This window comes from Streptomyces sp. NPDC051909 (genome assembly GCF_040681095.1).
Classification (GTDB): Bacteria; Actinomycetota; Actinomycetes; order Streptomycetales; family Streptomycetaceae; genus Streptomyces.
This window is the reverse complement of sequence record NZ_JBFAYA010000011.1, coordinates 164,755-221,491: the sequence shown is the minus strand read 5'-3', so window position 1 is coordinate 221,491 and position 56,737 is coordinate 164,755. Positions and strand designations below refer to the sequence as shown.

Annotated in this window: 48 protein-coding genes and 1 pseudogene (1 of these 49 cut by a window edge); 22 read left to right on the top strand and 27 right to left on the bottom strand. The window is 73.0% G+C overall.

The window, feature by feature from the left end:
• Positions 1-278: 278 nt before the first annotated feature.
• The 3 genes from AB0M18_RS19830 to AB0M18_RS19820 all read right to left on the bottom strand — a co-directional run bounded on the left by AB0M18_RS19830 (position 279) and on the right by AB0M18_RS19820 (position 3,387).
• Entirely contained in the window at positions 279-722 is a 444-nt protein-coding gene (locus AB0M18_RS19830) for a pyridoxamine 5'-phosphate oxidase family protein (protein WP_365759658.1), read from the bottom strand.
• A gap of 147 nt (positions 723-869) precedes the next feature.
• Positions 870-2,093, bottom strand: a complete 1,224-nt coding sequence (locus tag AB0M18_RS19825; RefSeq protein WP_365759655.1) for an MFS transporter — start codon at positions 2,091-2,093, stop codon at positions 870-872.
• Between the two features lie 73 nt (positions 2,094-2,166).
• On the bottom strand, positions 2,167-3,387 hold the full coding sequence (locus AB0M18_RS19820) for a saccharopine dehydrogenase C-terminal domain-containing protein (protein WP_365759653.1): 1,221 nt from the start codon (positions 3,385-3,387) through the stop codon (positions 2,167-2,169).
• 135 nt (positions 3,388-3,522) lie between these two features.
• Between AB0M18_RS19820 and AB0M18_RS19815 the strand changes: the two genes are divergently transcribed.
• The gene (locus AB0M18_RS19815; RefSeq protein WP_365759651.1) at positions 3,523-4,260 is read left to right on the top strand and encodes a TetR/AcrR family transcriptional regulator; all 738 of its coding nucleotides are present in this window, start codon (positions 3,523-3,525) and stop codon (positions 4,258-4,260) included.
• On the opposite strand, the gene AB0M18_RS19810 is transcribed toward AB0M18_RS19815, so the two are convergent.
• The 5 genes from AB0M18_RS19810 to rpmG form a co-directional block, all read right to left on the bottom strand.
• On the bottom strand, positions 4,229-5,392 hold the full coding sequence (locus AB0M18_RS19810; RefSeq protein ID WP_365759649.1) for an esterase-like activity of phytase family protein: 1,164 nt from the start codon (positions 5,390-5,392) through the stop codon (positions 4,229-4,231). The genes AB0M18_RS19815 and AB0M18_RS19810 overlap by 32 nt on opposite strands.
• Before the next feature lie 144 nt (positions 5,393-5,536).
• Entirely contained in the window at positions 5,537-5,773 is a 237-nt protein-coding gene (gene rpsR / locus AB0M18_RS19805) for a 30S ribosomal protein S18 (protein ID WP_365759647.1), read from the bottom strand.
• 44 nt (positions 5,774-5,817) lie between these two features.
• Positions 5,818-6,969 (bottom strand): GTP-binding protein, encoded by a 1,152-nt coding sequence (locus AB0M18_RS19800; RefSeq protein WP_365759645.1) that lies wholly within the window; start codon positions 6,967-6,969, stop codon positions 5,818-5,820.
• Entirely contained in the window at positions 6,969-7,214 is a 246-nt protein-coding gene (locus AB0M18_RS19795; RefSeq protein ID WP_365759643.1) for a type B 50S ribosomal protein L31, read from the bottom strand. The genes AB0M18_RS19800 and AB0M18_RS19795 overlap by 1 nt, the downstream gene beginning before the upstream one ends.
• A gap of 37 nt (positions 7,215-7,251) precedes the next feature.
• Positions 7,252-7,416 carry a 50S ribosomal protein L33 gene (rpmG, locus tag AB0M18_RS19790; protein ID WP_365759641.1) on the bottom strand — a complete coding sequence of 55 codons (165 nt, stop codon included), beginning with the start codon at positions 7,414-7,416 and terminating at the stop codon, positions 7,252-7,254.
• A 202-nt stretch (positions 7,417-7,618) separates the two neighbouring features.
• On the opposite strand from rpmG, the gene AB0M18_RS19785 reads away from it, so the two are divergent.
• Together AB0M18_RS19785 and AB0M18_RS19780 are read left to right on the top strand one after the other, a co-directional pair.
• Entirely contained in the window at positions 7,619-8,359 is a 741-nt protein-coding gene (locus AB0M18_RS19785) for a response regulator transcription factor (RefSeq protein ID WP_365759639.1), read from the top strand.
• The gene (locus tag AB0M18_RS19780; protein WP_365759637.1) at positions 8,356-9,819 is read left to right on the top strand and encodes a HAMP domain-containing sensor histidine kinase; all 1,464 of its coding nucleotides are present in this window, start codon (positions 8,356-8,358) and stop codon (positions 9,817-9,819) included. Before AB0M18_RS19785 ends, AB0M18_RS19780 begins: the two co-directional genes overlap by 4 nt.
• Positions 9,820-9,871: 52 nt before the next feature.
• On the opposite strand, the gene AB0M18_RS19775 is transcribed toward AB0M18_RS19780, so the two are convergent.
• Complete coding sequence (locus tag AB0M18_RS19775) at positions 9,872-10,408, bottom strand: DUF2231 domain-containing protein (RefSeq protein WP_365759635.1); 537 nt, start codon at positions 10,406-10,408, stop codon at positions 9,872-9,874.
• A 254-nt stretch (positions 10,409-10,662) separates the two neighbouring features.
• Between AB0M18_RS19775 and AB0M18_RS19770 the strand changes: the two genes are divergently transcribed.
• Entirely contained in the window at positions 10,663-11,298 is a 636-nt protein-coding gene (locus tag AB0M18_RS19770) for a CBS domain-containing protein (protein WP_365759632.1), read from the top strand.
• A 62-nt stretch (positions 11,299-11,360) separates the two neighbouring features.
• On the opposite strand, the gene AB0M18_RS19765 is transcribed toward AB0M18_RS19770, so the two are convergent.
• Positions 11,361-13,967, bottom strand: coding sequence for an HAD-IC family P-type ATPase (locus AB0M18_RS19765; RefSeq protein WP_365759630.1), 2,607 nt, complete (start codon positions 13,965-13,967; stop codon positions 11,361-11,363).
• Positions 13,968-14,339: 372 nt separating this feature from the next.
• Between AB0M18_RS19765 and AB0M18_RS19760 the strand changes: the two genes are divergently transcribed.
• Positions 14,340-14,954: a CBS domain-containing protein gene (locus tag AB0M18_RS19760; protein ID WP_365759628.1), complete on the top strand. Its 615-nt coding sequence runs from the start codon at positions 14,340-14,342 to the stop codon at positions 14,952-14,954.
• Positions 14,955-14,979: 25 nt separating this feature from the next.
• Here the strand turns inward: AB0M18_RS19760 and AB0M18_RS19755 are convergent.
• The 4 genes and pseudogenes from AB0M18_RS19755 to AB0M18_RS19740 all read right to left on the bottom strand — a co-directional run.
• Positions 14,980-15,420: pseudogene (locus tag AB0M18_RS19755) on the bottom strand (alcohol dehydrogenase); the annotation flags it as partial.
• A gap of 58 nt (positions 15,421-15,478) precedes the next feature.
• A complete protein-coding gene (locus AB0M18_RS19750; protein ID WP_365759626.1) occupies positions 15,479-15,922 on the bottom strand; it encodes an Hsp20/alpha crystallin family protein in 444 nt (147 codons plus the stop codon).
• Positions 15,919-16,857, bottom strand: a complete 939-nt coding sequence (locus AB0M18_RS19745) for a universal stress protein (RefSeq protein ID WP_365759624.1) — start codon at positions 16,855-16,857, stop codon at positions 15,919-15,921. Before AB0M18_RS19745 ends, AB0M18_RS19750 begins: the two co-directional genes overlap by 4 nt.
• The gene (locus AB0M18_RS19740; protein ID WP_365759622.1) at positions 16,854-17,813 is read right to left on the bottom strand and encodes a universal stress protein; all 960 of its coding nucleotides are present in this window, start codon (positions 17,811-17,813) and stop codon (positions 16,854-16,856) included. Before AB0M18_RS19740 ends, AB0M18_RS19745 begins: the two co-directional genes overlap by 4 nt.
• A gap of 225 nt (positions 17,814-18,038) precedes the next feature.
• Here AB0M18_RS19740 and AB0M18_RS19735 point away from each other — a divergent pair, with 225 nt between their 5' ends.
• On the top strand, positions 18,039-18,899 hold the full coding sequence (locus AB0M18_RS19735; protein WP_365759620.1) for a universal stress protein: 861 nt from the start codon (positions 18,039-18,041) through the stop codon (positions 18,897-18,899).
• A gap of 81 nt (positions 18,900-18,980) precedes the next feature.
• Here the strand turns inward: AB0M18_RS19735 and AB0M18_RS19730 are convergent, their stop codons facing one another.
• Positions 18,981-19,679, bottom strand: a complete 699-nt coding sequence (locus AB0M18_RS19730; RefSeq protein WP_365759618.1) for a pyridoxamine 5'-phosphate oxidase family protein — start codon at positions 19,677-19,679, stop codon at positions 18,981-18,983.
• Positions 19,680-19,973: 294 nt separating this feature from the next.
• Here AB0M18_RS19730 and AB0M18_RS19725 point away from each other — a divergent pair, with 294 nt between their 5' ends.
• A complete protein-coding gene (locus AB0M18_RS19725; protein ID WP_365759615.1) occupies positions 19,974-20,654 on the top strand; it encodes a CBS domain-containing protein in 681 nt (226 codons plus the stop codon).
• A gap of 24 nt (positions 20,655-20,678) precedes the next feature.
• On the opposite strand, the gene fdhF is transcribed toward AB0M18_RS19725, so the two are convergent.
• The 3 genes from fdhF to AB0M18_RS19710 form a co-directional block, all read right to left on the bottom strand.
• The gene (gene fdhF, locus AB0M18_RS19720; RefSeq protein ID WP_365759613.1) at positions 20,679-23,363 is read right to left on the bottom strand and encodes a formate dehydrogenase subunit alpha; all 2,685 of its coding nucleotides are present in this window, start codon (positions 23,361-23,363) and stop codon (positions 20,679-20,681) included.
• Positions 23,360-25,057 carry an NADH-ubiquinone oxidoreductase-F iron-sulfur binding region domain-containing protein gene (locus AB0M18_RS19715; RefSeq protein ID WP_365759611.1) on the bottom strand — a complete coding sequence of 566 codons (1,698 nt, stop codon included), beginning with the start codon at positions 25,055-25,057 and terminating at the stop codon, positions 23,360-23,362. Before AB0M18_RS19715 ends, fdhF begins: the two co-directional genes overlap by 4 nt.
• A 90-nt stretch (positions 25,058-25,147) precedes the next feature.
• Positions 25,148-25,405 (bottom strand): SHOCT domain-containing protein, encoded by a 258-nt coding sequence (locus tag AB0M18_RS19710; RefSeq protein WP_365759609.1) that lies wholly within the window; start codon positions 25,403-25,405, stop codon positions 25,148-25,150.
• A gap of 194 nt (positions 25,406-25,599) precedes the next feature.
• On the opposite strand from AB0M18_RS19710, the gene AB0M18_RS19705 reads away from it, so the two are divergent.
• From AB0M18_RS19705 to AB0M18_RS19690, 4 genes are all read left to right on the top strand, one after another.
• Positions 25,600-26,340, top strand: coding sequence for an ABC transporter ATP-binding protein (locus AB0M18_RS19705; protein ID WP_365759607.1), 741 nt, complete (start codon positions 25,600-25,602; stop codon positions 26,338-26,340).
• Positions 26,340-29,276 carry an FtsX-like permease family protein gene (locus AB0M18_RS19700; RefSeq protein ID WP_365759605.1) on the top strand — a complete coding sequence of 979 codons (2,937 nt, stop codon included), beginning with the start codon at positions 26,340-26,342 and terminating at the stop codon, positions 29,274-29,276. Before AB0M18_RS19705 ends, AB0M18_RS19700 begins: the two co-directional genes overlap by 1 nt.
• 207 nt (positions 29,277-29,483) lie before the next feature.
• Complete coding sequence (locus tag AB0M18_RS19695) at positions 29,484-30,590, top strand: peptidoglycan-binding protein (RefSeq protein ID WP_365759603.1); 1,107 nt, start codon at positions 29,484-29,486, stop codon at positions 30,588-30,590.
• A gap of 210 nt (positions 30,591-30,800) precedes the next feature.
• On the top strand, positions 30,801-31,547 hold the full coding sequence (locus AB0M18_RS19690; protein ID WP_365759601.1) for a hypothetical protein: 747 nt from the start codon (positions 30,801-30,803) through the stop codon (positions 31,545-31,547).
• Between the two features lie 178 nt (positions 31,548-31,725).
• On the opposite strand, the gene AB0M18_RS19685 is transcribed toward AB0M18_RS19690, so the two are convergent.
• Positions 31,726-32,418 (bottom strand): DUF2637 domain-containing protein, encoded by a 693-nt coding sequence (locus AB0M18_RS19685; RefSeq protein ID WP_365759599.1) that lies wholly within the window; start codon positions 32,416-32,418, stop codon positions 31,726-31,728.
• A gap of 491 nt (positions 32,419-32,909) precedes the next feature.
• Between AB0M18_RS19685 and AB0M18_RS19680 the strand changes: the two genes are divergently transcribed.
• From AB0M18_RS19680 to AB0M18_RS19670, 3 genes are all read left to right on the top strand, one after another.
• Positions 32,910-33,158, top strand: a complete 249-nt coding sequence (locus AB0M18_RS19680) for a hypothetical protein (RefSeq protein ID WP_365759597.1) — start codon at positions 32,910-32,912, stop codon at positions 33,156-33,158.
• Complete coding sequence (locus AB0M18_RS19675; RefSeq protein WP_365759595.1) at positions 33,155-33,625, top strand: SsgA family sporulation/cell division regulator; 471 nt, start codon at positions 33,155-33,157, stop codon at positions 33,623-33,625. Before AB0M18_RS19680 ends, AB0M18_RS19675 begins: the two co-directional genes overlap by 4 nt.
• Before the next feature lie 207 nt (positions 33,626-33,832).
• Complete coding sequence (locus tag AB0M18_RS19670) at positions 33,833-35,983, top strand: glycoside hydrolase family 9 protein (protein WP_365759593.1); 2,151 nt, start codon at positions 33,833-33,835, stop codon at positions 35,981-35,983.
• A 90-nt stretch (positions 35,984-36,073) separates the two neighbouring features.
• On the opposite strand, the gene AB0M18_RS19665 is transcribed toward AB0M18_RS19670, so the two are convergent.
• The 6 genes from AB0M18_RS19665 to AB0M18_RS19640 all read right to left on the bottom strand — a co-directional run bounded on the left by AB0M18_RS19665 (position 36,074) and on the right by AB0M18_RS19640 (position 46,321).
• Complete coding sequence (locus AB0M18_RS19665; protein WP_365759591.1) at positions 36,074-38,698, bottom strand: RICIN domain-containing protein; 2,625 nt, start codon at positions 38,696-38,698, stop codon at positions 36,074-36,076.
• A 232-nt stretch (positions 38,699-38,930) separates the two neighbouring features.
• On the bottom strand, positions 38,931-40,787 hold the full coding sequence (locus AB0M18_RS19660) for an APC family permease (protein WP_365759589.1): 1,857 nt from the start codon (positions 40,785-40,787) through the stop codon (positions 38,931-38,933).
• Positions 40,788-40,964: 177 nt separating this feature from the next.
• On the bottom strand, positions 40,965-41,483 hold the full coding sequence (locus AB0M18_RS19655) for a histidine phosphatase family protein (RefSeq protein ID WP_365759587.1): 519 nt from the start codon (positions 41,481-41,483) through the stop codon (positions 40,965-40,967).
• The gene (locus AB0M18_RS19650; RefSeq protein WP_365759585.1) at positions 41,480-42,154 is read right to left on the bottom strand and encodes a hypothetical protein; all 675 of its coding nucleotides are present in this window, start codon (positions 42,152-42,154) and stop codon (positions 41,480-41,482) included. Before AB0M18_RS19650 ends, AB0M18_RS19655 begins: the two co-directional genes overlap by 4 nt.
• 372 nt (positions 42,155-42,526) lie before the next feature.
• Positions 42,527-45,094, bottom strand: coding sequence for a GH32 C-terminal domain-containing protein (locus AB0M18_RS19645; RefSeq protein ID WP_365759583.1), 2,568 nt, complete (start codon positions 45,092-45,094; stop codon positions 42,527-42,529).
• A gap of 255 nt (positions 45,095-45,349) precedes the next feature.
• Positions 45,350-46,321, bottom strand: coding sequence for a carbohydrate kinase (locus AB0M18_RS19640; RefSeq protein ID WP_365759581.1), 972 nt, complete (start codon positions 46,319-46,321; stop codon positions 45,350-45,352).
• Between the two features lie 259 nt (positions 46,322-46,580).
• Between AB0M18_RS19640 and AB0M18_RS19635 the strand changes: the two genes are divergently transcribed.
• From AB0M18_RS19635 to AB0M18_RS19610, 6 genes are all read left to right on the top strand, one after another.
• Positions 46,581-47,591, top strand: coding sequence for a sugar ABC transporter substrate-binding protein (locus AB0M18_RS19635; protein ID WP_365759579.1), 1,011 nt, complete (start codon positions 46,581-46,583; stop codon positions 47,589-47,591).
• Positions 47,592-47,706: 115 nt separating this feature from the next.
• On the top strand, positions 47,707-48,702 hold the full coding sequence (locus AB0M18_RS19630) for an ABC transporter permease (RefSeq protein WP_365759577.1): 996 nt from the start codon (positions 47,707-47,709) through the stop codon (positions 48,700-48,702).
• Entirely contained in the window at positions 48,699-49,532 is an 834-nt protein-coding gene (locus AB0M18_RS19625) for an ATP-binding cassette domain-containing protein (RefSeq protein ID WP_365759575.1), read from the top strand. The genes AB0M18_RS19630 and AB0M18_RS19625 overlap by 4 nt, the downstream gene beginning before the upstream one ends.
• Positions 49,533-49,642: 110 nt before the next feature.
• Complete coding sequence (locus AB0M18_RS19620) at positions 49,643-50,686, top strand: LacI family DNA-binding transcriptional regulator (protein WP_365759573.1); 1,044 nt, start codon at positions 49,643-49,645, stop codon at positions 50,684-50,686.
• Between the two features lie 162 nt (positions 50,687-50,848).
• A complete protein-coding gene (gene modA, locus AB0M18_RS19615) occupies positions 50,849-51,658 on the top strand; it encodes a molybdate ABC transporter substrate-binding protein (RefSeq protein ID WP_365759571.1) in 810 nt (269 codons plus the stop codon).
• A gap of 123 nt (positions 51,659-51,781) precedes the next feature.
• Positions 51,782-52,864: an NAD(P)-binding domain-containing protein gene (locus AB0M18_RS19610; RefSeq protein ID WP_365759744.1), complete on the top strand. Its 1,083-nt coding sequence runs from the start codon at positions 51,782-51,784 to the stop codon at positions 52,862-52,864.
• On the opposite strand, the gene mltG is transcribed toward AB0M18_RS19610, so the two are convergent.
• Together mltG and AB0M18_RS19600 are read right to left on the bottom strand one after the other, a co-directional pair.
• Complete coding sequence (gene mltG, locus AB0M18_RS19605) at positions 52,830-53,705, bottom strand: endolytic transglycosylase MltG (RefSeq protein WP_365759569.1); 876 nt, start codon at positions 53,703-53,705, stop codon at positions 52,830-52,832. The two genes, AB0M18_RS19610 and mltG, sit on opposite strands and share 35 nt — an antisense overlap.
• Positions 53,706-53,998: 293 nt before the next feature.
• Positions 53,999-55,834, bottom strand: a complete 1,836-nt coding sequence (locus tag AB0M18_RS19600) for an ABC transporter ATP-binding protein (protein ID WP_365759567.1) — start codon at positions 55,832-55,834, stop codon at positions 53,999-54,001.
• Positions 55,835-55,926: 92 nt separating this feature from the next.
• On the opposite strand from AB0M18_RS19600, the gene AB0M18_RS19595 reads away from it, so the two are divergent.
• The gene (locus tag AB0M18_RS19595) at positions 55,927-56,388 is read left to right on the top strand and encodes a MarR family transcriptional regulator (protein WP_365759565.1); all 462 of its coding nucleotides are present in this window, start codon (positions 55,927-55,929) and stop codon (positions 56,386-56,388) included.
• Between the two features lie 102 nt (positions 56,389-56,490).
• On the top strand, positions 56,491-56,737 hold the 5' end (the start) of the coding sequence (locus tag AB0M18_RS19590) for an FAD-binding and (Fe-S)-binding domain-containing protein (protein ID WP_365759564.1). 2,678 nt of this gene lie beyond the right edge of the window; only the first 247 of its 2,925 coding nucleotides appear in the window; it begins with the start codon at positions 56,491-56,493; the stop codon falls past the right edge of the window.

Below are 56,737 nucleotides of genomic sequence, written 5' to 3'. Positions count from 1 at the left end.
TCTCTTACGGGGGATGAACCTACGGTTCCGTAAGTTAGGCGATCCGGGGGCTGCCGCGATGGGGCCGTTCGGCCCCTTTTGCCAGGGCGGACGCCGGGGGTTGAATCGCCGTCAGGGTCCCCGGCCGCCTCCGCTCCGTCATCCCGGCCGGGCCCCCGTCCCGCCCGGGCGTCCGGTACGGTCGCGGCCGGCCGTCCCCGGCCCGGGCGCCCCGGACCGCCCGGGCGGAACACCGTCTTCTCACCTCCGCCCGGGCGCCGCCTGGGCGGGGCGCGCGATCAGTCGGCGGCGACGATGCGGTGCCCGGTGACGACGCCGGGCCGGATGCTGATGAACGTGTCCGCCGTCTTGTCGATCCAGGGGATCAGGCGCTCTCGGTACCGGTCGATCAGGTCGGGGTCCTGGACGAGGGTCGCGACACCGGTGAGGACGACGCTCCATCCCGTGAGGGAGTCCGCGCTGACGTCGTCGGCCTGGTACGCCACTATGGCGCCGTTGAGGGCCTGGTGCGCCAGGGCGGTCCCGGTCCGCGTGCGCAGGATGACGCGGCCCCCGTCGACGATGTGGTTGACCGGGCGGATGGTCGGCAGCGCCTGGTGGGTGAAGCTCACCCGGCCGACGTGGGCGCCGGCGAGCAGCCGCAGCGCCTCCTCCTCGCCGGTGGCGGAGAGCCGCAACTCGGCGGTCTCGGCGGCGGCGGGGGCACGAGAGGCAGTGTCCATGACGAATGGCTCCGAAATCGTTCAGGCGGACCGCCGAGGGGCAGCGGACCGCATCGGGCCGGGCGACACGAGGGAAGGACGTGAGGGCAGTACATCATGCGCGGGCCGCTCCACCCAGGGCCGAACGGCCCTGCCCGGGCACCCCGCTCATCGCCCCGGATCGTGCCGGACGGCGGCCAGCAGCACCAGGGCGAGGAGCTGGATCGCGACGACCACGGTGATCAGCGCGGGGATCGAGGAGCCGTACAGGCCGCCGACGAGCGCGCCGCCGGCCAGACTCGCCGCGCCGACGACGCCGGCGAACAGCCCGTACGCCGTCGCCCGCCGGCCGCTGGGGACCAGGTCGGCGACGGTGGCGCGCAGGGTGGACTCCTGGATGCCCATGGCCGCGCCCCACAGCAGCGATCCGGCGACCGCGACACCGACCGTGTCGGTGAACGCCAGCGCGACGACGCCCGTGGTCAGGACGGGAAGGGCGATCAGGACGCGGGGCCCGTGGCGGTCGTACAGCCACCCGGTGGCCAGCGCCGCCACGGCGTCCACGGCCATCGCCGCCGCGTACAGCACGGGTACCCACGCGGCGGACAGGAGCTGTCGCTCGACCAGGTGATAGGAGAGGACGCCGAAGGTCGCGAGGCCGGTCGTGGTGGCGGCGGTGAAGGCGGCGTACGTCCAGAACGCCCTCGGCAGGCGTCCGTCCCCCGCCGCATGTTCCGGCCCCGAATCCGCTTCGGCGGCCGCCGTCGCGTCCCGCTCGTACGCTTCCGGATCCGGCACCCGGGAGCGCAGCCACAGCAGCAGCCCGAGCACCGCGACCCCGGGCAGGGCGAGCATGCCGAGCGCCGGGCCGTAGTCGCCGCCCGTCAGCGCGAGCATGCCGGCCACCAGCAGCGGGCCGACGAGCGCGCCGACCTGGTCCATCGCCTCGTGCACCGCGAATCCCCGGCCCCGCCCGGTCGCCGCGGTGGCGTGGGACAGCAGGGTGTCCTTCGCGGGGGAGCGGACGGCCTTGCCGACCCGCTCGGCGATCACCAGGGCGCACGCCACCCAGAGGGTCCCGGTCGCGCCCAGCAGGGGCACCGAGACGACCGTCAGGGCGTAGCCGCCGATCACCAGGCCCCAGAAGCGCCGGGTGCGGTCGGCCAGCGGGCCGGAGACCAGCCGCAGCCCGAGGGCGGCCGCCTCACCGGCACCCGTGACCACGCCGACGACCAGGGCGGACGCGCCCAGCGAGGCGAGCAGCGGCCCCGTGACCGACCGGGCACCCTCGTACACGAAGTCCGCGAGCAGGCTGACCGTGCCGAACCACAGCACGAACCGCCACGGCCCCATGCCCGCCGTCCCCATGCCCGCCGGTCGCCTCCCCGCCACGGTCCCCTCCTTCGGCCACGGCCCGGTGCCACTCGGTCGGAAGATATCCGTTGCGGGGGTGCGGCAGGCCCGGTCACTCCTCGCGGAGGCCCCACGGGGAGCCGTACTCCGTCAGCAGGTCGAGGAACGGCCGGGGCGGGAGCGCCTCGGGGCCGAGGACGCCGGCGCCCTTCCACGTACCGCTCGCGATCAGTTCGAGGGCGATCACCGGGTTGACGGCCGTCTGCCAGACCACGGCCTGGGAACCGTACTCGCGCATCGACCACTCGTTGTCGACGACGTGGTACAGGTACACCTCGCGTGCGGCACCGTCCTTCGATCCCCTCACCCAGGTGCCCGCGCAGGTCTTGCCGGTCATCCGCTCGCCGAGCGTGGCCGGGTCGGGCAGGCACGCGGCGACCACGTCGCGCGGGGAGACCTCGACCGGTCCGTCCGGGCCGGGGACGGTCACCTTCGTCGTGGAGTCGAGCCCCAGTGCGTGGAGGGTCTTGAGCTTGGCGATGAAGTCGTCGCCGAGGCCGTACTTGAACGTCACCCGGCGCGCGTCCACCCAGCGGGGCATCAGCAGCACCTCCTCGTGCTCGACGTTCACGCACTCCACGGGGCCGATGCCCTCGGGGAAGTCGAAGACCTCCGGCTCGCTGAACGGCGCCGTGGTGAACCAGCCGCGGTCCTTCTCGTAGACCACGGGCGGGTTGAGGCACTCCTCGATCGTGGTCCAGATGCTGAAGGAGGGAGCGAAGTCATGGCCCTCGACGGTGAGGTTCGCGCCGTCGCGGACCCCGAGCTCCTCGATCTCGTCGAAGAGCTCGTCCGCCGCGTACCGGGCGAAGACGTCCGACAGGCCCGGCTCCACCCCCATCCCGACCAGGGCGAGGCGGTCGGCCCGCTCCCAGTCCGCGGCCCGGGCGAACTGCTCGTCGCCGAGCTTCACCCCGCACCGCTCGTACGGGTCGGTCGCGTGCGGCGCCGACAGCGACATCGCCATGTCGACGTAGTGGGTGCCCGCGGCGAGCGCGGCCTCGAACAGCGGCATCACGAACCGCGGGTCGGTCGCGTTGAGCAGGACGTCGCAGCCCTCCGCGACGAGGACGCGGTGCACCGCCTCCTGGTCGGAGGCGTCGAGGCGGCACGGGCTGAAGCGGCCCTCGGGGTCGTCGAGCGCGGCGACGGCCGCCTGGGCACGGGCGAGGTCGTAGTCGGCGACGACCATGTGGGTCAGGAAGCCGCGGCGGGCGGCGATACGGGTGACGGCGGTTCCGACCCCGCCCGCACCCACGAGAAGTACGCGCATGTCACACACCCTTTCGTTGGGACGGTCCCCCGGGCGGGAGCCCCGGGCCGTGATCCGAGGGAACACGAGACGGCTTGTTAAGGTCTACGGCGTTGGCATAAGCAGCGCGGGGAGCGACCGGAAGGTGGTGGCGCGGTGCCCAAGAAGGTGGTTCCGGAGGCGGAACGGCGGAGGCGGCGGCCGACCCGGCAGGGCACCGTGCTGTCGGAGCGGCTGATCGTGGAGACGGCCCTGCGGATGCTCCACGAGCACGGCACCGCCGGCCTGACCGCGCGCCGTCTGGGCGCGGCTCTGGGCGCCGACCCGAGCACCCTGTACCGCTATTTCGCCGGTCTGGACGGACTGACCCGGGCCATCGGCGAGGAGCTGATGGGGCGGGCCCTGGACAGCTGGCGGCCCGCCGGGACGTGGCGTGCCGACCTGCGCGCCCTGGGCCTGGCCATCCACGCCTCCTATCTCGCCCACCCCCAGGCCGCCCTGCTGACCGCCAGCCGCGTCACCGGCCGCCCCCGCGAGATCGCGGTCGACGAGACGATCCTCGGCATCCTGCGCGGCGCCGGCTTCGACGACGCGGACACCGTCGGCGTGTACCACGCCTTCATCGACCTGGCCCTGGCCTTCGCCGCCCTGGACGCGGGAGCGCTCGCCGTCAAGGACGAGGCCAGGGAGGCGGACGAGAACATGTGGATCTCGACGTACGCCCGGCTGCCCGCCGAGACCCATCCGCACATCGCCGCCACCGCCCACCTGCTGGTGGACCGGATGAACCTCAGCGCCTACCCGGTCGTCCTGGACACGCTCCTGGACCGGGCGGAGGCACGGCTGGCCGCCGTACGCGCGTTCAGCGAAGGGCGAGGGCCACGATCTGGGTGACCGCCTCCTGGTCGAAGTTGTCGTCGCTGACGAGGATCAGCGACCGCTCGCCGGACGGCAGCTCGGGACCCCAGGTCATGCCCTCGGTGTTGTCGACGGTGGACAGGCCGAGGGTGTGGAAGTCCGCGACGAGCCTCTTGCGCATCGGCACGACCCGCTGTCCGGTCAGGGAGTCCATCGCCCGTACGTCGGTGGCGCCGCGTGTGGTGGCGTCGTACAGGCGGATCTTGTACCCGGAGCCGGCCACCCAGCTGCGTTCGAGGACGAGGTAGCGGTCGGGGTCGTCGGGGAAGGCGAGCAGGGACGGCACGCCGGTGTCGGGGCCCCAGGGGCTGTCCGGGTCGGACTCGGCGAAGATCTTCTCGATGGGGTACGCGAACTGTCCGAGGACCCGGCCGCCGCGGGTCTGCTGCGTGACGCGGACGAGCGCGCCGTGCGTCAGGTCCGGCACCGGGCCGTCCTGGAGCAGCGGGCCCTCGACCGCGCTGGTGACCAGCCGGCCCCGGGCCCCGAAGGTGAGCGCCTCGACCGCCTGGTTCCGGCGCGGACCGCGCTCCGGCGTGATCGTGTAGTTCTCCGGCAGCCGCAGACTGCCCCGGTGGGTGCCGTCCGGGGCGGAGATCTCGATGGACGGCTGGATCACCGGCGGGCCGGCCACCGCGGGCCGGTCGCCCTCCTGCCCCCACCAGTAGGTGCATTCGAGCGGGTCGACGCGGATCTCCTCCGGGTCGACGGCCTTGCCGTCCCCGACGGCGGGCGACGGATAGACCGCCCCGTCCGCCTGACGGAAGGGGCGGGTGCCGGTGAAGTCCACGGAGTGCACACCGTCGGCGTCGACGTCCAGCCTCGCGGTGTAGAAGCGGGCGGGCTGGAGGAAGGAGCGGTCGTCGCTGATGAACACGTACTCGCCGGTGCACCGGTCGCGGTCGACGCCGGAGAGGCCGCCGACCGTGGTCCCCTGGAAGTCGAGCCTGTACGGGACGATCCGCTCGCCGAGCAGGCGGGCCTGCACCGCGCGCCCCGACTCCGGTGCGGGGCCGCCGGATCGGGGTGCGGCGGCCACCGCGGGGGCCAGCGTGGACGTCAGCAGCAGTGCCGCGGCGCAGGCGCGGCGGATCAGGGAGATACTCATGCCGGTGATCATGGACCGGCCCGCGCTCGTCGCGCAGTCACCCACGCGTGTATTCCTCCGGGCACCCGGCGGCTTCCCGCCACCCGGGCCAATCGCCGGATGATCGGGGCGGTCACGCTCCTGCCGGACAGGGAGCGAGGACGGTCAGCGGCCGGCGTACGGCAGCAGGGCCATCTCGCGGGCGTTCTTGACGGCGGCGGCGAGGGCGCGCTGCTGCTGGGCGGTCACACGGGTGACGCGGCGGCTGCGGATCTTGCCTCGGTCGGAGACGAACTTCCGGAGCAGGTCGGTGTCCTTGTAGTCGATGTACGTGATGCCGGCCGCGTCGAGCGGGTTGGGGCGGGACTTCACGGGCTTGCGCGGGTCGGGGCGTCGGGCCATGTCGCGGTTCCTTCGATGGGGCGTTTCGGTGGGGTGGTACGGGGTCAGGCGGCGTCGAGGAGGGAGTCGAAGGCGGCGGGCAGGTGCTTCCACGCCTCCCGTCCGGCCCGGTACTCGGCGTCCGTCAACAGGCAGGAGTCGAGCAGGTCTTCGAGCCCGTCCCGGTCGAGGCCGGGCGAGGTGAAGACGAGGTGCTGGCAGCAGTCGCCGTGCTCGGGGTGCCAGTCGAGCGCCGCGGCCGCCCGGCGCATGGGCGGGACCAAGTCCCAGGCCGCGTCGGGCAGTGACGCGAGCCAGGGGCCGGCGTTCTCCACGCACAGCGCTCCGCCGGCGGCATCCCAGGCGAGCAGGGTGTCGGGGCGGTCGGCGAGCCAGAACCGGCCACGGCTGCGGGCCGCGGCGCAGCACAGGTCCTCAAGCGCCTGGTAGAGCCGCTCGGGGTGGAACGGCCGGTGGCGGCGCCAGACGAAGGTGGTGACGCCGGCCTCGTCGGCGTCCTGGGGCAGCAGCGCGCAGGCGGGGTGCTGGGCGGCGGCCGCGGCCTCGACGTCGAAGCGGCCGAACGCGGCTTCGACGAGTTCGCCGGAAGCGGCCGGCACCCGCCGCGCGGTGGGATGGAGCTGCGCGAGGAGGGCGTGGTCCTCCTCGTCCGCCTCGCCGCTGTCGACCACGGCGAGGACGGGCGCGTACTCCAGCTGACGCGCCCAGGTGTCGCCGACGGTCCGCTGGTCGGTCGGGGCGGCGGCCAGGCCGGCCTCGGCGAGGTCGTCGCCGTTGCCCAGGCAGGGCAGGACGAGCGCGGGGTCGACGGCGGTGATCACGTTCGTCAGGGCGAGGCGGTCCGCGCCGTGGGCGGCGACGACCTCCGCCATGGCCTTCGGTTCCACCGAGTCCCACAACTCGACCACGGCGAGCCGGGTCAGGCCGCCGTCGGCCATGCGTTCCAGCTCCGGGACGAGGTCCTCGCGCAGCGCGCAGCACGCGCAGTCGTTGACCAGGGGCGTCTCGCCGGAGGAGAGGAGGCCGGAGGCGTCGCGCACGGTGCGGAGCACGGTGCCGGCGGGCGCGCAGGCGAGGTCGTGGTGCAGGGCCACGCTGCCGGGGACGGTCCGCAGGAGCCGTTCGACGACCTCCTTGCGGGCGTCGGCGTGGAGCCCGGCGACGAGCACCACGGGCAGCCGGTGTTCGTGGTCCATCAACGGGCTCCGTAGCGGCGCTGGAACTTCTCGACGCGGCCGGCGGTGTCGAGGACACGGGCGGTGCCCGTGTAGAAGGGGTGACTCGCCGAGGAGATCTCGACATCGACGACCGGGTAGGTGTGGCCGTCCTCCCACTCGACCGTCTTGTCACCGGTCATCGTCGACCGGGTGAGGAAGGCGGTGCCGGAGGCGGAGTCGCGGAAGACGACGGGTTCGTAGGCGGGGTGGATTCCGGGCTTCATGGCGGGACCTTTCGATGGCCGGGGTAGGCGGGGGCGGTCAGCGCTCTTCGCGGAAGTCGACGTGCCGGCCGACGACGGGGTCGTACTTGCGCAGCACCAGGCGGTCGGGGTCGTTGCGCCGGTTCTTGCGCGTCACGTAGGTGAACCCGCTGCCTGCGGTGGAGCGGAGCTTGATGACCGGGCGGATCTCGTTGCGTGCCATGCCGGCAGTATACGACAATGGTTTTCATTTTCAATACTCCACCGTGGGCACCTGGATCTCAGATACCCCCCTGGGTATAAGCTCGCGATCGGGCGGCCAACCGCCCGCGCGAGCGTCGGGCCCCTCTCTTCGACGCCTCAGAGGAAACTCAGAGCATTCGCGTGCGCCCGGCCCCGTCGCGAGGGGTGATCCTGGAGACGCCATGAACACCACACGATCCGCCCGTCTCCCCCTCATCCGCCACGACGGCACACCCCTGCGCGTCCTCGTCGTCGACGACGACCCCGATCTCGCCGAGGTGCTGGCCGGGGCACTGCGCTACGAGGGCTGGCGGATCCGCACGGCCGACGACGGGGCCTCCGCGGTCACCGCGGCCCGGGAGCTCATTCCGGACGCCGTCATCCTGGACGTGATGCTCCCGGACACCGACGGCCTGGCCGTGCTGCGCTCCCTGCGCGCCGTCCGGCCCGACGTCTGCGTGCTCTTCCTCACCGCCCGGGACACGGTGGAGGACCGGATCGCGGGCATCACGGCAGGCGGCGACGACTACGTCACCAAGCCGTTCAGCCTGGAGGAGGTCGTCGCCCGGGTACGCGGGCTGCTGCGCCGAGCCGGCATGGCGCGGCAGTCGGCGGAGGGCCCGCTGCTGACCGTGGGCGACCTGGTGATGGACGAGGACGCCCACGAGGTGACCCGGGCGGGCACGCTCATCGAGCTGTCCCCCACCGAGTTCGACCTGCTCCGCCTCCTGATGCGCAACCCGCGGCGCGTACTGAGCAAGGGGCAGATCCTCGACCGGGTCTGGTCCTACGATTTCGGGGGCCGCGCCCATGTCGTCGAGCTGTACATCTCGTACCTGCGCAAGAAGGTGGACGCGGGCCGCGAGCCGATGATCCACACGGTGCGCGGTGCGGGGTACGTCCTGAAACCGGTCTCCGCATGAGAGTCCGCCCGCCCCGCACCCTGCGCGCCCGGCTCACCTTCGGGCTCGCGGTGCTCCTTGCCGTCTGCTGCGCCGCGGTCGGCGTGGCCGCCGTGGTCGAGCTGAAGGGTTTCCTCACCGGACGCCTCGACGAACAACTCGTGGAGGCCGGCACCGGGTTCCCGGCGAGCCTGGATCATGACGGGCGGCCGCCCGGGAACGGGGACGGCGACGGCGACGGCGACGGCGACGAGCACATGGACCCGCGCCACCAGCCGACCGGCACCTTCGGCGCCCGCCTGCGCCACGGCGCGGTCACCGACGCGGCCGTCGTACGCTCCACCGGAATCGACGGCATCGCCCTGACCTCCACCGACGTCGATCGGCTCGCCGCCGTCCCGGTCGACGGCAGGGGCCACACCGTCGACCTCTCCGCCCTCGACGACCTCCGCGTCATGGCGGCGGCGGGTGCCGACGGCGACGTCCTGGTCACAGGACTGCCCTGGGAGCCCGTCGAGGCCCCCGTACACCGGCTGGAACTGGTCGCCGGAATCGTGTTCGGCGCGGCGGTCACCGTCACCGGCGTCGTGGGCGCCTTCTGGGTGCGCTGGTCGCTGCGCCCGCTGAGCCGCGTCGCCGCGACGGCCACCCGGGTCGGCGAACTCCCGCTCGCCAGCGGCGAGGTGGCGCTCCCCGCGCGCGTCCCCGTGCCCGACCCGCACGGCGAGGTCGGCCGGGTGGCGGGCGCCTTCAACCGCATGCTCGGCCATGTCGAGGACGCCCTCGCCCAACGCCATGCCGGCGAGGAGCGGTTGCGCAGCTTCGCCGCCGACGCCAGCCATGAACTGCGCACCCCGGTCGCCACCGTACGCGGCCACGCCGAGCTCGCCCTGCTGCACCCCGGTCCGGTGCCACCGGAGGTCACCCGGGCCCTGGAACGCATCGTCGCCGAATCCGGCCGGATGGGCGCGATGGTCGACGACCTCCTGCTCCTGGCCCGCCTGGACGCCGGCCGTCCGCTCGAGGCGCTGCCCGTCGACCTCACGCGCTCGGTCCTCGACGCGGTGACGGACGCGCGGGCGACCAGCCCCGCCCACCGCTGGGAGCTGGAGCTCCCCGAGGAGCCCGTGACGGTCACCGGCGACGAGCACCGCCTCCACCAAGTGCTCGCCAACCTTCTGGCCAACGCCCGTTCGCACACCCCCGCCGGCACCAAGGTGACCATCGCCCTGGAGACGGACGGGCCGACCGCCATCGTGAAGGTGCACGACGACGGCCCCGGCGTCCCCGAGGACGTGCGGCCGGGGGTCTTCGAACGCTTCACCCGTGCCGACCGCCGGACGAAGGACGCGGGTGGCGGCGCGGGCCTCGGTCTGTCGATCGTCGCCGCCGTCGTCAAGGCGCACGGAGGCGGCGTGCGGCTGGCGAGCGCCCCGGGATCGACGACGTTCACGGTGCGGCTGCCGCGCGGGAGCGCCTGAGCGGACCGGACCGCGGACCCGGACGCGGACCCGGACCGCGGACCCGGGTCGATCAGTCGTCGTCGCCGCCCCCGCCCGTCGCCGCCCGGGAGAAGCCGTCCTGCCACGCGGCCTTCGCGCCCGAGTCACCGATCCGGTACACGTCCACGACGGCGCCCGACGCCACGACGAGCGACAGCACCACGGCCGCGATCCGCACCGGCGTGGCGAGCCGGGGCGTGCCGGTCGAGGCCCGGGGCGCGGATACGGACCCGGACACGGGCGGGGTGCCGCGGCGCGCGGCCCACCAGACGACGACCGCCAGCGCGAACAGGCCCCCGGCCCAGGGCAGCAGGCCGTCGCCGAGCTCGGCGTGCCGCCGGACCAGCGCGCCGCCGTCGACGTGCCGCTCCAGCCACTCCCCCGCCTCCGTGGCGAGCGGCACGCTCAGCAACGTGACCAGCGCGAGCAACGGCAACGTGACGCCCATGCGCCGCGCCACCCCGGGACGGATCGCGCCGAGGGTGACCGCAAGCGCGGTCAGGGGGACGAGCACGATGACGAAATGCACGAGCAGAACGTGCGCGGGCAGGCCGTTGACCAGGCTCACAGAGGCTCCTTCGCTGATGGGGTCACACCACGGGCCGAACTGGCGCGCCAGCGTGGCACATCACTCTCTGAGCCTCCTCTGAACGTGCCTTCGAAGCCGACGGCAGCGGTGGGGAAGGGGGCCGACCGGCCCTCCTCAGGATCGCCGCGCGGGGAGACACTCGGACCGTAGGACCGAGAAGGCGCGCGGACACCTGCGGAAGGCCGTGACCGCGGGCCGGTCCGCACCCGACCCGCTGCCCTGTGGAGGACACGATGCCCGCCCCTCACCACACCGTCAGTGACGTCATGACCCACACCGCCATCGCGATCGGCCGTGACGCGCCCTACAAGGAGATCGTCGCCCTCATGGACGAGTGGAAGGTGAGCGCCCTTCCCGTCCTGGAGGGCGAAGGCCGTGTCGTCGGGGTCGTCTCGGAGGCGGACCTGCTGCCCAAGGAGGAGTTCCGGAGCGTGGAGCCCCGCCCGGAGGAGTTCGACGAGGCCGCCAAGGCCCGGGCCGTACGGGCCGGGGAGCTCATGTCGAGCCCGGCCGTCACCGTGCACCCGGACGCCACGCTCGCCGAGGCCGCGCGGATCATGGCCCGGCGGAAGGTGAAGCGCCTTCCGGTGGTGAACGAGATCGGGCTGCTGGAGGGCGTCGTCAGCCGCAGCGACCTGCTCAAGGTGTTCCTGCGGGACGACGCGGAGATCGCGGCGGAGATCCGCCGTTCGGTGCTCGGCGGCCCCGCCCTCACCGGGCTTGACGTCACGGTCACGGAAGGGGTGGCCACCCTGCGTGGCGCGCTGCCCGATCAGGCGCTGATCCCCCTGCTCGTGCGCGCCGTGCGGGCCGTGGAGGGCGTCGTCGACGTCCGGATGGATCTCGGCGCCCACGACGATGCCGCCTGACGGCCGACGGTGCCGTCCGACGGCACCGCGGCCGGCACCGCGGCCGCTGCCGATTCGCGCCGCTACCGGTTCGTTCCGGCCGGGGCCGGCTGCCGGAACGCGGTCCTGACCAGGCGCGCCGCGAGGAATCCGGCCGGTGCGCAGGCGGCCGCGATGGCGACGCCCGCCCAGCCGAGCGGTTCGGTCTCCAGGACCGAGCTCAGGAACGGGAGGTACAGGGCCGCCGCGGCCAGCAGGGCGGAGGCGAGGACCGCGAGGGGCAGGAACGGGTTCCGCCGGGTCAGCAGACGGGCGCGCAGCCCCAGGACGACGCCGAGCTGGGCGGCCAGCAGGGCCAGGAAGAGGACGCTCTGCCAGGCCAGGTCCAGTGCCCGGGCCGCGACTCCCGCACCGAGCGTGGCGGTGGTGACGACGGCCGCGAGGAGGAGCAGCCGCTGCCAGGCGCCGCCGCCGAGGATGTGCTGGTCCGGCGGGCGCGGCGGGCGCCGCATCGCGCCGGGGGCGGTCGGTTCGGCGCCCATGGCGACGCCCGTGAGGCCGTGGGTGAGCAGGTTGATCCACAGGATCTGGCCCGCCCGCAGGGGCAGTGGCAGCCCGAGCAGCGGACCGGTCAGCATGACCAGGATCTCGGCCGCGCCGCCGGCCATCCCGTAGATGAGGAAGCGGCGGATGTTGTCGTAGACGCGCCGGCCCTCCTCGACGGCCGCGACGACCGTGGAGAGCTCGTCGTCCGTGAGCACGAGGTCGGCCGCCTGGCGCGCGACCTCGGTGCCGCGCTCCCCCATGGCGACGCCGATGTCGGCGCGGTGCAGGGCGGGGCCGTCGTTGACCCCGTCGCCGGTCATGGCGGTCACGGCTCCCGCGGCCCGCCATGCCTCCACGATGTCCAGCTTCTGCTGGGGGTCCGTGCGGGCGAACACGCGCACGGCGGTGAGGTCGGCCACCCGTCCGGCCGCCACGTCCGCGCCCGTGATGACCTGCCCGTCCGCCCCGTCGCCGTCCTCCAGGAGGGACACGCGGGACGCCACCGCCCGCGCGGTCGCGGGGTGGTCTCCGGTGATGAGCACGGGGGTGATGCCCGCCGCGCGGCAGGTGGCCAGTGTGGCGGCGGCGTGCGGCTTGGGCGGGTCGCTCAGGCCGACGAGGCCGAGCAGGGTGAGCCGCGACTCCGCCGCGGCGACCCGGTCCGGCACGTCGCCCCGCGTCCCCGAGGCCACGGCGAGCACGCGGTAGCCCCGCTCGGCCAGGTGCGCGGCCTCCTCCCGGGCCCGGGCGAGCAGGCGGGTGCCGGCGTCGAGGACATCGGGGTCGAGTACGGCTTCGGGGGCGCCCTTGAGGCAGACGAGCACCCGGTCCCGCCCGGCCGCGTGCAGCGTGGTCATGCGCCGGCGGAGGCTGTCGAACGGCGCCTCCGCGATCCGGGGCCGCGTGGCGGACAGCTCCGCCGCGTCCGGGCAGCCCGTCTTGACCGCGGCGGCGAGCAGCGCGGCCTCCATGGGGTCGCCCAGGGCTCCCCAGCGGGCGTCGGGCGTGGCGGGGGCCGGTGGGCGCAGCGCGGCGTCGTTGCACAGGGAGGCCACGGTCAGCAGCTCCCGGACGGACGCGAGCTCCGCCTCCTCCGCCGGCCGCCCGTCGATCAGCGCCTCGCCCTCCGGCTCGTACCCCACACCGGTGAGTTCCGTGCTCGTCTGCGGCGTCCAGACCTGCTGGACGACCATGCGCCCCTCCGTGAGGGTGCCGGTCTTGTCGGTGGCGAGGACGGACACCGAGCCGAGCGTCTCCACCGCCGGCAGACGGCGCACCACGGCGTGCCGTGCGACCATGCGGCGCGCTCCGAGGGCGAGGGCCAGGGTGACGACGGCGGGCAGGGACTCGGGGACCGCCGCCACGGCCAGGCTGATGGCGGTCACCGCCATCGTGCCGAGCGGGAGGCACCGGGCCAGGCCGAGCGCGAAGACCAGCACGCACAGGCCCAGCGTCACCGCGGCGAGCACGCGCCCGAGGGAGGCGAGGCGCCGTTGCAGCGGGGTCGGTTCGCGACGGGCGTCGAGCAGGGCCGCGATGCGCCCGAGTGCGCTCGCGGGGCCCGTGGCCGTGACCGTGGCCACCCCGCGACCGCGTACGACGACGGTGCCCGCGCTCAGCGCGGCTCCGGCGTCCTTGTCCACGGGCACCGACTCCCCGGTGAGCATGGACTCGTCGAGCAGCAGGGCGGATGCCTCGGCGAGGGCGGCGTCGGCGGCCACGATGTCGCCCTCGCCGAGGAGGAGCACGTCTCCCGGAACGATCCCGGCGGCCGGCAGGTCGCGTACGGCTCCGTCGCGGCGCACGCGCGCGTGCGGGGCGCTCAGGGCGGACAGGGCGGCGACGGCGTGGTCGGCCCGGATCTCCTGGGCGACGCCCACGGTCGTGTTCACGACGACGACCAGCGCGATGACGATCGCGTCCGGGTGGTCGCCGATGGCGAGGGTGAGCGTGACGGCTCCGAGCAGCACCATGATCAGCGGGTCGCGCAGCTGCGCCAGGACGCGGCTGTGCAGCCGTACGGGCTTCGCCGCGGCCACCTCGTTGGGCCCGGTGCGGGCGAGCCGGCGGGCGGCCTCCGCCTCGGTGAGGCCCTGGGTGAGGCCCGTCGCCTCTCCGGTCGGCGTGGTCGCCGAGCTCGTCATGACGGGCTCACCCGCCGCGGGCCATGCTCACCGGGCCGTGGAAGCGGCGCTCCCGTGACCGGGCCCGTACCGGGGTACGGGCTCCGCCCCTGCCGGGGCCGGGACGGTCCGTCGGTTCCGGCCATGGCTCCTCCTCGTCCCGTCTCGGGATGCGGCGACTCGCCTCTCTCACCCTCACATCCCGTACCACCGCGGCTGGAGGGCCGCTGGGGGCACGGGAGGGGCCGAAGGTCCCCCCGGCACCCACGCGGGTCCGGTCGGGCCCGGGCGTGGACCGTTCGGCCCTCGCAGGCCGGCGGCGATCGGCAGACGGTGGTGAGGCGGGAGAACCACCGCCCAGAGGCTTGAGGGACTCGAACAGGAGGCGCGGTCATGAAGCACCTGAAGGTCGGCGCCCTGATGACCGACCGCGTGGTCTCCGTCGTCCCGACGACACCGTTCAGGGATGTGGCGAAGCTGCTCGCCGAGCACGACATCAGCGGTGCGCCCGTCCTCGACGAGGACGACCGTGTCGTCGGAGTCGTCTCGGAGTCCGATCTGCTGGCGCGCCGACAGCCGACCGCGCGGGACCTCATGACCGCGCCGGCCGTCACGGTGCACGCCGAGGAGACCGTCGCGGACGCGGCACGGCTGATGGTCCGGCGTGGCGTCGAGCGTCTGCCCGTCGTCGACGAGGAGGAACGGCTGGTGGGCATCGTGACCCGCCGCGACCTGCTCTGCGTCTTCCTCCGCCCGGACCCCGAGATACGACGCCGCGTACAGCAGGACGTCCTCGTCGAGGCCATGGGTCTGAGCGCCGACGCGGTCGACGTACACGCGCTGGACGGGGTGGTGACGCTCGAAGGCCGGGTCCGGACACAGAGCCAGGCCCGGACGCTCGTCGGACTCGCCGAACGGGTGGACGGCGTCGTCGCCGTCGTGGACCGGCTGTCCTTCGACCGGCCCCCCGCCCGCCTCGGCTCCCCCGCCCACGACATCATCTGGTGAGGGATCAGCCGGTGAGGGCGCCGCCGGCGCCCAGACGGTCCGTCAGGTCCGCGACCAGCTGCTCCGGACCCTCGTCGGCGCGTACGGTGGCGTCGGCGCCGAGCTTGCGCGCGGCGGCCGGCCGGGGCCCGGCGAGGTCGACGGCGATGATCCGGCCGGGGCTGCAGAGGCGGGCCGTGGCGATGGCGGCGAGGCCGACGGGGCCCGCGCCGACGACCACGACGGTGTCGCCCGGCCGTACGCCGCCGTTCAGGACGCCACCCTCGTAGGCGGTGGGGAAGATGTCGGCGAGCTCGTAGGCGGTGGGGAAGATGTCGGCGAGCAACGGCACGCGGACGAACTCCGCCTGCGTGCCGTCGACGAGATGCCCCAGGATCCAGCCCCCACCGCCGCGGCACTGGCAGCGGCCGCAGGCCGAGATGCAGGAGATCAGGACCCGGTCCCCGGGACGTACCGTTCGGACGTCCCGGAGGACGGCTGCCTTCATGGCGCCCACCCGCTTCCTGTCGCGCGTGCGTCCGTCCTCACCCGGTCGTGCCGCCGCCTCGCCGCACGGGGATCGTCCGTCGGGTCTCGGTCTTCTCCTCGGGCATCGGGACGCGGACGGTGAGGATGCCGTCCTCGTACGAGGCGTCGACCTGGTCGGCGGGAATCGTCGACGGAAGCCGTACGGTCCGGCGGAAGGATCCGTAGCGGAACTCCGAGTGCTCCTTGTCCTGCTCGCTCTCGCTGTGCTCCGCGCTCACCGTGATCAGGTTGTCGTCGACGGTGATCGTGATGTCGTCCGGGTCCATCCCGGGAAGCTCGGCCCGCAGGACGTATCCGCCGGCGTCGCTGGACACCTCCACCGGAATGGAGTGCGCGGCGGTCGCGGGACGCCATCCGGGCAGCCCCGGGAACTCCCGGCCGAACCAGTCGTCGAAGTCGGGGAAGCGGCTGTGCCTGCGTGCCATCTTGTCTCCGGTCATCGTTCTGCTCCTCGTGTACGCGCCCCTGGAGGGTCGCCGGTCAGCGGCCGCTCGCGGTCGGCCGCGAGCGGGGGATCTTCCGTCTCTCCGTTCTCGGGCAGGGGAACGGTGATCACCGGGCACTCGGCGTGGTGCAGCAGTCCGTGGACCGTGGAGCCGAGCCGCATGCCCAGGTAGCCCCCGCGGCCCCTGCGGCCGACGACGACCGCGAGGGCCTCACGGGACGCCCGGGTGAGCTCCTCGACGGGGTGCCCGCGCATGATCACCTGTTCCAGGTCCACATCCGGGTAGCGCTCCGCGCAGCCCGCGACCGACTCGGCGAGCAGCCGCCGGCGTTCGGCCAGGCCCTCGGTCTCGTCGCCGTGGGACAGCAGGGGGCGGGGCCATACCCAGACCGCCATGAGCCGTGCCTCGCGCAGACCGGCCTCCGCGGCGGCGAAGGCGACGGCGGCCCGGCAGTCCCTGCTGCCGTCCACGCCGACGACGATCAGCGGCGGGTGCACGGCCGTGTGCTCCGGTTCGCGGACCACCACGACGGGGCAGTCGGCGCGCGCGGTCAGCGGGACGACCACCGAGCCCTCGCTGAGCACCTCGGCGGCCCTGCCGAGGCGGCGTGAGCCCACTACGGCGAGGGCCGCACCGGGCGTCCGGTCGCACAGGACACCGGCAGGGGCCCCGTCGACGAGCTCCGTCGCGGTCCACAGCCCGTCGTACAGCTCCCGGACCAGGTCCTCGGCGTTGGAGAGCATCGACTGCGCCCGGATCCGCAGGGAGCCCTGGTGCGCGATCGCCGCGTACGGAAGCCGGTCGTGGACCGGGGGAACGGCGACGATCAGGCGCAGCCGGGCGCCTCTGCGCACCGCCTCGTCGGCGGCCCACACGAGGGCCGGGACGGACAGTTCACGGGGGTCGATGCCGACCAGGACGTCGCTCACGGCTTCCCGTCCCCTTCGGCATCCCTGTCCCCGTCCGTGTCGCCGTCCCTGTCGCCGTCCGTGTCCCCCGTCACGAAGCCGGGAGGAACGATCTCCACCGGGCAGTGGGCGTGGTGGATCAGGGCATGAGCGACCCGCCCCAGGGAGGGCTCGGCGCCGAGGGATCGGCGGCCGCGGCCCATCACGATCAGATCGGTGTTCCTGCTCGACTCGATCAGGACTCCGGGGGTGCTCGTGCCCGTCTCCACGTGGGGCACGACGACCGACCGGGGGTAGACCTCGCGGACGCCGTCGGCGAGCGTCCTCATCTCGTGCACGCGCTGCCGTGCGACGGCGTCGAGGTCGTCGAGCATGGACGCGACGCTGCCGACATGGGTGAGCACGTTCCAGACGCTCACCATGCGCAGGGCCGCCTTGTGCGCGTCGGCCTCGGCGGCGGCGAGCGGGAGCCAGTCCAGGTCCGCGGCGTCGTGCACGGCCGCGGTCACGGATCCCGTCTCGGGCCGCTCATGGTCTCCGCGTACGACGATCACGGGGGTTTCGGCGCCCGCCGCCACTCCGAGCCCGACCGAACCGAGCATGAGGGCGGAGAACCCGCCGAGCCCCCTGCTGCCGACCGCGACCGTCCCGTGCCGCCCGGCGGCGCCGAGGAGGCCGGCGACCGGCTCGTGGCGGCTGAGCACCTGGGTGACGGCGAGGTCGGGGAAGCGGGCCCGGACCCCGTCCGCGGTCCCGGTCAACAGGTCGCGGCCCGCGTCGCGTACCGCCCGGATCGTCTCCGTGTCGGCCCAGAAGGCGCGCCGGTCGGTGTCGGCGGCGTGCACGAGGCGCAGGGAGCGGCCCCGGCGGTCCGCCTCGGCGGCGGCCCAGAGCGCGGCCGCACGGGCGGCGGGGGACCCGTCGACGCCCACGACGATGTCGCCGAGCACCGGCCGGGCGAGGATCTCGCTGCTCATGGTGCCTCCTGCGGGGTGCCCACGGCCGGGAACGAGGCCGGGGACACCGCGTCTCCCACGCTGGCACCGGGGTGAGCCCGCGGAAAAGGGCCGTTCGGTCCCCATCGAGCCCTGCTCGGCCCCTCCGGCGAGCGGGCCGGCGGGCACAGCCTGATGTCCTGGCCTCCGTACGCCGTCCGGGACCCGGACGCCGACGTACGGGCCCGTCCGAGGAGGAGGCAGGCCATGACAGCCCAGGTCACCGTCGGTCTTGACGGCTCCGGGGAAAGCGTCGCCGCCGTGCGCTGGGCGGCCAGGGAGGCGGTGCTCCGTGAGACGCCGCTCCGGCTGGTGCACGTCGACGAATGGCCGGACGCGCCGGAGGTGCCCCTTTCCCATGTGCGCGCACACGCCGACCGCGCCGGGAGTCTGCTGCGGGACGCGGCGGACGGGGCACGCGAGGAACACCCCGATCTGGAGGTGTTCACCGAGTCGGCGCACGGCCGGGCCGCCGAGGTACTGACCGCGGCCGCGAACGACTCGGACCTGACGGTGCTCGGTTCGCGCGGTCTGGGCGGCCTGCTGGGTTTCGTGGTCGGCACGGTGTCCCTCGCCGTCGTCGGCGCCGCCCGGCAGCCGGTCGCCCTGGTGCGGGCCGGGAGCGGGCCGACGACGCCCTCCCGCGCCGGGATCGTGGTGGGTGTCGACATCTACCACGGGTGTGAGCCCCTGCTCGGGTTCGCGTTCGCGGAGGCCGCTCGCACCGGCCTGCCCCTGCGGTTCCTGCACAGCTGGACGCTGCCCGCCTCGTACGGCTACGCGGCGATGGTGGATCCGGGGATCGGCGAGGAACTCGGTGAGCGTCTCGTAGGGGGCCTCGACGATCTGCTGGGGCCGTGGCGGAGACGCTACCCCGGTGTGGACGTCACGGCCGGGGCGGTCAGGGGCTCCGCCGCCTACCAGCTGGTCGAGGCGTCGCGGGACGCGGATCTCGTCGTCGTGGGCCGCCGGACCCGGAGAGTCCCCGTGGGCCCGCATCTCGGCCACGTGGCCCATGCGGTCATCCACCACAGTCCCGCGCCGGTGGCCGTCGTGCCCTTGGCGTAGCCGACGGCGGCGGTCGGGGTCCTCGGGAATCGCCCGTCAGGGATCGGGGCGTCAGGACTCGGGGCGTCAGGACTCGGGCCGTCAGGACTCGGGCGGCGTGGACGGCGTCCCGGGTGCGCCCTCGACCAGGATGCGCCGTCCCGTCACCCGGCCCGGGGTCAGTACGACGACGGTGTCGCGCCCGTCGCCCGCCCACGGCGTGGAGTACGCGGCGTTCCGGAGCGACTGGGCCGCCTCCCGGTCCGACACCCGGCGGACGGGGCCGCCGAGGAGCACGCTCCAGCCCTGGCTGAAGGCCTCGTCGACGTGGTCCTGCTCGAAGGCGATCGTCAGGCCCGAGCCCGCCGCCCGCGCGAGCGGCGTGTCCTCCGCCGTCATGAACAGCACTTCTCTGCCCACGACCTGGTAGTTGACGGGGTAGATCTCCGGTCCTTCGTCCGTCATGAGGGCGACACGCCCCACGCCGTGGTCGTCGAGCAGCGCCCAGCATTCCGTCTCGTCGATCTCGTCCATCCGGGCATGGAGGGCGGCCCGGCCCGGGCCGGGCGCGATGTCCGCGGTGTAGCCGGAGAGGTCCTGGACGGTCGTCTCCAGTGCGTTCGCGAGCCGGACCAGGAACTCGATCCCGGGACTGGGCAGGTGGTGCTCCAGGAGTTCGATGTAGCCCGGGGTGGATCCGGACCGCTCGGCGACCTCCTCGCGGGACAGGCCGAGGCGGGTGCGCCTGGCCTCGACGCGGCGGCCGAGGTCGCTCATGTGGTGCCGGGCGGCGGGGTTCATCACCGGTCTCCCTCCGAAGGGGCGGGACAGCAGGTCTGTGGCGAACGCGGGGGGCGGCCGACGCGAGGGCACGACGTGGAGGAAGGATCCATCCGCTTCTCGCGGATCCTGATTGCGCGGTGCGCGGTACGAAGCCGCTGCTCCGCGTCCTCACGCGGATCCTTCCTCACTCCCAGTGGACCACGCCGGCTCCGGCCGTACCAGGGCAGACCGGACCCGACAGCACCCCGTTCGGCCCTTGTGGCGCGGAGCCGGACGACGCAGATTCGTGCTGACGTCCGGAAGGAGTGGATGATGCGTCATCGCAGGATCGAGGAGCTGATGACCCGCGACGTGGTGAGCGTCCGCGGCGACGCGCCGTTCAAGGAGATCGTGCGGGTGCTCGCGCGGCACCGGGTCACCGCCGTGCCGGTGGTGGACGGCGAGAACCGGGTGATCGGTGTCGTGTCGGAGGGCGATCTGCTGCGCAAGACGGCGGACCTGGCCGCCGCCCCGGGGGACGTCCCTGCCGTGCCGGGGCTTGAGGCGTGGGAGCGGGCGAAGGCCGAGGGAACGCGTGCGGAGGAGCTGATGTCCGCGCCTCCGGTGTGCGCTCGTCCCGGGTGGACCGTGGTGGAGGCGGCCCGTCTCATGGAGGTGCAGGGCGTCAAGCGGCTCGTCGTGGTCGACGAGGATGACCGGCTGGTCGGCATCGTGAGCCGACGGGACCTGCTGGGGATCTTCCTCCGGGACGACGACGACATCCGCCGCGAGATCGCCGAGGACGTCCTCGGCGGCACGCTCCGCCTCGGACCGGGCGACGTGACCGTCGAGGTGCGGGACGGCCGGGTGGAGCTCGCCGGCACGGTGCCGTACCGGGGCCTGATCCCGGCGATCGAGCGCATGTGCGCGACGGTCGACGGAGTCGTCTCGGTCTCCCGCACCCGGCTCGCGTACGAGAGCGACGACACCGCGGCGGGACCTGGAAGGTCATGACGCCGACGGTCATGACGCGGACGGTCATGACGCGGGGCGCAGCCGTACCGCCGTGACCTTGTACTCGGGGCACGAGGTCACGGTGTCGGCGTGCTCCGACGTGAGCGCGTTGACGCCGTCCTCCGGGAAGTGGAACGCGCAGAAGACCTGGCCGGGGGTGAGGTCGGTGCCGACCCGGGCGGTCAGCCGCGCCTGTCCGTGGCGGCTGTCGACGAGGACGGGGGCGCCGTCCCGCACCCCGTAGCGCGCGGCGTCCCGCGCGTGCAGGTCGAGGCGGCCGTGGGTGTCGAGCAGAAGGTTGCCGCCGCGCCGGGTCATGCTGCCGGAGTTGTAGTGGGCCCAGCGGCGTCCGGTGACGAGCAGCAGCGGGTAGTCGGCGTCGGGCTCCTCGCCCGGCGGCAGGTAGGGGGCGGCGGAGAGGTGCGCGCGGCCGTCGGGGGTCGCGAACTCCTCGGTGTACAGGGTGGCTTCGCCGGGGCCGTCGGGCGAGGGGCAGGGCCAGGGCACGGCGCCCTCGCGGTCGAGGCGGGCATGCGAGAGGCCGGCGAAGACCGGGGCCACCCGCCCGCACTCGGCGAGGGCGTCGGCGGGAGTGGGGCAGCCGAGGTCGGAGCCCATCGCGGTGGCCACGGCGTGGACGGTGGCGAAGTCGGTGCGGGCGGTGCCCGGCGGCCGGACCGCGCGGCGGACCCGCTGGAACCGGCGGTCGAAGTTGACGAAGGTGCCGTCCTTCTCCAGCCAGGACGCGACGGGCAGGACGACGTCCGCGTGCCGGGCCGTCTCGCTGAGGAACAGCTCGTCGACGACGACCAGCGGGCAGGCGTCGAGCGCCTCGGCGACGCGCCGGCTGTCCGGGTCGGTGGCGCAGACGTCCTCGCCGATGATCCACAGGGCGCGGAGCCGGCCGTCCCTGGCCGCCTCGAACATCTCGGGGATCCGCAGCCCCGGTTCCGGCGGGACCGGCCGGCCCCAGACCGCTTCGGCGCGGGCGCGGGCGGCGGGGTCGGTGACGCGGCCGTAGCCGGGGAGGAGGTCGGGCAGGGCTCCCATGTCGGAGGCGCCCTGGACGTTGTTCTGGCCGCGCAGCGGGCTGATGCCGTGGCCCCGTCCGGTGCCGCCGACGGCGCCGCGCAGGATGGGCAGGTTGGCGAGGGTGCGCACGCCGTCGGTGCCGTGGAGGTGCTCGGTGACGCCGAGCCCGTACACGACGGCGGGGCGTTCGGCCCGGCCGTACAGCCGGGCTGCCGTGCGGATGTCCTCGGCGGGGACGCCGGTGAGGGCGGCGACGCGTGCGGGCGGGTAGTCGGCCAGGAGCGCGGTGAGTTCGTCGAGTCCGGTGGCGCGGGCGCGGAGGAAGCCGGCGTCGGTCAGGCCCTCGGCGACGAGGACGTGGGCGAGGCCGTGGAAGAGGGCGACGTTCGTGCCGGGGCGCGGTCGCAGATGGAGGTCGGCATGGCGGGCGAGGCCGACGGCCCGTGGGTCGGCGACGACGAGGGCGGCACCGGCGAGGGCCCTTTGGAGGAGCCGGGCGCCGACGACGGGGTGGGCCTCGACGGGGTTGGCGCCGACGACGAGGAGGCAGTCGGCGGTCTCGACGTCGTCGAAGGGATCGGTGCCGCCGGCGAGTCCGAAGGAGGCGGTGAGTCCGGCGGCGGAGGGGGCGTGGCAGAGGCGGGAGCAGTTGTCGACGTTGTTGGTGCCGATGACGGTCCGCAGGAACTTCTGGACGAGGTAGTTCTCCTCGTTGGTGGCGCGGGCGGAGGAGATCGCGGCGACCGCGTCGGGGCCGCCGTCGCGTACCGCCGAGCGCAGTCCGTCGGCGACGACGCCGATCGCCTCGTCCCAGCTCGCCGGGGTCAGGGTGCCGCCCCGGCGGACGAGGGGTTCGGTGAGGCGTTCGGGCGAGGTGAGGTATCCGTACGAGAAGCGGCCCTTGACGCAGGCGTGCCCCTGGTTGACGGGACCGTCGCGGGCGGGGAGGACGGCGGCCACCCGGTCGTCGCGGACGACGACGTCGAGGGTGCAGCCGACGCCGCAGTAGCCGCACGTGGTGCGGACCCGGCCGGGGTCGGGGGTACGGGAGGTGAGGCCCTGGCCGGGACCGGGCTGGGTGATCGCTCCGGTGGGGCAGGTGTCGACGCAGCCGCCGCAGGCCACGCAGTCCGATGCCGCCCAGGGGCCGCCGGTGCCGGGGGCGACGACCGTGTCGGCGCCGCGTCCGGTGAGGGTGAGGGCGAAGGTGCCCTGCACGTCGGCGCACATGCGGACGCAGCGGCCGCACGCGATGCACAGGTCGCGGTCGAGACGGACGTACGGGTGGGTGTCGTCCCGCCCGCGAAGGGGGCTTCCGGTGGCGGTGTCCGGACCGACGTCCACGGCCCGGCAGGCTTCGGCGAGTTCACTGGTCGAGGCGTCCGCGAGCGCGTACGGCGGGAGCGCCGAGGCGATCAGGGCGACGGCGTCCCGGCGCAGGTCGCGTACGTCCTCGCCGGCGGTGTCGACCGTCATGCCCTCCGTGGCGGGTGTGACGCAGGCGGCGACCGTCCGCCCGTCGGCGTGGACCAGGCAGGTCCGGCAGGAGCCGACGGGTCGCAGGCGGTCGTCGTGGCAGAGGCTGGGCAGCTCGGCGCCGGCGGCCCGCGCCGCGTCGAGCAGGTTCGCTCCGGCGGGCAGTTCGACCGTGACGCCGTCGACGCGGAGGCGGGTCATCGGTCCCACCCCTCCAGGGCCGCTCCGTAGGCGCGGCCGAGGCTGCGGACGGCGGCGGGCACACCGCGCCCGAAGGCGCACAGGCTCGCCTCGCCCATCAGCCGGGCGAGCCGCGCGTACGCCTCCCCCGGCGTCCCGCTTGCCTCGCGGGCGAGTTCGAGCCCTCGCCGGGTGCCGATCCGGCACGGCGCGCATGCTCCACAGCTCTCCTCGGCGGCGAACTCCCATACGTGCCGCAGGAGTTCGATGGGGTCCGTGCCGGCGTCGAAGGCGACCAGGCCGGCGTGGCCGAGTGCGGCGCCGCGCTCGGCGAGCGCCCGGGAGGCGAGCGGGACGTCGAGGGCGTTCCCGGCGAGGAAGCCGCCGAGGGGGCCGCCGATCTGCAGGGCGACGAGTTCACCGCCGTCCTTCAGGCCCCCGCCGAAGCGTGTGACGATCTCCCCTACGGGCGTGCCGAGTTCGACCTCGTACGCGCCGGGCCGGGCGAACCGCTCGGACAGGCAGACCAGCTTCGTGCCGGTCTCGTCCGGTACGCCGCGCCGGGCGTAGGCCGCGCCCCCGTGCCGCACGATCCACGGAACGGCGGCCAGCGTCTCCACGTTGTTCACGACGGTGGGCGCGTCCCACAGGCCGTGGTCGGTGGGGTACGGAGGACGCGGGCGCGCGACGCCGCGGGCGCCCTCCAGGCGGGCGACGAGCGCGGTCTCCTCGCCGGCCACGTACGAGCCCGCCCCTTCGACGATCTCGACGTACGGCCGGGGCCCCGCCTCCCCGGCCGTGGCGGCGAGGTCCCCGGCCGCCACCGCGTCCCGCACCGCCCGCCGCAGGCGCGCCATCGCCTTCGGGTACTCGGAGCGCACGAGCACGGTCCCGCGCGAGGCGCCGCACGCGAGGCAGGCCAGGGCGAGCCCCGCGAGGACGCGCTCCGGATCCTCCTCCATCAGCAGCCGGTCGGCGTACGAACCGGGGTCGCCCTCGTCTCCGTTCGCTACCACGACGGCGCCGGGCCGGCCCGCCACCGCGGCCCACTTGGCCGCCACGGGGAACCCGGCGCCGCCTCGGCCGCGCAGCCCGGCGGCGGCGACCTCCTCGCGGACGTCGTCGGGACGCGGCGCGGCCGCCGCCCGGCGCCACACGTCCCAGGCGGATTCTCCGGCGACGATGCCCGCCAGGAGGACGGGCGCGGCGGTGGTGTCGGCGACGGGGATGCCGGGTGCGCGCGGCTCCGCGCGTCCGGCGAGCTGGTCGGCGAGGTCGGCCCCGACGCAGGGGCGGGTGCCGTCGAGGGCGGCGGGGCCCGCGTAGCAGTAGCCGAGGCAGCGCACCGTCTGGAGCGAGGTCCGGCCGTCGGCGGCGACGTGGCCGGCCGGCACGCCGAGTGCGTCCTCGGCCTCTCCCAGGTGCCGGCCGCCGCGGGCCGCGAAGCAGGCCGTCGCGGTGCAGACGCGCACATGGCGCTCTCCGCGCGGGGCGGCGAGATCGGCGAAGTACGTGGCGGGACCGAGCCCCGCGGCGCCGGGCAGTCCGGCCGCCACCGCGACCTGGGGCGCCCATTCCTCGGGCCCGGCGGCGGTCGCCGCCCTGATCCGCTCCAGCGCGGCCGGCAGCAGGCCACCGCGCGCTCCGTGCCGTGCGGACAGCTCGCGGAGCGCGTCTCGGTGCCCGCCCGGCTCTCCGGGCATCCGACCGGCCATGGTCCCAGGGTGACCGGGGACGCCTCCGCCCGCATCCGGACACCCAGGGTGACCGGGAGGGCACCTCCGTCCGGATCCGGAGGGCACGAGCTACGACTCGCCGCTCCGCAGGGTGTTCAGGCGCCTGCGGTACTCCTCCTCGTCGATCTCGCCGCGGGCCAGCCGCTCACCGAGGATCTGCTCGGGCGCCGTGGGGCCGCCCTTGCGTGCGGGCTGTTCCGTCGCCCGGTTCAGGGTGCGGAAGACCAACACGACGGCGGTGATGAGGAGGCCCCAGAACAGCACCATCCCGGCCGACATGGCGAACCAGCCCCATCCGTTCATCCCGTTGCCGTACCAGAACATCATGTCCGCTCACGCTCCTGCCGGCCGGACCGGCCGGCGGGGCGTCCCCGCCTTCGGTCGGGCCTGTGCACCCCACGGTCCTCGGCCCGGAACACGGCGCACAGGGGCCGACCGGACCCCGGTGCGGGCCGGTCGGGCCCCCGGTCGGGCCTGCATGGCCGTAGCGGGCCCTTCCTTCCGGGGTTCGTATGGAAGGCATGAACAGCGACCGGCCCCTCCTGGTCGCCACCGGAGTCCGCAAGATCTACCGGACGGGCTCGGTGGCGGTCACCGCCCTGGACGACCTGGACCTGCTCGTACGCCATGGCGAGCTCGTGGGGGTCATGGGCCCGTCCGGGTCCGGCAAGACGACCTTGCTGAACTGCCTGTCCGGTCTCGACGGCATCGACGGCGGCCGGGTGGAGATCGACGGCCACGACCTCTTCGCCATGTCGGACGCCGCGCGCACCGAGCACCGGGCCCGCACCATGGGCTTCGTCTTCCAGTCGTTCAACCTCATCCCGGTCTTCTCCGCGGCGGAGAACGTCGAACTCCCCCTGCTGCTGGTGGGCACCCGGCCGCGCGAGGCACGGCAGCGGGCGCTGGCCATGCTCGACCGGGTCGGCCTGGCCCACCGGGTCGAGCACCGGCCCGGCGAGCTGTCCGGAGGCGAACAGCAGCGGGTGACCATCGCCCGTGCCCTCGCCGGACGGCCGGCCATCGTGTGGGCGGACGAACCGACCGGCAACCTCGACAGCGCCATGGCGGGTCAGGTCATGGACCTGCTGTGCGAGCTCAACCGGGAGGAGGGCCAGACGATCGTCCTGGTCACCCATGACGCCGCCATCGGCGCACGCGTGCCCCGGCTGATCCGGATGCGCGACGGCCGCCTGGTCGACGACCTCCGGCAGGTCGCCGCGGCCACGGGCGCGGTCGGCGACCTGTCCCGGGATCCGTGATGTATCCGAACCTGCTCGCCCCCCTGCTCATCGCCCTGGCGCTCGCGGTGGCGGCACTCGTCCTGGTCACCGTCCGGCAGCCGGTCTCCCGCCGACTGGCCTTCCGCCAGCTCGCCCGGCGGCGCACCGAGGCCGCGCTCGTGATCGGCGGGTCGGTGCTCGGCACGGCCATCATCATCGGGGCCCTGGTCGTCGGTGACACCCTGAACTTCTCCGTACGCCAGGAGGCGTACCGGACGCTGGGCCCCGTGGACGAGCGCGTCGTCGCACCGCCCGGGCCCGCCGGACGCGAGGTCGCCGAGCGGCTGGCCGTCCTGGAGGGCGATCCCGACGTCGACGGCGTGCTGAACGCCCAGGCCACCCAGGCATCGGCGGTCTCGCGCTCCGGCGACCGGACCGTCGCCGAACCCCGCGTCCTGGCCTGGCAGATGGACTTCGACAAGGCGTCGGGCTTCGGCGCGGCGGGCGGGGGGTCCGGGATCGACGGGCCCGGCCCGAGGACCGGCGAGGTCGTGATCAACGCGCCGCTGGCGCAGTCGCTGCGCGTGGGAGCCGGGCAGCCGATCACCCTCTATCTGTTCGGCACGCCGCACACGTACCGCGTGGACCGTGTGGTGCCGGAACAGGGACTGGCCGGTGTGGGCCTGGGCGGCAGGCTGAACCGTGACGCCTTCCTGGCACCGGGCACGCTGGAGTCCGCCGCCCGGGCCGCCGGCGCCGAGCCGCGCTCGGTCACCTTCGTCTCCAACCGCGGCGGTGTCGAGAGCGGCGACGCCCTGACGGCGCGGGTGACCTCGGACGTGCGCGAGGCCCTGGGCCCGCTCGCGTCCCGGACGGCGATCGAGACGCCGAAGCACACCGTGCTGCGCGAGGCCGAGGAGGCCGGCGACTCCCTCGGCGCGCTGTTCCTGATGATCGGCAGTTTCAGCATCATCGCCGGCGCGCTGCTCCTGGTGAACATCTTCGTCATGCTGGGCGAGGAGCGGAAGTCGCAGATGGGCATGGTGCGGGCCATCGGGATGAAGCGCTCGCGCCTGGTCGCCTCGTTCACGGTCGAAGGAGCCGCCTACGCGCTGCTCTCCGCGCTGCCGGGTGTGGCCATCGGCGTCGCCGTCGGCTGGGGCGTCTCCGTGGTGGCCGCGCAGATCTTCAGCGGCTGGTCGGTCGGCGGAAGCAGCATCCGGATCGCCTTCGCCGTGACGCCCACCAGCATCCTCAACGGCGTCGCCATGGGGCTGCTCATCGCCTTCGCCGCGATCCTCGCGACCAGCGTGCGGATCAGCAGGTTCAACATCATCGCCGCCATCCGCGACCTTCCCACCACGGCCGGGCGGGAGCCGCGACGCCGACTGCTCCTCGTGTCCTCCGCGCTGACGGTGCTGTGCGCGCTCGTCGCGGTTCCGGCACTGGCGCGCAGCCAGCCCGACGCGACCTACCTCATGCCGGCGCTCGCTCTGGCGTTCGCAGCCCCGGCGCTGTCGCGCCTCCTCCCCCGTCATACGGTCACGACCCTCGTGGCGGGAGCCGTCCTCGCCTGGACGCTGCTGGCCCCGGTCGTCCGCCCGGCGATCTTCGACACGCCGTCGATGTCCGTCTACGTGATCCAGGGAGCCCTGGCCGCCTTCTCCGCCGTGGTGCTGGTCAGCGACAACCAGAAGACGCTGCTCCGCCCCGTGCGGCGGTTCCTCCAGCGCCCGTCGGAGTCGGGCCTGGCGAAGCGGCTCGCCGTCGCCTACCCGCTGGCGAAACGGTTCCGAACCGGCGCCACGCTCGTGATGTACACGCTGATCGTGTTCGTCCTCGTCCTTCTGACGGAGATCTCCGGCATCCTCCGCGCCGGTGTCGACGGAGTCGTCGCCGACGCCACGGCCGGCTACTCCCTGCGGCTCGACTACAACCCCCAGGTGGCGGGCGACCGGCTCGTCGCCGAACTGCGCGACGGTCCGTCGTCCGCCGGAATCGCCACCACGACACCGCTGCTCAACGCCACCGGCCGGGCCACCGACCCGGGGCACCGCAGCACCCAGCCGCTGGACATCGCGGCCGTGGGCGTGCCGGACGGCGCGATCACCGGCATCACCTTCCGCGAGCGGCTGCCCGGACTCGCGGACGACCCCGCGGTCTGGCGCACCCTGGCGTCCGATCCGCGGTACGTCGTCATCGACGGCTTCTTCGGCAGCACCGGTGGCCCGGCCGGCGACTACTACGACCCCGGCGACACCCTCACCGTGACCGACCCGCGCACCGGCCGCGCCGAACAGAAGGTCATCGCCGGCGTGCTCAGCAACGGGATGGTCTTCTACCCGGGCACCGGGGCCAGTTCGACCACGTACCCCGTGGTCATGGGCGAGCGGAGCATGCGCGGACTGTTCGGCGGCCAGGCCCAGAACGCCTCCGCCCTCGTCAGCACCCGCCCCGGGACCTCTCCCGACGCGCTTGCGACCCAACTGCAGGGCGAGCAGCTGTCGTCCAGTCTGGTCGCCACCCCGATCGCCTCCGAGATCCGCCACCAGTTCGACTCCAGCACCGCCTTCTTCCGCCTCATGCAGGGGTTCCTCGCCCTCGGCCTCGGCGTGGGCATCACCGGCCTCGGCGTCGTCATGGTCCGGGCCGTACGCGAGCGCCGGCGCACCATCGGAATCCTGCGGGCCCTCGGCTTCCGGGCGCGGACCGTTCGGCGGTCCTTCCTCTGGGAGAGCGCGTTCGTCGCCTCGGAGGGGATCGTCCTCGGGTCCCTGCTCGGCGTCCTCACGACCTGGCTCATGTACCGCAACAGTGCGGCCTTCACGGGTCTCGAAGGCGGGTTCCCCGTCGAGTGGACCAACATCCTCGGCCTGGCCGCGGCCACCTTCGCCGCCTCGCTCCTGGCCACGGTGGGCCCGGCCCGCCGCGCCGCCGCGATCCGCCCGGCCCGCGCGGTCCGCGTCGCGGACTGACGCGACGGGACATTGTCGCGATCACGTCACCACCCGATCCGGCTTCCGCACAGCGCTGGGCCCTGGCCGAAAAATTTGCCATCGTGATGCCGCGTCGGGGGGCCATCGGCACTCTCGACGAACAGCCTTGATTGCAAGGCCAGTTGGGCTCGACCGGTTCGACCTCTCCGTCAGGTCCCGCCATCACAAGAGGAATTCGGGGGAATCATGTCTCTTCGCAATCGGCTCACCCGCCGCGCACGGCTCACCCTCATCGGCGTCACCGCGGGCGGTGTCGTGGCCGCCGCGGTCGCCGTCGTACCGTCGCTCGCCGACAACGGCACCCCTCGTCCGGCGACGGCCGCCGAGCAGCAGGAGGCCGCGTACGGGCCGGAGCCCGAGGCCGACAGCACGCTCGTCACCCAGCCCGGCGAGCTGACGACCCTGGCCACGGCCACGCTCTCGCGCGACACGATGATCAACCGGGCCCGCACCTGGCTCACGGCGAACAACGGGGGCCCGGTCCCGTACAGCATGGAGCGCGTCTGGAAGGACGGCTACCGCCAGGACTGCTCCGGCTTCGTCTCCATGGCCCTCGGCCTCGGCAGGCCCGGACTCAACACCGTCGGCCTCGCCGACTCGCGCAACGGCGTCACCACCCGGCTCGGCAGCGTGAGCCAGCTCCAGAAGGGTGACCTGCTGATCGACCACCGGACCGACGACGGCGACTTCCGGCACGTGGTGATCTTCGAGAAGTGGGCCAACGCCTCGCACAGCGCCTACTGGGCGTACGAACAGCGCGGTACGTACGGCACGACCCACCGGCAGCTCAGGTACGGGATCGGCAACGACAACTACGACCCGTTCCGCCCGGTCAAGCTGGGCGGCGGTACCGGCGGTGGCGGCGGTGGGCAGCTCCCGGCCCCGAGCGTCTCCTGGCCGACCCTCAAGAGCGGCTCCAGAGGCGCGGACGTGCAGTCCGCCCAGCAGCTGCTGACCGCACGGGGCTACAAGGTCGACGTCGACGGCGCGTTCGGCCCCAGGACCCACGCCGCGGTGGTCCAGTTCCAGAAGTCCCGGTCCCTGGCCGCCGACGGGATCATCGGCCCGAACACCTGGTCCACGCTGGTCCAGACCGTGCAGTACGGCTCGTCCGGCCAGGCGGTGAAGGCGGCGCAGACGCAGCTGAACGTCTACGGGTACGGCCTCAAGGTCGACGGCGCGTTCGGCGCGAACACGAAGTCGGCGGTGATCGCCTTCCAGCAGAAGCACGACCTGCAGGTCGACGGGGTCGTCGGCCCGCAGACCTGGCGCGCGCTCCTCGGCAGCCGCTGAAGTTCCCCGCCACACCTGCCGGGCGCGCGTTCGACGCGGCCCCTCGGGTAGCTCGTTCGGGTGATTCAACCACCCGAACGCCAGACGCCCCGTTCTCCGATCTCGTTCGTTATGCGGGAGGTGAACGGGGCGAACGGGTCAAAGGAAAGGTTTCTTCGACCGGTGCCCCGCCTATTACGAGTGAACCGCACACCCCAGGGACACCGCATCATGCACCCCACGCCGTCCAGCCCACCGGGCCCGCTCCCCACGACGGAGCGGCCGCCCCCGACCCCCGAGTCGGACTTCGACGCGCTGTACGTCTCCACCGTGCCCGGTCTCACCCAACAGGCCTATGTGCTGACCGGATCCCGCAGCCTCGCCTTCGAATCGGCCGAGCAGGCCTTCCACCGGGCCTGGGAGCACTGGCCGGAGGTCGCGCACGACCCCGACCCCGCCGGGTGGGTACGGGCCCGCGCCCACGAGTACGCCCTCTCCCCCTGGCACCGGCTGCGGCCCGGCCTGAGCCGCGCGCATCCGTCGCCCGCCGACCCCGTGACACGGGCTCTCCTGACACTCCCGCCGTGGCAGCGCCGGACGCTGCTGCTGTGCGACGGCCTGGACCTGAGCGTGGAAGAAGCGGCCGCCGAGACACAGGCGACCACCTACGCGACCACCCGCCGGCTGCGGAACGCCCGCGCCGCCCTCAGCCGACAGGTGCCGGACGACGCCTCCGGCTCCCCTCGCGAGGCCCTCAGGACACGCGTCAAGGACGCCTCGGTCGCCACCCTCGCCCAACCCTGGTCCGTCCGCGCCGCCAGCGAACGCCGCGCACGCGCCGTCGCACGCGCCGTGTTCGGGGCGACGGCGATCCTCATCGCCCTCGTCACCGCGACCAGCGCCCTCTCGTCGGCACCCGGCGGCACCATGGACGACAGCCGGCCTCCCCGACAGGTGACCACGACCGCCGGGGAATAGTCCCCGGCCCGGCTCCGCGCCGCCGGCACTCGCGGCGGTTCCGGTATCCCGGAGCTTCCGGGACCGCCGGAACCGCCGGAACCGCATGATGCGGGAGTGGGCAGCGCACACCGCTGCCCACTCCCGCATCGTGATCCGCTCGCCCCCCGCACGTCGGCAGGCGGGCGTGGGGAAACCCTCAGGCCTTGGAAGGCTGCCGCCCCCTGCCCCGCTGCCGGGTCCTGCGCCCGGAGGAGAACTGGCCGACGAGTTCCCAGAAGCACACCAGAGAGGTGATGGGCGGAATTCCGAGCGTCACCAGGGCCAGCGCCGAGCGCGACGAGTGGCTGACGCACAGCGCCACCGCGACCGCCGAGGTCACCAGGAGAACTCCCCAGGAGCGCCTCGCGGGATGCCGCTGCACGGCCGCGCGCAGGATCGACAGGGCCGCGACGGACCACGGGCCGTACAGCGTGAGCGGCCACCACTGGGCGAGGTGCGTCGGCAGCACGGCCGCCGCGGTCTCGGAGAGCTGACCGTAGGTATAGGCGATCGACCAGACGAGCAGGCACGCCGCGCACACCGCGATGGCGGTGAAGAGGGCCGCCACCTGCGTGATGCGCCGGTAGAGATCGCGGAACTGCGGTCTCGGCCGTGTGCGCCGCCTGTCGATTCTGGGCGGCTGCTGTTCCTCCACGTCGGGAGCCGGCCTCGACGCCGGCGCGGCGGAGAGCATCTGAGCCAGTTCCTCTTCCAGGTTCTGGTGGCTCAGCGTGCTGTCCAGCACCGAGCCGTCCCACGGCTGCTGCGTGGGAATGGGGATGCCGCCGTACGGGTCGCGCTCGTCGCGCCCCGGAGCCGTCGGGTACTGCGGTACGTCATGTCCCGTCACGGGGTACTCCCGCACACCCCACCCCGAGCCCGCGGGGTACTGCGGAACGTCACGCCCCATCCCGGGGTACTCCGGCATCACCCGTCCCGGTTCCGTGGGGTATTGCGGGATGTAGAAGCTTGGCCTGTCTCTGTACCAGTCCATCTGATTCTTCCGTGCCCTTGTTTCAGGTCGGCCCTGGGGCCTGTCCGGCGGGTGTCCGGTTCCCGTCGCCGGTTAACTCGTGCGTGGTGGCGAGTTCCAATGAAGAACCCTTTCTTCAAACCCTTCTGGCGACTTCACGCCCACCTAACGACCAAGGTCCGAGAAAGGGTTGCATCACTAACGGGTGATCAAGCCACACGATCGAGGTACTTCCGATCTCGCACTGAAACGTTTGAGCGAATCCCCTGACACGCCATGGGATGGACGAACAACTGAGCCCCTGCCGCAAGCCGTGGAACAGGCGCCGGCAGGAGTTACCAGGATCTTGCAGCATCGTTTCATCAGTCATGACGACCCAACGCCACGTCACCGTCCTGCACTTAGACGAAACGGTTCTTCATGAGTCCCCGATCTTCGCCGCCCTGGCCCGTCTCTGGTTCCGCAGCGGACGGTACGTCCCGGGGCTGCCGGATCACGTATGGGAGCCGGATCACGCATGGGAGCCGGCGCACGAACCCGACCGCGTGCTCCGGCTGAAGCGCGTGCCCCTCTCCCGCGAACAGCGGCCCGTCGAGCCCACCCTGGAGCACCCGTGATCGGCTGGAGCTCACCCGGGAAGCGCCCAGGGGCGGCGGACCAGCCCGACTGCTCCGCCTTCCTGACGCTGACGGCCGTCATCCGTCCGGACCTGACCCTGCCGGTGCCCGCGCGTCTGCGGTACCACCGCGGCGACCCGTACGCCGTGCACCTGGACTGCCACGTGGAGACCGACGAGCCGATCCCCTGGGCCTTCTCCCGCGACCTCCTCGCGGCCGGGCTCAGCATGTGGGTGGGCCTCGGCGACGTCTCGGTCCACCCCTCGTCCGACCCGGCGAGCGATACGTTCTACATCTGCCTGCACCCACCCGACCAGGCGGCGGTGCTCCGCGCACCGAGGTCCCTGGTCAAGACGTTCCTCCGTGCGTCCTACACGATCGTCCCCGCCGGCAGCGAGAGCGAGCACTACGACATGGACGAGATGGTGGGCCGCTTCTGGGGCCGCGACGCACCATCGGCCGGCTGAATCCCCGGACCCGCCGGTCAGGGGTACGGGCAGCCCTGTCGCCGACGGGTACCGGCCGCACCGGGTCCCGTTGACGCGTGCCGGGAGCCGTCACTACTGTGCGCTCCAGATCCCCCGCCCCCGACCACCGTTCCGCGCCGCTGCGTATGGGAGCGCTCCCATACCCACAGAGTTGACATGCTCGCTACATCTCGCAAGGAGCCGCTCATGCCGTCCTCCCGCTCGTTACGTCACTCCGCCGCCCTGTTGACGGGTGTTCTCCTCCTCGGCGGTCTGGTGACCGCGCCCGCCGTCGCAGACGTCCCCGTCGCCGCCGCCGGGACCGCCGCCGTACGGGTCAACCAGGTCGGCTACCTGCCCGACGGTCCGAAACGGGCGACGGTCGTCACCACGGCGACGCAGGCGCTCACCTGGCAGCTGCGCAACGCGTCCGGGGCCGTGGTGGCCTCCGGCTCGACCGTCCCGCGCGGCGCCGACGCCCCCTCAGGGCAGTCCATCCAGGTGGCCGACTTCTCCGCGTACCGGGAGACGGGCACGGGATACGTCCTGGCGGTGGACGGCAGCAGCAGCGTGCCCTTCGACATCCGCGCGGACCTCTACGACGCGCTGCGTTCCGACTCCATGGCGTTCTTCCACCACCAGCGCAGCGGCATCGCCATCGACGCCTCCCTGGTGGGGTCCGCCTACGCACGCCCGGCCGGGCACCTCGGCATCGCGCCCAACAAGGGCGATGTCTCCGTCCCGTGCCAGGCCACCGTGTGCGACTACACCCAGGACGTCAGGGGCGGTTGGTACGACGCGGGCGACCACGGCAAGTACGTGGTGAACGGCGGAATATCCACCTGGCTGGTCGTCAGCTCCTTCGAGCGGGCCAAGCGGGCGGGCAAGGACACGGCGCTCGGCGACTCGACGCTCCGTGTCCCCGAGCGCGGCAACGGCACGCCGGACGTCCTGGACGAGGCGCGCTGGGAGCTGGACTTCCTGATGCGGATGCAGGTGCCCGAGGGCAGGCCGTACGCGGGCACGGCGTTCCACAAGGTCCACGATGCGGCCTGGACGGGCATGCCGATGCGCCCCGACCAGGACGCCCAGCCGCGCGAGCTGCACCGCCCGTCCACGGCGGCGACCCTCAACCTCGCGGCGGCCGCCGCGCAGTGCGCCCGGGTCTTCCGTCCGTACGACTCCGCGTACGCGGACCGGTGCCTTTCGGCCGCCCGCCGGGCCTGGACGGCAGCCCAGGCCAACCCGGCCCTGTACGCACCGGATTCGGACAGCACGGGCGGCGGGGCCTACGGCGACACGAAGGTCACCGACGAGTTCTACTGGGCGGCCGCCGAGCTGTACGCGACGACCGGTGAGAGCGCCTACCGGGACGCGGTCACCTCCTCGCCCTGGCACACCTCCTCCGACGCCTTCAGCCCGTACGGCTTCGGCTGGGCGGACACGGCCGCGCTGGGGCGACTCGTCCTGGCCACCGTCCCCAACGGGCTGCCCGCCACCGACGTGGCCCGCATCCGCGCCTCGGTGACCTCGGCCGCCGACGTCCACCTGTCCCGGATGGCCGCCCAGGGCTACGCGGTGCCGACCCCGGCGGACGGCTACTTCTGGGGCTCGAACGGCAACATCGCCGACAACGCGATCGTCATGGCCGTCGCCGGCGAGCTGACGGGCGACGCCCGCTACCGCGCCGGCGTCCTGGAGGCGATGGACTACCTGCTCGGCCGAAACGCCCTCGGCCAGTCGTATGTGACCGGCTACGGCGAGAGGTCCTCCCAGAACCAGCACCACCGCTTCTGGGCGCACCAGTTGGACCCCTCGCTGCCGCACCCGCCGGCGGGCTCGCTCGCGGGCGGTGCCGACAGCGGGCTCCAGGATCCGGTGGCGCAGGAGAAGCTGGCGGGCTGCGCGCCCGCCGCCTGCTACATCGACGACATCGGCTCGTACTCCACCAACGAAGTGGCCGTCAACTGGAACGCCCCGCTGGCCTGGCTCGCCGCCTACGCCGCCGAGCGGACGGCAGGCGGCGGCGAAGAACCGCCCACCGCCGCCTGCGCGGTGACGTACACGGTGAACAACGTCTGGAGCACCGGCTTCACCGCGACCGTCACCGTCAAGAACACCGGCCCGACCGCCGTGGACGGCTGGCAGTTGGGCTGGGCCTACCCGGCCGGACAGCGCGTCACCAGCGCCTGGAACGCGACCGTCTCCCAGAACGGCACCACCGTCACCGCCCGCAACGCCGACTGGAACCGGTCGATCGCCCCCGGCGCGACCGCGAACTTCGGAATGCAGGGCACCCACACCGGCGCCAACCCCTCCCCCACGGCCTTCACGCTCAACGGGGGCACCTGCGCCTGACCCGCCGCGGCTGCCGGGCCGGGCCCGGGCGGACGATTCCGCCCGGGCCCGGCCCGCTCCGGCGTCGGGGTCGGGAGGGGTCAGGAGGGGTCAGGAGGGGTCGCCGTACTGGAGACCGCGTCCGTTGGTGCCGATGTAGACCCGCCCGAAGGTGTCCGGGTCGCCGGTGATGACGCCGACGCCACCGATGCTGCCCCACTGGTGGGCGTCGTCGTTGACGCGGAGCCAGGTGGCGCCCTTGTCGGTGGAGCGGAAGACCCCGGCGACGTCCTTGACCGTGCCGATCAGGTACAGGGCCTGGTAGGAGGCACCGGGCGCCGCCTTGCCGAAGCCGAGGGCGGAGGCGGACTTCACCGTGGTGAGCGTGGTGAAGCTGCGGCCGCCGTCGGTGGAGTGCAGCAGCCCCTTCCCGCCGTCGGCGATCCACAGGTCCCCGGCGATGCCGGGGACGGCCGTGAGCCGGCCGGAGGGCAGACCGGACGCGCGGGCGGTGAAGGTCGCGCCGCCGTCCGTGCTGGCGTAGAGCGTGCCGCCGCTCAGCGAGTAGAAGGTCCCGGCCGAGGAACGGTCGGCGACGACGACCGCGTCGGTGCCCAGTCCGCCGACCCTCGACCAGCTCGCCCCCTTGTCGGTCGAGCGGTACGGGGCCTGACCGGCCTCGGTCCAGACGATGGTCGAGCCGTCGGCCGCGAGTGCGACGCGGCCGTCCTGGGCCCCGGCCACCGGCTCCGCGCTGAAGCCCTTCCAGCTGATGCCGCCGTCGGTGGAGTAGGCGCCGTCCTGCGCGCCGCCCCGGCCGACGCGGACCATCATCGAGGGGTTGGACTGGGCGAAGTCGATGTCCGTGCTGTTGGCCATCATCGGGTTGCTCAGTCGCCCGGCCGGGACCTTGTTCAGGTCGTCGTGGCGGAATCCGCCCTGGTCGCCCATGGCGGTGATGACGGTGGCGCCGCCGGGCGGGGCGATCGCGTCCATCAGCGCGGTCTCCTCAAGGCCCCGCGCCCCGACGGTCCAGTGGCTGGTGCCGCCGCCGTCGGTGGCGTCGGCGTCCTTGCTGCGCCAGATGCCGTTGCCGGTGCCGTACAGCACGTGCCCGGAGTCGAAGGGGTCGATGGCCAGGGCGGTCATCCAGTGCCCGGTGTGGGTGCCGACGTAGGGAGCGGCGGAGGCGTTCCGCACCGACGTGTCCGCCAGTGCCTTCCAGGTCGTGCCGCCGTCGGTGGTGCGGTAGATCTCGTCCTCGGGCCACCAGCGGTCGAGGGTGGTGACCATCACCGTGGACGGCTTCTGCGGGTCGACGGCCAGACCGGAGAACCCGTGGCCGCCCTGGGACGGGGAGACGTTCTTCCACGCCCCGCCGGCCGGCGTGTACTTCCACACCGAGCCCGCCGTCACGCCGTTGGGTCCGAGGTTGTCGGTGTACGTCAGGTACAGCGAGCCGTCACCGGACAGGACGCCGTGCTGCGGCAGCCGGCCGGTCGGCCGGCCGGAGACGGCCTGCCAGGTGCTGCCGCCGTCGGTGGAGCGGTACAGGGAGGTCGACCGGTCGGCGACGCCGACGTAGATCGTCCTGCTGCCGGCCGGACCGTACGTCACGAAGGAGATGCCCGCACCGCTGCTCGCCCCGTCCTTGACCGGGAACGAGGAGACCTGCCGCCACGTCGCACCGCTGTCCGTGCTGCGCCACAGGCCGTTCTTCCGGGTGCCGAGCAGCAGGGTGCGGTTGTCCGAGGGGTCGATCACCAGCCGCTCACCTGCCCCGCGGCCGTCCTCGTTGCCGCCCAGCTTGAAGGGCAGATCGGTGCGCTGGAAAGTGCGGCCCCGGTCGGTGGAGCGCAGGATCGCGCCGTTGCCGGCCCACGCGTTGGTGTAGGTGCCGGCCGCGAGGTAGAGCCGGTCGGGTGCGACGGGGTCGGTGGCCACCGCGTCGATGCCCAGCAGGTTCCAGTCCTTCTCGCCGATCCAGTCCGTCAGCGGGATCCACTGCTCGGCCGCGGTGTCCCAGCGGTAGGCGCCGCCCATGTCGGTGCGCGCGTACAGCAGACCCCGCTCCCGGGGGTTGAACACCAGACCGGTGACGTAACCGCCGCCCACCACCTGGGCGTTCCTCCACGCGTACGGCCCGGTCCCGGTGGCCGGGGCCTCCGCCGTCTTCACCAGCTTCCACTGCTGGTTGGTGCTGCCATGACCGCCGTACTGGATGACCGCCGCGCCGTCGGCCGTGGCCCCTCCCCGGACGTCCAGGACCAGGCCGCTCCTGCGGGAGGTGAAGGTGACGGCGTCGGAACCGCTGACGTCGTCGATCCGCCACTCCTGGGAGGCGGAGGAGCTGTCGGTCTGCTGCTCGGCGGCGGCCGCCTGCACGGTCGAATCGCCCGCTATGCCCAGCACCTTGCCGCTGTTGCGGTTCACCAGCTCGTAGTAGCCGTCGCCGGTGGGCCTCAGCCGCCACTGCTGGTTGGCGGTGTTCTGGTCGGTCCACTGCTGGATACGGGTGCCGTCGGCGGTGGAGAAGCCGTTGACGTCCAGCACCTTGCCGCTGCGCACGGAGACCAGCCGGTAGTACGCACTGCCGTCGACCGTCGCGGCCTGCGAGTCCTCCTGGGTGAACAGGAGGTACGGCACGACGGCGGCGGGCACTCCGAGCAGCAGGGCGGTGGCGCTCCAGCGGCGGCGGTGACGCCCGCGGGGCCGACCGTGTGTGCGGTTGCTCATGGGTAGACGTTCTCCTTGCGAACGGTTCACGAAGAAAGGCGGGTCCGGACACGGAACGGCCGGACACGCTTCCCAGTGGCCGCAGGCGCGCGAAAGGTTGCCGGGTGCGGGCGGCTTTTTACTTCTTCCGGTTACCTCTTCCGGCGCGGCAGGACGCCGCCCGCTCTCGCTCGCATCCCTCTGTCCGCTCGTCCGTCCGACGCATCCGGTCCGCCCGATGCGTCGTGCCCGTCTAGCGGGCCCCGAGCCGGAACCTCAGCCGGCAGACCACGGCGTCCGTATCCCGCCGTACGGCGTGTGCGACCACCGCACCGCGCTGGTTCTGCAGCAGCCGCTGCCAGAGGCGCTCCGGCTCCGCCTCGGGTACGAGCACGGTGACCCGCGTGTCGGGCTCGGTCTCGCGCAGTACTCGTACGTACGCGGAGACGGGCCTGCCGAGGGAGCGCCGCGCGGAGGAGAGCCGGACGAGAGGTACGCCGGGGTTCCACAGTGCCCAGTCCCGCTCCAGGGCCTCGCCGGCCGCCAGGTCCTCGGCGTCCGAGTGGCAGACCGTGACCGCACGGACCTCGTCGCCGAGGGAGACGGCCGCGGTGAGGGCCTCGCTGGTGAGCCGGGTGAGCGACGAGACCGGCACCAGGACCAACGAGCGCTGGCGGTGCGGTGGTTCGGGAATCCGGCCGACGCCCAGGCGCTCGCCGATCCTCCCGTACGCCCGGTGGACGGCCTCGAACACGGCGACGAGCAGCGGCAGGGCGATCACGATCAGCCAGGCGCCGTCGTGGAGTTTCGTGGCGGTGACGACGACCGCGGAGACACCGGTCAGCACTGCCCCGGCTCCGTTGAGCAGAGCCTTCCCCGCCCACCCGGTTCCGCGCTCCGTGCGCCAGTGCAGGACCATGCCCGTCTGGGCGATCGTGAAGCCGACGAAGACGCCGATCGCGAAGAGCGGTACGAGGGTGTTCGTGTCGCCGCCCGAGAAGACGAGCAGTGCGGCGGACACGAGCGCGAGCCAGACGACGCCGTGCCGGTGCACCTGGCGGTCGGCCTTGAGCCCGAAGACGTGCGGCACATAGTTGTCACGCGCCAACAGCTTCAACAGGACGGGCAGCCCGCCGAACGAGGTGTTCGCGGAGAGGGCCAGCAGCACCATGGTCGCGAACTGCACGACGTAGAACGCCCAGTTGTGGCCGAGCGACGCGTCGGCGAGCTGGGCGAGGACGGTGACGCCCTCGACCGGCCGCAGGCCGAAACGCGAGATCAGCACCGCCAGACCGATCAGCATCACGCCGAGCAGCGCGCCGAGGGCGACCTCGGCGCGCATGGCCCGCCGGGCGGCCGGGGCGCGGAAGGACGGCACCGCGTTGGCGATGGCCTCGACCCCGGTGAGCGCCGAGCATCCGGAAGCGAAGGCCTTCAGGAGAAGGAGCGCGCCGACGGTGGTGGCGTTCTCCGCCAGGACGGAGGCGTGCCCGACCGAGGCCTCGGTCGATGCCGGCGCGTCGCGGAGGAGCCCGACGACGATCAGGACGAGGATCGCGCCGACGAAGACGGCCGTCGGGACGATGAACGCGCGGGCCGAGTCGACGATGCCCCGCAGATTCACGGCCGTGACGAGCACCAGGACGCCGAGACAGATGATCAGCCGGCTGTCGTACAGACCCGGGAAGGCGGAGGTCAGGGCGGCGACGCCGGCGGTGACCGCGACGGCGACATTGAGCACGTAGTCCAGGACCAGGGAGGCGGCGGCCACCAGGCCGGTGCGGCGGCCGAGGTGCGTCCTGGCAACGGCGTAGGACCCGCCGCCGTCCGGGAACGCCGCGATGACCTGCCGGTACGAGGCGACAAGCACCGCGAGCAGACCGGCGATGGCAAGGGTGACCGGCAGCGTGAACCCGAGCCCGTGGCCACCGGCCGCGGCCAGCACCAGGACGATCGCCTCGGGCCCGTACGCGACGGACGCCATCGCGTCCAGCGAGAGCGCGGCCAGGCCGGTGACGGCGGTCAGCTTGTGCCGCGCCCCGGTATCAGGGGGCTCTTCGGCGCCGGCCACCGCGTCCTTCTCGGTGCTCGAAGCGGCCAGTGCGGTCATGTCGGGGACTCCTTCGGACGGGACTCCGACCAGCGTCGGCCCCCGGCAGGAACGTGTCTGCCGGTCCTGGCGCGTTCCTTGCGCCGCACGTCCCGCTCCTGACGGCTTCTTGACGCGGACCCCGGAGGACGGACTGTCCGTCGGCTCACCGCGCGCGCCGCCGCGCGCGGCCGTCTTTCACCCCTCGACCGGCCCCCGGGGGATGGTGAATTCGTCCAGCAGAGCGGAGTCCTCGGCGAGTTCGGACCATCGTCCCGGCACGGTGAGGACCGCGATCGCGCACGTAGGGAACCTGCCCCGGACGCGGGTGCGGGCTTCGTCGTCACCGCCGCCCGCGAGCGACAGCACCAGGTCCTGTACGCCGGGCTGGTGGCCGATCAGCAGCACGCACCTGCGTTCCTCGGGCACCTCCCGCAGGACGCCGCGTAGCCGACGGGCCCCCGCCGCGTACAACCGGAGCTCGAACAACACCCGTGGTGCACCCTGGAGTTCCTGCGAGACCAGGTCCCAGGTCTGGCGGGTGCGCAGCGCGGTCGAGCAGAGCACGAGGTCCGGCGCGTGTCCCGCCTCGCGCAGCCACCGCCCGGCCGCGGGAGCGTCGCGTCTTCCCCGGCCGGCCAACGGGCGCTCGGGATCGGGCACTCCCTCGGGCCATGCCGACTTGGCGTGCCGCAGCACGATCAGCCGGGCCGTCACCTGCCCACCTCACGTGTGAGATCAAGCCCGAGGACCCGGTCGACATGGGCGAACGTCTCGAATCGCGCACCGTCCGGCACGCCGGACGAGCCCTCGACCTCGTGGAGGACGCCGAGCAGGGCGGGGGTGTCGAGGTTGTCGCCGATCGCGCGGGCCGCGCCCTGGAGGATCTCCTCCGGGACGGGCCGGGACGGCGATCGTGCCCACCGTGCGACCGACGCCCGCCACCGGCCCAGGGTCCGGCCCGCGTCCTCGACCTCGCGAGCCGTGAAGGTGAGCGGCTGAGCGTACGGCTTGCCGAGCAGCGCGAGCCGGACCGCCGGTGGATCCGCATCCGCATCCGCGCCCGGGCCCGGGCCCGGGCCCGGGCCCGGGCCTGCCCAGGTGGTGTCCGGTCGTACGGGGCCCACCTCGATCCACACGCCGCGCTCGCCGTCCCGGTGCGCGCCGGCGACGACGTGGGCGTCGGCCGGGCCGGTGAATCCGCTGGGCGGGTGGATGGAGAAGTCGGACAGGACACGGCCGAGCGCATCGGAGGACTGCGGCCGCGGTAGGCAGTCGTGCAGGACCTGGCGTCCTTCCGTCTCGACGGCCCGCAGGAGCACATCACCGATCAGCAGCGTCCGCACCGCCGTCATCCCGACGATGCCGTCGGCCCCGGCCCCGGGCACGTGCACACGCAGCCGCAGAAGGCCACGGCCTGCCGGTGGCACGTCCACGAGTCGGTGAACCCGGCTGTCGGCCACCCTCACGAGAACGCCGCCTCGGAGCCGGGACGCCCGGTGAGCCGATGGTCCGATCCGCTGGCCGCCCGAACGGTGACAGTGCTCCGGGACATCACCCACACCTCCGTACCGCCCGATGCCGGGATCACGCAGAGGCCGTCAGCACCCTCGGGTGCGGTCAAGGCCGGCCCCTCGCCGGACGCCTCCAGTGTCCCGCGCCTCTGGACCGCGCGACAACCGGCGCCGAGCGGTCTCAGGAACGGGGGCACGGACTCCTTCTCCTCGATCAGCGGCTGGAGCGCCGCCCCGCGCGGGTGGTCAGTCGCGGTACGACCGCACCTGCCAGACCTCGGCGCCGTCGAGGCGGGCGGAGCCGCCTTCCGCGAAGATCTGGACGCCGTCGCTGTCGGGGCTCGGGAAGATCTGGTCCGTGATCACGGCCTCGCCGTCGCCGCCGAACACCTCGACCGAGGACCAGTCGACCAGGATCCGGAGCTCGACCTTGCCGTTCCGGGCCGTCAGCGGGGCGCGCTGGACGCCGGGGAAGTCGTCGTGGAAGTCCACGGCACCCGACCGTGTCCGGTCGACGTACAGCTCCTGGGTCCCGGTGTCGTAGCCGACGACGGTCTCCTGCCCCTCGCCCGTGCGGACCGTGAACCCGAAACGCTCGGCGTCACCGAGGGAGAACGTGGCCCGGATGTCGAGCGCCTTGCCGTCGGCGTGGCCCCCGGCCAGCGGCGCGGTGCCCTCCGCGACGTTCACGTCGCGCACGACGATCGGGGTTCCGCCGTACAGCGACTCCACCGTGGACACCGGCTGCTGCGTGAGCCGGAGCCGGCCGTTCACGGTGCGCAGGGCCATCTCGCGCGGGATGCTCTGGGCGCTGCGCCAGGGGGAGGTCGGAATGCCGTTGCCGTACTGCCAGTTGTTCATCCAGCCGATCATGCGGCGCCGGCCGTCCGGGCTGCCCTCCCAGGAGACGGCGGCGTAGTAGTCCTTGCCGTGGTCGAGCCAGGAGGCCCGCCGGACGCTGGGGATCGCCGGCCGGTCGGCGGCGACGAAGTGGTCGGCCAGGACATGGCCCCAGCCACCCCGGTTCATGTCGACGATCTGGACGACGGCTTGCCTGCCCTGGTGGGCGCGGAGGTCGAAGGACGCCCAGTCCAGGCTGCCGCTGTCCGTGCCGGTCTCGCTCTGGACGACCTCGCCGTCGACGAGGAGATTGACCGTCGTCTCGGTCGAGCGGGGCCGTGCCGGGGTGTCGGACAGCATCACCTGGTCGAGCAGGATGTGCCCCCAGCCGCCGGTGTTCCGGTCGACGACCTCGATGTGTGCGGTCCTGCCCGAGAGATCGCCGACGTCCCAGGAGGCCCAGTTGAGCTCTTCCGAGTCGGAGCCGGTGGCGCTGCGCACGGTCTTGCCGTCGACGACGAGCCGGACGGCGGTGGGCGCGTCGGATCCGGAGGGGTGGTGGCCGCCGCCGATGAGGAGGTTGACGTACTTCGCGGTGAGCGTGAACTCGGGCGAGGTGAGGGTGCCCGTGGTCGCGTCGCCGTCGACGAAGCTGTTCACCAGGCCGCCGCCGGCGTGGCCGGAGACGGGATTCTGCCCGGGGAGGGTGCCGGCTGCCGGGCCGTGGCCGAAGGCGGTGCCCGTGGTGGTCCAGGAGCCGTACGTGTCCTGCTCGAAGTCGGCGAGTACCTCTCCCGTGGGTGCGGGCGAGTCGCCCGTCACCGATCCGGGGACGTGCGGGTGACGGCCGCCTGCCACCTTGAAGTTGAGGTACGCGCTGTCGACGGTGAAGGGCGGCGAGGTGAGGGTGCCGGTCTCGGTGTCGCCGGTGTGGAAGCTGTCGACGAGTCCCTTGCCCTCGAAGCCGCTCGTGCCCGACGTCCCGGGCGCCGGCGCGGGGACCGGCCCGTCGCCGAAGGCGGTGCCGGTCGTCCGCCAGGTGCCGTAGTCGGCCCCTTCGAAGTCCTGCACGGTCACGCCGGGCGGGGGCGTGTAGGAGCCGTCGTCGTCGGGCGTGAAGCGCGTGCCGTCGAAGTCGCCGACGAAGTACTGGGCGGCCGAACCACCGGCGATGCCACCGGGGTTGATGTTGACGACGAGTACCCATTTGACGCGCTTGGGGTCGCCGTCGACGGGCAGCGGGAAGAGGTCGGGGCACTCCCAGACGCCGCCCACCGCGTTCTGCGGGCCGAAGTCGCTCAGATGCGTCCAGTTCTTGAGGTCCTTGGAGGAGTAGAACCGGACCTTGTGCTCGGTGGACAGCGACACCGTCATCAGCCAGCTCCTGGTGGGCGCGTACCACTGGACCTTGGGGTCGCGGAATTCCTTCGACCCGATGTCGAGTACGGGGTTCCCGGCGTACTTGGTCCAGGTGCGGCCGCGGTCGGTGCTGTATGCCAGGGACTGGGCCTGCTTGCCGCCGTCCTTGGAGTGGCTGGTGTAGACGGCCACCATGGCGGGGTCGCCCTTGGTCCCGAACCCCGTGGTGTTGGCGTGGTCGACGACGGCGCTGCCGGAGAAGACCATCTCCTGGTCGTCGTGCGGTATCGCGAGCGGGAGTTCCTGCCAGTGCACCAGGTCCTTGCTGACGGCGTGGCCCCAGGACATGTCGCCCCAGGTGTCGCCGTTCGGGTTGTACTGGTAGAAGAGGTGGTACTCGCCTTTGAACCACACCAGTCCGTTGGGGTCGTTCATCCAGTTCTTCGTGGGGCTGAAGTGGAACTGGGGGCGGTACGTCTCGGTGTACGCCGGGCTGTCCTCCGCCGCCGCCCTCGGGGCGACGGCGGTGAGGGTGAGCGCGACGCAGGTCGCGGCCGCGGCGCCGGCGGCGACGAGGCGCGGCGGGACACGACGGTGTACGGGGACTCGGCTCATGGTTTCTCCTGCACTGGGGGCGGCGGCATCGTGTCCGCGTCCGCGTCCGCTGCGGTGGTACGACGCCGGGGGGATGCGCAGTGCCGGGCGGTGGGGTCGACCCGGGAACAGGAATGTCATCGATGACATGTGACAGCGATGACATCCGCTGGGGAGTGATGATGGGCGGCCTCCGGGCGACACGTCAATGGCCTGGGCCGAGTTCGTCCGGGCGGCCGGCTCAGCCGACCGTGCGCCTCCGGTTCAGCCGCCGCTTCAGCCGGCGGTGCGTCCGGCGGCGATCGCCGGCAGCCGCAGCTGCCCGGCCCACGGCGGGTTCGGCCCGACGACGCCGCAGGTCAGCGCCGCCACCCGGGAGGCGAACGTACAGGCGTCGAGGACGTCGTCGACCCGCAGTTCCGTCAGCCGCCCACCGAGGAGCCCCCTGGCACCGAGGTGGTGCAACAGCCCCGCGGTGAAGGAGTCGCCGGCGCCGACGGTGTCGACCACATCGGCCGGAGGTGCCGGTACGGCGACCCGCTCGCCGTTCAGCGAGGCGACCGCGCCGCGCTCTCCCCGGGTGATCACGACGAGAGGGACGCCCGCCGCGTGCCAGGCGTCGCAGGCTCGCTCGACCGTGTACCCGGGCAGCAGCAGCTCCAGGTCGTCCTCGCTCAGCCGGAGGATGTCCGCGAACGCGCACCAGTGCGGCAGGCGTTCGCGGTAGACCTCCGGCGCCACGAGCAGCGGCCGGACGTTCGGGTCGACGCAGATCGTGGCCGCGGCGGAGGCACGGGCGAGGAAGGCCTCCACGATCGTCCCGCCGGGCTCGCGCACCAGGGCCAGGGAGCCCGAGTGCAGGCAGGCCGTGGAGGCGAGGTCCGCCGCGGCGAGCTCGTCCGCCGTCCACTGCCAGTCCGCGGTGCCCTGGGCGTGGAAGGAGTACGCGGCCTGGCCCCGTCCGTCGAGCTCGGCGACGGCCAGGGTGCTGGGTTCGGGTGCGCGTACGGCAGCCGTGAGATCGACCCCCGAGGCCTCCAGGTGACCGCGGAACAGACGCCCGAAGACGTCGTCGGACAGCCGGGCCAGGAAGCGGGCGGGTGTGCCGAGCCGGGCGAGCGCCACGGCCGTGTTCGCCGGACCGCCGCCCGGCAGGACCCGCAGGGCGAGCTCGCCCTGCGGGGGCGCGGGGACGGTGAAGGCGTCCGCGACGCATTCTCCGAGGACGGTGACCAGAGGCAGGCGCATGACTCGATCTCTCCAGGTGGGCAGCGCGAAGGGCTGCGTGTGCAGGGGCCTTGAGGAGGCTCACGGAGAGCCCTGCTCTCGATGTGAGCGGATGCGGACGAGGTTGCCGATGTGTGACGGCGCCAAGGCATTGACGTTTCCGGGTGACGGAGTTCATCATCCTCCACAAGCCGGTGTCAACGATGACATGAGTCAACGATGACATCACCGCCGGCCCGTCCGGCAGGGCCGTTCCGTCCTCGTCCAGCAGGAGTTCAGCATGCTTCGCAGAAACCGCACCATCCGCGCCTCCGTCGGATTCACCGCTCTCACCGCCGTCTCGGCGCTGACCCTGACGGCCTGCGGCTCCGGTGCGCAGGGCGGATCCGGCGGCGGAACCAGGGTCGGGCTGATCACCAAGACCGACACGAACCCGTTCTTCGTGAAGATGAAGGAGGGCGCCGAGCGGGCCGCGAAGGACAACGGCGTCGAACTCGTCAGTGCGGCCGGGAAGTTCGACGGCGACAACGCGGGTCAGGTCACCGCGATCGAGAACATGGTCAACTCCGGGGTGAAGGGCATCCTCATCACGCCCAACGACTCCAAGGCGATCGTCCCCGCCCTGGAGAAGGCACGCGCCAAGGGCGTCCTCGTCATCGCGCTCGACAGCCCGACCGAGCCGCAGGACGCCACGGACGCCCTCTTCGCCACCGACAACGTCAAGGCGGGCGAGCTCATCGGCCGGTACGCCAAGGCCGCCATGGCCGGCAAGGAGGCGAAGATCGCCACCCTGGACCTCGCACCCGGCGTGGCCGTGGGTGTGCAGCGCCACCAGGGGTTCCTCAAGGGCTTCGGCGTCGCGGAGGACGACCCGGCCGTCGTGTGCCGGCAGGACACCGGCGGCGACCAGGCCAAGGGCCAGACGGCGATGGAGAACTGTCTCCAGAAGTCACCCGACATCAACGTCGTCTACACGATCAACGAGCCGGCCGCGCTGGGCGCGTACACCGCGCTGAAGGCGAAGGGCCTGGAGAAGAAGGTGCTGGTCGTCTCCGTCGACGGCGGCTGCACGGGCACGTACGCGGTGAGGGACGGCAAGATCGCGGCGACCTCGCAGCAGTACCCGCTGGAGATGGCGTCCCAGGGCGTCAAGGCGGTCGCCGACTTCGCCAAGGGCGGCAAGAAGGCCTCCGGCTACACCGACACCGGCGTCACGCTCATCACCGACGCCGCCAAGCCCGGGGTCGACGCCAAGGGCACCGAGTACGGCCTGGAGAAGTGCTGGGGCTGAGCCCCGGCGCCGGGGCGTGCCGCGGAACCCGGAACGCCTCCCCCGGCACGCGGCCCCCGGCTCGTACCCCTGACGAACCCCGCTCCGCCGCCCATCGACACCGGCAAGGACCACCATGACTGCCACAACCCTCCCCTACGACCAGCTGAAGGGGCCGACCACGGTCCGCCGGCTGCTCGCCACACCGACCACGGGGCCGCTCGTCGCCCTCCTGCTGGCCTGCGTCTTCTTCTCCCTGACGACCGAGCGGTTCCTCTCCGGCGGCAACTTCTCGCTGATCGTCCAGCAGGTGATGGTCGTGGGCACGCTGGCCATCGGCCAGACCCTGATCATCCTCACCGCCGGCATCGACCTCTCCTGCGGCGCCGTCATGGCGTTCGGCAGCATCGTCATCGCCAAGACGGCCGCCCAGGGCGGCCTGCCACCGCTCGCCGCGATCGCTCTCGGCCTGGCCGTGTGCGCGGGCTTCGGCCTGGCCAACGGCCTGCTGGTGCGGCTGATCCCGCTCCCGCCGTTCATCGTCACCCTCGGCATGCTGAACGTGGCGTTCGCCCTGACCCACATCTACTCGGACGAGCAGACGATCACCAACCTGCCGGCGCCGCTGACCGCCCTCGGCGAGACGTTCCCGCTCGGCAACACCGACATCACCTACGGCTCGCTCGTCACCATCGCCCTGTTCCTGCTCTTCGCCTACGCGCTGAGCGGCACGTCCTGGGGCCGGCACGTCTACGCCCTGGGCAACAGCCCCGAGGCCGCCCGCCTCAACGGCATCCGCACCTCCCGGCTGACCGTGGGGATCTACACCCTGGCCGGACTCGTCTACGGAATCGCCGCACTGCTCATGGTCTCGCGCACCGGCGTCGGCGACCCGCAGGCCGGCCAGACCGACAACCTGGACAGCATCACCGCCGTCGTCCTCGGCGGCACCAGCCTCTTCGGCGGCCGGGGAGCCGTCCTCGGCACCTTCATCGGCGTCCTCATCGTCGGTGTGTTCCGCAACGGCCTCCAGCTGATGGGCGTCGCCTCCATCTACCAGACCCTGATCACCGGCGTGCTGGTGATCCTGGCCGTGACCGTCGACCAGATCTCCCGGAAGAAGGCAGGATGAGCACCGCCGATGTCACGCCCGTGCTCCAGGCCCGCGGCCTGGTCAAGCGCTACGGCCATGTCACCGCCATCGACGGCGCCGACTTCGACCTGCTGCCCGGCGAGGTCCTCGCCGTCATCGGCGACAACGGCGCCGGCAAGACGAGCCTGATCAAGGCCCTCACCGGTGCGCTCACCCCCGACGAGGGCGAGATCCGGCTCAACGGCGAACCCATCAGGTTCAGCGGGCCGCAGAGCGCGCGGCAGCACGGCATCGAGACCGTCTACCAGGACCTCGCCGTCGCCGCCTCCATGGACATCGCCTCCAACATGTTCCTCGGACGCGAGCTGCGCCGGCCCGGCTTCCTCGGCAGCGCGCTGCGCATGCTCGACAAGAGGCGCATGCGCCAGGAGGCCGCGGCCCACATGGCCGACCTCAAGATCGGTCTTCGGTCCCTGACGCAGCCGGTGGAGACACTGTCCGGCGGTCAGCGCCAGGCCGTGGCGGTCGCGCGGTCCGTCGCCTGGGCCACGAGTGTCGTCGTCATGGACGAGCCCACCGCCGCCCTGGGCGTCAAGGAGTCGGGGCAGGTCCTCGACCTGATCCGCCGGGTCCGCGACAAGGGCATGCCCGTGGTCCTGATCAGCCACAACATGCCGCATGTCTTCGAGATCGCCGACCGCATCCACATCCACCGGCTCGGCCGACGCGAGGCGCTGATCAAGCCGTCCGACCACTCCATGGCCGAGGTCGTCGCCATCATGACCGGGGCACTCAGGGTGAACGACGAGGGAGGTACGGTCGTAGCCGACGCGGATGCCGCCCAGGCGGCAGGCGTGTCCGCCCACTGAGTGGCCGCGCGGACGACACCGCGCCGACCGCAGGGGCGCCGCACAGCCAGAACAGCGGGCCCGGCCCCGGGCAAGGGCCGGGCCCGACGAACGCACAGGAACGGTGGAAGATGGCCACGAACCGCCGCCCCACTCTGGCCGATGTCGCCAGGGAAGTGGGCGTCAGCGCCAAGACGGTGTCCCGGGTGCTCAACGAGGACGGGCCCAGTTCCCCGGAGACCCGGGAACGCGTGCTGGCCGCGGTCGCGAAGCTCGGCTTCCAGCCGAACCTGATGGCCCGCAACATCCGCGTCGGCGGACCCGACACCACCGTCGGCCTGGTCGTGCCCGACCTCGGCAACCCCTTCTTCGGAACCGTCGCCGGCGCCATCGAGGACGCCGTACGCAGCCGAGGGCTCACCCTGCTCATGGGTTCCTCGGCCGAAGACCCGGACCGGGAACGGGCGTTGATCCAGACCTTCCTCGCCCGGCGCGTGAGCATGCTGATGGTCGTCCCCGCGTTCGGAGCCGATCACAGCCATCTCAAGGCACCGCGCGCGGCCGGCCTGCCGGTGGTGTTCCTCGACCGGCCCGGAGTCGGCCTGTCCGCCGACTGCGTGGTCAGCTCCAACCAGGCCGGCGTCCACGAGGGCGTCACCCACCTCATCGCCCGCGGCCACCGTCGGATCGGCTTCATCGGAGACCTGCCCGCCAGGCTCTACACCCGGCGCGAGCGCCTCGCCGGCTACCGCGAGGCGCTCGCCGAGGCCGGCCTGCCCTACGACCGAACCCTGGTGACCGGCGCCCACAGCCAGGACGGGGCCGCCGCCGAGACCACCGCCCTGCTCGACCTGCCCCATCCCCCCACCGCCCTGTTCGCGGCGAACAACATCATGGCCCTGGGGGTCATCGCCCAGCTCACCCGCGCCGGGCGCAAGGACATCGCCCTGGTCGGCTTCGACGACCTCCCGCTCGCCGAAGTCCTCGACCCCGCCCTGACCGTCGTGGCCCAGGACCCGGCGGCCATCGGCGCGGCGGCCGCCCGAACCGCCCTCGCCCGCCTGGACGGCGACCGCACCCGCGCCCGGACCGTCATGGTCCCCACCCGTCTGGTGGTCCGCGGCTCCAGCGAACTGCTCCCGCACCCCACCGAGCAGGCCCCGGCCGGGCGCTGAGCTCCGGAACGGCGCGCACCGCTTCCCGTCCCCCCTTTTGTCCGAGGGCTGAGACCGCCGCGCGGCCGCCCTCGTCCGTTCCTACGGCAAACCTCGCATTCGCCATGGAGAGTCCCACGACTTTATTGCAGATGAGCAGGATTCCGACCTACGGTGTCGCATATGCAGTCCTATATCATCGGCCGGGCCGCTGTCGCCGCCCTCACCGCCGCGCTGCTCGTGCCGCTCGCGGCCTGCTCGTCGAGCGACGACAGCAGGAAGGACGCCGGCGCGGAGACGGCCTCCGGCTCCGGGAGCGCCGCGCCCGAGGCGCACCTCACCGTCCTCGCGGCCGCCTCCCTCACCGACGTGTTCAAGACGGCGGGCGCGGCCTACGAGCAGGCCCACCCCGGCACGAAGCTCACCTTCTCCTTCGCCGGCTCGCAGGAACTCGTCGCCCAGGTCTCGCAGGGCTCGCCCGCCGACGTCCTGGTCACCGCCGACACCAAGAGCATGGACAAGGTGAGGGCGGACACCGGCACCCCCGCGATCATCGCCAGGAACCGCCTGGTCATCGCCACCGGCGAAGGCAACCCGCACCAGGTCGACGAGCTGAAGGACCTCGCCGACACCGGGCTCAAGATCGTCCTCGCGGCTCCCGAGGTGCCCGCCGGCAAGTACAGCAAGCAGATCCTCGACAAGCAGAACCTCACGGTGAAGCCGGTCTCGCAGGAGCCCAACGTGCGCGCCGTCCTGAGCAAGATCGAACTCGGCGAGGCCGACGCCGGTCTCGTCTACAGGACGGACGCCGAAAGCGCCGCCGACAAGGTCGACGCCGTCGACATCCCCGACGGCCAGAACGCCGTCGCCCAGTACCCGGCCGCCACGCTGAAGGACTCCGAGAACACCGAGGCCGCGGCCGCGTTCGTCGCCTGGCTGTCCTCGCCCGAGGGCCAGAAGATCCTCCAGGACGCCGGCTTCCAGAAGCCGTAACCGCCCGGAAGCGGCGTGGGCGGGGGCGGGAAGATCCCGGACCCGCCCACGGTTGGCGGAATCGTGAACGATTTCGGGGTGCACGAGGTGCACGAGGTGGACGGGACGACGCCGGCGGGCGCGGTGCGCGACGTCGACGTCGTGGTCATCGGTGCCGGGCAGGCCGGTCTCTCCGCCGCCTTCCACCTGCGGCGCACCGGCTTCGAGCCCGACCGGGACTTCGTGGTCCTCGACCACGCCCCGCGGCCGGGCGGCGCCTGGCAGTTCCGCTGGCCCTCGCTCACGTACGGCAAGGTGCACGGGATGCACGCGCTGCCCGGCATGGAGCTGACCGGCGCGGACCCGGCGCGGCCGTCCTCGGAGGTGATCGGGGAGTACTTCACCGCGTACGAGGAGACCTTCGACCTGCGCGTGCACCGCCCGGTGGACGTCACCGCCGTCCGCGAGTCGGCGGGCGAGGACGGTCGGCTGCTCGTGGAGACCTCGGAGGGCACGTACGCCACCCGCTCACTGATCAACGCGACCGGCACCTGGGACCGGCCGTTCTGGCCCCGCTATCCCGGGCAGGAGACCTTCCGGGGGCGCCAGTTGCACACCGCCCGGTACCCGGGGCCGCAGGCCTTCGCCGGGCAGCGGGTGATCGTGGTCGGCGGCGGCGCGTCCGGCACCCAGCATCTGATGGAGATCGCCGACGTCGCCGCCGCGACGACCTGGGTGACCCGGAGCGAGCCGGTCTTCCGCGAGGGCCCGTTCGGCGAGGTCGAGGGCCGGGCCGCGGTCGCGCTGGTGGAGGAGCGGGTACGGCAGCGGCTGCCGCCGCGCAGCGTCGTGTCGGTCACCGGCCTTCCCCTCAACGACGCGATCCGCGACGCCCGCGCCCGGGGCGTCCTGGACCGGCTGCCCATGTTCGACCGGATCACGCCGACCGGGGTGGCCTGGGACGACGGGCGGACCGTGGACGCGGACGTGATCCTGTGGGCGACCGGCTTCCGGGCCGTGATCGACCACCTCGCGCCGCTGCGGCTGCGCGAGCCGGGCGGCGGCATCCGGGTCGAGGGCACGCGCGCGGTCCGCGATCCCCGGATCCATCTCGTCGGTTACGGTCCCTCCGCGTCCACCATCGGCGCCAACCGGGCCGGCCGGGCGGCGGTCGCCGACATCCGGCAGCTGCTCAGGAGCGCCCCGCGGCCCGTCGCCGCTCGTTGAAGTCGGCGACGTTCGCCTGGTGTTCGGCGTAGCTGCCGGTGAAGCGGGTGTCGCCGTGCCGGACGGTCACGAAGTAGAGCCAGTCGCCCTCCGCCGGGGCGACGGCCGCGCCCATGGCCTGGTCGCCCGGGTTGCCGATGGGTGACGGGGGCAGGCCGCGCCGCTCGTAGGTGTTGTAGGGGCTGTCGACCCGGGTGTCCTGGTGGGTCGTGTCCACGGTGTCCCGGCCCAGGGCGTAGTTGATGGTGGAGTCCATCTGCAGCGGCATGCCCTGGGCGAGCCGGTTGTAGACGACCCTCGCCACCCTGCCCATGTCCTCGGGGGTGTCGGCCTCGGCCTGGACGATGCTGGCGACGATGACCATCTGGTGCACGCTCAGCCCGTGGCGCCGGGCGCCGTCGGCGATGCGCGGGCCGCCGAAGCGCTTGGTTGCGGTGTCGACCATGTAGCGCAGCAGGCCCTCGACGGTGGTGGCCTTGTCGACCGGATAGGTGGCGGGGAAGAGATAGCCCTCGGGGTTGCCTTCGGCGGCGGCCGGCAGGGCGAGCCTGATGGCCGGGGCCTGGGCGGTCCTGCGCGCGGTGCCTTCGGGGAGCTTGAGGGAACGGTCGACGGCGGCGTACACCTCGCCGTCGCGCCAGCCCTCGGGGATGAGGAGGGTGCGCTGCTTCTCGGGGACGGGGCGGGGCGCGGGGGCGTCGCCGCCGGTGAACAGCAGGAGCGGCACGGTGATGGCCGTGGCGACGGCGAGGAGTCCGCCGAGCAGCAGCACGAGCTTCCCGCGCCCGGTGAGCCGGGTGCGGCGGCGACGAGGATCGGGCTGCCAGGTCCGGTACGTCATGGGCGCACGCTAACCCGCCCCGTACCCGATTCCGGGGACCCGCGCACGCGGCAGCGCCGCCGGTCCCTGGGACGGGGGCCGACGGCGCCGCTGTTCTCTCCTGCTTCGGGTCAGACGAGCCAGCCCAGGAACTGGAGGACGCCGGCGAGCAGGTTGGTGATCACGTTCATGGTGGTGCTGTCTCCTCGTGCAGAGCTTTCTGTGGGACTGCGCAGTCGCGGTCTGCAGCCCGTCGCTTGCGCACCGTAATCATCCGACGCCGTACGGGAGTTGAGCAACAGAATCGGGGACGATCACACGTTCCGGGGAACAACCGCTCCCACGTTCGTGTGTTCGTCGCGGCGCACCAGGGCCGCGTACCGCCCGTCGAGGGCGATCAGCTCCTCGTGGGTGCCGCGCTCGGCGATGCGCCCGGCCTCCAGGACGACGATCTGGTCGGCGTCGCGGACGGTGGACAGGCGGTGCGCGATGGTGATGGTGGTGCGGCCGGCCGAGAGCGCGTCGATGGCCTGCTGGACGGCGTGTTCGGTGCGGGTGTCGAGGGCGCTGGTCGCCTCGTCGAGGATGAGCACCGGCGGGTCGCGCAGGATGGTGCGGGCGATGGCCAGGCGCTGCTTCTCGCCGCCCGAGAAGCGGTAGCCGCGCTCGCCGACCAGGGTGTCGTAGCCGTCGGGCAGCGAGGCGATGTGGTCGTGGATCTGGGCGGCGCGGGCGGCGGCCTCTATCTCCTCGTCGGTGGCGTCGGGCTTGGCGAAGCGCAGGTTGTCCGCGACGGAGGCGTGGAAGAGGTAGGTCTCCTGGGAGACCACGCCGACGGCGCGGGCGAGGGTGTCGAAGTCGAGGTCGCGCACGTCGACGCCGTCGAGGGTGACCCGGCCGTCGGTCACGTCGTAGAGCCGGGGCACGAGGTAGCTGAGGGTGGACTTGCCGGAGCCGGTGGGGCCGACCACGGCGAGGCTGCCGCCGGCCGGGACGGTGAGGTCGATCGCGTCGAGGGTGGGGCGGCCCTCGCCCTCCGGCTCGTAGCGGAAGGTGGCCTTGTCGAAGGCGACCTCGCCGGCGACCTTGGAGAGGCGGACCGGCGCGTCCGGTTCGGTGATCTCGACGGGCAGGTCGAGGTATTCGAAGATGCGCTGGAAGAGGGCGAGCGAGGTCTGCATCTGCACGCCGGTGGACAGCAGGCTCACGGTGGGCCGGAACAGGCCCTGCTGGAGCGAGACGAAGGCGACCAGGGTGCCGAGCGAGATCGCGGGGCCGCCGAGCTGGAGGGCGAGACCGGCCGCCCAGTAGAGCAGGGCGGGCATGGCGGCCATGACGATGCCTATGGTCGACATCCGCCAGCGTCCGGCCATGGAGGAGCGCACTTCGAGGTCGACCAGGCGCTCGGACTCCTCGGCGAAGGACTTCGTCAGCGAGTCGGCGCGGCCCATGGTGCGGCCGAGCAGGATGCCGCTGACGGACAGCGACTCGGTGACGGTGGCGGCCATGGCGGCCATCTGCTTCTGGCGCCGGGTGGTGATCCGCTTGCGCTCGCGGCCGACCCGGCGGCTGATCCAGACGAAGAGCGGGAGCAGCAGCAGCGAGACCAGGGTGAGCCGCCAGTCGAGCGCGAGCATCGCGACGACGGTGGCGACGACGGCGGTGAGGTTGGAGACGAGGGAGGTGGCGGTCGAGGTGACCGTGGCCTGCATGCCGCCGATGTCGTTGGCGATACGGGACTGGACCTCACCCGTGCGGGTGCGTGTGAAGAAGGCCAGCGGCATGCGCTGGAGCTGTGCGTAGACCGCGGTGCGCAGGTCGTGCATGACGCGCTGGCCGACGGTGGTGGAGATGAGGGTCTGGAGCACGCCGAAGACCCCGGAGGTCACGGCGGTGAGGATCATGCCGAGGGCGAGCAGGCTGAGCAGCCCGGTGCGGCCCTGCGGGATCGCGGTGTCGAGGATCTCCCGGAGCAGGAAGGGCGAGGCGACGGACACCAGCGACGAGGCGGCCACGAGCAGGCCGACCACGGCGAGGCGGCCGCGATAGGGACGGAAGAGCCGGAGGATGCGCCGCAGCTGGGCGGGCTCCTTGGGCTGTGCGGGATCACGGGCGGGGGGCGTCCAGGTGGACTCGTCGTGCGGATGCATGGGCTCCTACGAGGGTTCGGGTGTGGGGCGATGAGAGCCTAGCTCATTGTTACCTATACTCACAATGCACATGGTCCTGATATTGTTCCGGTATGAACACCCCGGCCCTCCCCGACTCCCCCGACCCCGACGGTGTGCTGGCCGAGCAGCTGCTGCGGCTCACCCGTCGGCTGCACCGCCACCACAAGCGGTATCTGGAGCCGGTGGGGATCACCCCGGCGCAGTTCCGGCTGCTGCGGACGGTCGCGCACTACGAGGAGCCGCCGCGGATGGCCGATCTCGCGGCCCGGCTCGAAGTGGTCCCGCGCGCGGTGACCAGTCTGGTGGACGGCCTGGAGGCCTCCGGCCGGGTGCGCCGGGTGCCCGATCCGACCAATCGCCGGGTGGTCCGGATCGAGCTCACCGACACCGGCCGCGACACGCTGAGGGAGCTGCGCAGCGCGCGCCGTGCCGCCGCAGAGGACATCCTTGCCCCACTGACCGTCGAACAGCGCGAAGTGCTCGGAGGTCTGCTGTCCGCCCTGGTCGACGGCGGTCCGGAGCGGGCCTGCTGAGACCCGGGCGACCGGAGCCCGGGACCGGGGAAGACGCCCGGGCACCCGGAACCGGAGCGGCCTGGCCCCGGGCACGCCGCGCGCCGGAGGGGAGCGCTGGCCATGCCCGTACGGGAGCCGAACCCGCAGTCGCTGCGAGCCGGTACGAAGCGGCGGGCGGCGCCCGACCGTGTGCCGGACCTCCAGGCCCGCGGCACCCCGAAGCATCTGCGCGAGGAGCTGATCGCCGTCCTCGGCGCCGGGAAGGTGCTCTCGAAGGTCTCCGACCTGGTGCGGTACGCCTCCGACGCGAGCCCCTACCGCTTCCTGCCGCAGGTCGTGGTGGTCGCCGAGGACCTCGACGACATCT

Coding starts and splice junctions, on each gene's coding strand:
- rpmG (WP_365759641.1), bottom strand. CDS start 7,416: ATGGCACGCAACGAGATCCGCCCGGTCATCAAGCTCCGCTCCACCGCA.
- AB0M18_RS19600 (WP_365759567.1), bottom strand. CDS start 55,834: ATGCATCCGCACGACGAGTCCACCTGGACGCCCCCCGCCCGTGATCCC.
- AB0M18_RS19800 (WP_365759645.1), bottom strand. CDS start 6,969: ATGGACCACGAACACCGGCTGCCCGTGGTGCTCGTCGCCGGGCTCCAC.
- AB0M18_RS19595 (WP_365759565.1), top strand. CDS start 55,927: ATGAACACCCCGGCCCTCCCCGACTCCCCCGACCCCGACGGTGTGCTG.
- AB0M18_RS19645 (WP_365759583.1), bottom strand. CDS start 45,094: ATGAGCCGAGTCCCCGTACACCGTCGTGTCCCGCCGCGCCTCGTCGCC.
- AB0M18_RS19620 (WP_365759573.1), top strand. CDS start 49,643: ATGGCCACGAACCGCCGCCCCACTCTGGCCGATGTCGCCAGGGAAGTG.
- AB0M18_RS19630 (WP_365759577.1), top strand. CDS start 47,707: ATGACTGCCACAACCCTCCCCTACGACCAGCTGAAGGGGCCGACCACG.
- AB0M18_RS19785 (WP_365759639.1), top strand. CDS start 7,619: ATGAACACCACACGATCCGCCCGTCTCCCCCTCATCCGCCACGACGGC.
- AB0M18_RS19670 (WP_365759593.1), top strand. CDS start 33,833: ATGCCGTCCTCCCGCTCGTTACGTCACTCCGCCGCCCTGTTGACGGGT.
- AB0M18_RS19690 (WP_365759601.1), top strand. CDS start 30,801: ATGCACCCCACGCCGTCCAGCCCACCGGGCCCGCTCCCCACGACGGAG.
- AB0M18_RS19705 (WP_365759607.1), top strand. CDS start 25,600: ATGAACAGCGACCGGCCCCTCCTGGTCGCCACCGGAGTCCGCAAGATC.
- AB0M18_RS19635 (WP_365759579.1), top strand. CDS start 46,581: ATGCTTCGCAGAAACCGCACCATCCGCGCCTCCGTCGGATTCACCGCT.
- AB0M18_RS19780 (WP_365759637.1), top strand. CDS start 8,356: ATGAGAGTCCGCCCGCCCCGCACCCTGCGCGCCCGGCTCACCTTCGGG.
- AB0M18_RS19625 (WP_365759575.1), top strand. CDS start 48,699: ATGAGCACCGCCGATGTCACGCCCGTGCTCCAGGCCCGCGGCCTGGTC.
- AB0M18_RS19830 (WP_365759658.1), bottom strand. CDS start 722: ATGGACACTGCCTCTCGTGCCCCCGCCGCCGCCGAGACCGCCGAGTTG.
- AB0M18_RS19730 (WP_365759618.1), bottom strand. CDS start 19,679: ATGAACCCCGCCGCCCGGCACCACATGAGCGACCTCGGCCGCCGCGTC.
- AB0M18_RS19665 (WP_365759591.1), bottom strand. CDS start 38,698: ATGAGCAACCGCACACACGGTCGGCCCCGCGGGCGTCACCGCCGCCGC.
- AB0M18_RS19735 (WP_365759620.1), top strand. CDS start 18,039: ATGACAGCCCAGGTCACCGTCGGTCTTGACGGCTCCGGGGAAAGCGTC.
- AB0M18_RS19700 (WP_365759605.1), top strand. CDS start 26,340: ATGTATCCGAACCTGCTCGCCCCCCTGCTCATCGCCCTGGCGCTCGCG.
- AB0M18_RS19820 (WP_365759653.1), bottom strand. CDS start 3,387: ATGCGCGTACTTCTCGTGGGTGCGGGCGGGGTCGGAACCGCCGTCACC.
- AB0M18_RS19750 (WP_365759626.1), bottom strand. CDS start 15,922: ATGACCGGAGACAAGATGGCACGCAGGCACAGCCGCTTCCCCGACTTC.
- AB0M18_RS19710 (WP_365759609.1), bottom strand. CDS start 25,405: ATGATGTTCTGGTACGGCAACGGGATGAACGGATGGGGCTGGTTCGCC.
- AB0M18_RS19810 (WP_365759649.1), bottom strand. CDS start 5,392: ATGAGTATCTCCCTGATCCGCCGCGCCTGCGCCGCGGCACTGCTGCTG.
- AB0M18_RS19715 (WP_365759611.1), bottom strand. CDS start 25,057: ATGGCCGGTCGGATGCCCGGAGAGCCGGGCGGGCACCGAGACGCGCTC.
- AB0M18_RS19725 (WP_365759615.1), top strand. CDS start 19,974: ATGCGTCATCGCAGGATCGAGGAGCTGATGACCCGCGACGTGGTGAGC.
- rpsR (WP_365759647.1), bottom strand. CDS start 5,773: ATGGCCCGACGCCCCGACCCGCGCAAGCCCGTGAAGTCCCGCCCCAAC.
- AB0M18_RS19760 (WP_365759628.1), top strand. CDS start 14,340: ATGAAGCACCTGAAGGTCGGCGCCCTGATGACCGACCGCGTGGTCTCC.
- AB0M18_RS19640 (WP_365759581.1), bottom strand. CDS start 46,321: ATGCGCCTGCCTCTGGTCACCGTCCTCGGAGAATGCGTCGCGGACGCC.
- AB0M18_RS19770 (WP_365759632.1), top strand. CDS start 10,663: ATGCCCGCCCCTCACCACACCGTCAGTGACGTCATGACCCACACCGCC.
- AB0M18_RS19765 (WP_365759630.1), bottom strand. CDS start 13,967: ATGACGAGCTCGGCGACCACGCCGACCGGAGAGGCGACGGGCCTCACC.
- AB0M18_RS19740 (WP_365759622.1), bottom strand. CDS start 17,813: ATGAGCAGCGAGATCCTCGCCCGGCCGGTGCTCGGCGACATCGTCGTG.
- modA (WP_365759571.1), top strand. CDS start 50,849: ATGCAGTCCTATATCATCGGCCGGGCCGCTGTCGCCGCCCTCACCGCC.
- fdhF (WP_365759613.1), bottom strand. CDS start 23,363: ATGACCCGCCTCCGCGTCGACGGCGTCACGGTCGAACTGCCCGCCGGA.
- AB0M18_RS19695 (WP_365759603.1), top strand. CDS start 29,484: ATGTCTCTTCGCAATCGGCTCACCCGCCGCGCACGGCTCACCCTCATC.
- mltG (WP_365759569.1), bottom strand. CDS start 53,705: ATGACGTACCGGACCTGGCAGCCCGATCCTCGTCGCCGCCGCACCCGG.
- AB0M18_RS19660 (WP_365759589.1), bottom strand. CDS start 40,787: ATGACCGCACTGGCCGCTTCGAGCACCGAGAAGGACGCGGTGGCCGGC.
- AB0M18_RS19795 (WP_365759643.1), bottom strand. CDS start 7,214: ATGAAGCCCGGAATCCACCCCGCCTACGAACCCGTCGTCTTCCGCGAC.
- AB0M18_RS19680 (WP_365759597.1), top strand. CDS start 32,910: ATGACGACCCAACGCCACGTCACCGTCCTGCACTTAGACGAAACGGTT.